Source organism: Actinoplanes sp. NPDC026670, assembly GCF_040638175.1.
In the GTDB taxonomy this organism is placed as follows: domain Bacteria; phylum Actinomycetota; class Actinomycetes; order Mycobacteriales; family Micromonosporaceae; genus Actinoplanes.
This window is the reverse complement of record NZ_JBEZXU010000064.1, coordinates 1-54,879: the sequence shown is the minus strand read 5'-3', so window position 1 is coordinate 54,879 and position 54,879 is coordinate 1. Positions and strand designations below refer to the sequence as shown.

At 69.9% G+C, this 54,879-nt stretch carries 56 protein-coding genes and 2 pseudogenes (1 of these 58 only partly in view); 35 read left to right on the top strand and 23 right to left on the bottom strand.

Features of this window, described 5'->3' with window-relative positions; translation table 11 throughout:
* On the top strand, positions 1-116 hold the end of the coding sequence (locus AB0E94_RS41310) for a hypothetical protein (protein WP_360338021.1). Its footprint begins 679 nt before the window's first position; the window shows 116 of its 795 coding nt (coding positions 680-795); its start codon lies beyond the left edge, outside the window; it ends in the stop codon at positions 114-116.
* Positions 117-137: 21 nt separating this feature from the next.
* A complete protein-coding gene (locus tag AB0E94_RS41305; protein ID WP_360338018.1) occupies positions 138-785 on the top strand; it encodes a hypothetical protein in 648 nt (215 codons plus the stop codon).
* Here the strand turns inward: AB0E94_RS41305 and AB0E94_RS41300 are convergent.
* Positions 766-1,989 (bottom strand): transposase, encoded by a 1,224-nt coding sequence (locus AB0E94_RS41300; protein WP_360338015.1) that lies wholly within the window; start codon positions 1,987-1,989, stop codon positions 766-768. The two genes, AB0E94_RS41305 and AB0E94_RS41300, sit on opposite strands and share 20 nt — an antisense overlap.
* 16 nt (positions 1,990-2,005) lie before the next feature.
* Between AB0E94_RS41300 and tnpA the strand changes: the two are divergent.
* The 3 genes and pseudogenes from tnpA (at position 2,006) to AB0E94_RS41285 (ending at position 3,532) form a co-directional block, all read left to right on the top strand.
* Positions 2,006-2,426: pseudogene (tnpA, locus tag AB0E94_RS41295) on the top strand (IS200/IS605 family transposase).
* Between the two features lie 108 nt (positions 2,427-2,534).
* Complete coding sequence (locus AB0E94_RS41290) at positions 2,535-2,981, top strand: nuclear transport factor 2 family protein (protein ID WP_360338012.1); 447 nt, start codon at positions 2,535-2,537, stop codon at positions 2,979-2,981.
* Positions 2,978-3,532: a hypothetical protein gene (locus AB0E94_RS41285; protein WP_360338009.1), complete on the top strand. Its 555-nt coding sequence runs from the start codon at positions 2,978-2,980 to the stop codon at positions 3,530-3,532. The genes AB0E94_RS41290 and AB0E94_RS41285 overlap by 4 nt, the downstream gene beginning before the upstream one ends.
* Here the strand turns inward: AB0E94_RS41285 and AB0E94_RS41280 are convergent.
* The gene (locus AB0E94_RS41280; RefSeq protein ID WP_360338006.1) at positions 3,519-3,959 is read right to left on the bottom strand and encodes a hypothetical protein; all 441 of its coding nucleotides are present in this window, start codon (positions 3,957-3,959) and stop codon (positions 3,519-3,521) included. The two genes, AB0E94_RS41285 and AB0E94_RS41280, sit on opposite strands and share 14 nt — an antisense overlap.
* A gap of 108 nt (positions 3,960-4,067) precedes the next feature.
* On the opposite strand from AB0E94_RS41280, the gene AB0E94_RS41275 reads away from it, so the two are divergent.
* Together AB0E94_RS41275 and AB0E94_RS41270 are read left to right on the top strand one after the other, a co-directional pair.
* Positions 4,068-4,850 carry a glycosyltransferase family 2 protein gene (locus AB0E94_RS41275; protein WP_360338003.1) on the top strand — a complete coding sequence of 261 codons (783 nt, stop codon included), beginning with the start codon at positions 4,068-4,070 and terminating at the stop codon, positions 4,848-4,850.
* A 123-nt stretch (positions 4,851-4,973) separates the two neighbouring features.
* Positions 4,974-6,617: a GGDEF domain-containing protein gene (locus tag AB0E94_RS41270; RefSeq protein ID WP_360338000.1), complete on the top strand. Its 1,644-nt coding sequence runs from the start codon at positions 4,974-4,976 to the stop codon at positions 6,615-6,617.
* On the opposite strand, the gene AB0E94_RS41265 is transcribed toward AB0E94_RS41270, so the two are convergent.
* On the bottom strand, positions 6,511-8,454 hold the full coding sequence (locus AB0E94_RS41265; RefSeq protein WP_360337997.1) for an MMPL family transporter: 1,944 nt from the start codon (positions 8,452-8,454) through the stop codon (positions 6,511-6,513). The two genes, AB0E94_RS41270 and AB0E94_RS41265, sit on opposite strands and share 107 nt — an antisense overlap.
* Before the next feature lie 153 nt (positions 8,455-8,607).
* Here AB0E94_RS41265 and AB0E94_RS41260 point away from each other — a divergent pair, with 153 nt between their 5' ends.
* Entirely contained in the window at positions 8,608-12,066 is a 3,459-nt protein-coding gene (locus AB0E94_RS41260) for a PQQ-dependent sugar dehydrogenase (RefSeq protein WP_360337994.1), read from the top strand.
* 538 nt (positions 12,067-12,604) lie between these two features.
* On the opposite strand, the gene AB0E94_RS41255 is transcribed toward AB0E94_RS41260, so the two are convergent.
* Positions 12,605-13,069, bottom strand: coding sequence for an anthrone oxygenase family protein (locus AB0E94_RS41255; RefSeq protein ID WP_360337991.1), 465 nt, complete (start codon positions 13,067-13,069; stop codon positions 12,605-12,607).
* A gap of 80 nt (positions 13,070-13,149) precedes the next feature.
* Here AB0E94_RS41255 and AB0E94_RS41250 point away from each other — a divergent pair, with 80 nt between their 5' ends.
* The gene (locus tag AB0E94_RS41250; protein WP_360337988.1) at positions 13,150-14,121 is read left to right on the top strand and encodes an AraC family transcriptional regulator; all 972 of its coding nucleotides are present in this window, start codon (positions 13,150-13,152) and stop codon (positions 14,119-14,121) included.
* Here AB0E94_RS41250 and ppdK read toward each other — a convergent pair.
* The gene (gene ppdK, locus AB0E94_RS41245; RefSeq protein ID WP_360337985.1) at positions 14,118-16,724 is read right to left on the bottom strand and encodes a pyruvate, phosphate dikinase; all 2,607 of its coding nucleotides are present in this window, start codon (positions 16,722-16,724) and stop codon (positions 14,118-14,120) included. The genes AB0E94_RS41250 and ppdK overlap by 4 nt on opposite strands.
* A gap of 107 nt (positions 16,725-16,831) precedes the next feature.
* Positions 16,832-17,401 (bottom strand): hypothetical protein, encoded by a 570-nt coding sequence (locus AB0E94_RS41240; RefSeq protein ID WP_360337982.1) that lies wholly within the window; start codon positions 17,399-17,401, stop codon positions 16,832-16,834.
* Between the two features lie 166 nt (positions 17,402-17,567).
* Here AB0E94_RS41240 and AB0E94_RS41235 point away from each other — a divergent pair, with 166 nt between their 5' ends.
* On the top strand, positions 17,568-19,868 hold the full coding sequence (locus AB0E94_RS41235; RefSeq protein ID WP_360337979.1) for an EAL domain-containing protein: 2,301 nt from the start codon (positions 17,568-17,570) through the stop codon (positions 19,866-19,868).
* A gap of 61 nt (positions 19,869-19,929) precedes the next feature.
* Positions 19,930-22,431: an RICIN domain-containing protein gene (locus tag AB0E94_RS41230; RefSeq protein WP_360337976.1), complete on the top strand. Its 2,502-nt coding sequence runs from the start codon at positions 19,930-19,932 to the stop codon at positions 22,429-22,431.
* Between the two features lie 43 nt (positions 22,432-22,474).
* Here AB0E94_RS41230 and AB0E94_RS41225 read toward each other — a convergent pair whose 3' ends face one another.
* Positions 22,475-22,855, bottom strand: a complete 381-nt coding sequence (locus AB0E94_RS41225) for a hypothetical protein (protein WP_360337973.1) — start codon at positions 22,853-22,855, stop codon at positions 22,475-22,477.
* 78 nt (positions 22,856-22,933) lie between these two features.
* Positions 22,934-23,359, bottom strand: coding sequence for a DUF6086 family protein (locus AB0E94_RS41220; protein ID WP_360337970.1), 426 nt, complete (start codon positions 23,357-23,359; stop codon positions 22,934-22,936).
* 70 nt (positions 23,360-23,429) lie between these two features.
* On the opposite strand from AB0E94_RS41220, the gene AB0E94_RS41215 reads away from it, so the two are divergent.
* Both AB0E94_RS41215 and AB0E94_RS41210 read left to right on the top strand, forming a co-directional pair.
* On the top strand, positions 23,430-24,008 hold the full coding sequence (locus AB0E94_RS41215) for a TetR-like C-terminal domain-containing protein (RefSeq protein WP_360337967.1): 579 nt from the start codon (positions 23,430-23,432) through the stop codon (positions 24,006-24,008).
* Entirely contained in the window at positions 24,008-25,282 is a 1,275-nt protein-coding gene (locus tag AB0E94_RS41210; protein WP_360337964.1) for a GDSL-type esterase/lipase family protein, read from the top strand. Before AB0E94_RS41215 ends, AB0E94_RS41210 begins: the two co-directional genes overlap by 1 nt.
* Before the next feature lie 36 nt (positions 25,283-25,318).
* On the opposite strand, the gene AB0E94_RS41205 is transcribed toward AB0E94_RS41210, so the two are convergent.
* A complete protein-coding gene (locus AB0E94_RS41205; protein ID WP_360337961.1) occupies positions 25,319-26,263 on the bottom strand; it encodes a DUF2071 domain-containing protein in 945 nt (314 codons plus the stop codon).
* A gap of 156 nt (positions 26,264-26,419) precedes the next feature.
* Here AB0E94_RS41205 and AB0E94_RS41200 point away from each other — a divergent pair, with 156 nt between their 5' ends.
* Entirely contained in the window at positions 26,420-26,629 is a 210-nt protein-coding gene (locus AB0E94_RS41200; RefSeq protein ID WP_360337958.1) for a hypothetical protein, read from the top strand.
* A 134-nt stretch (positions 26,630-26,763) separates the two neighbouring features.
* Here the strand turns inward: AB0E94_RS41200 and AB0E94_RS41195 are convergent, their stop codons facing one another.
* Entirely contained in the window at positions 26,764-27,159 is a 396-nt protein-coding gene (locus AB0E94_RS41195; protein ID WP_360337955.1) for a hypothetical protein, read from the bottom strand.
* Between the two features lie 183 nt (positions 27,160-27,342).
* Here AB0E94_RS41195 and AB0E94_RS41190 point away from each other — a divergent pair, with 183 nt between their 5' ends.
* On the top strand, positions 27,343-29,217 hold the full coding sequence (locus AB0E94_RS41190) for a hypothetical protein (RefSeq protein WP_360337952.1): 1,875 nt from the start codon (positions 27,343-27,345) through the stop codon (positions 29,215-29,217).
* A 16-nt stretch (positions 29,218-29,233) separates the two neighbouring features.
* Here AB0E94_RS41190 and AB0E94_RS41185 read toward each other — a convergent pair whose 3' ends face one another.
* A complete protein-coding gene (locus AB0E94_RS41185; protein WP_360337949.1) occupies positions 29,234-30,220 on the bottom strand; it encodes a nitronate monooxygenase in 987 nt (328 codons plus the stop codon).
* 100 nt (positions 30,221-30,320) lie between these two features.
* Here AB0E94_RS41185 and AB0E94_RS41180 point away from each other — a divergent pair, with 100 nt between their 5' ends.
* The 5 genes from AB0E94_RS41180 to AB0E94_RS41160 are packed head-to-tail and all read left to right on the top strand — an operon-like array spanning position 30,321 to position 35,097.
* Entirely contained in the window at positions 30,321-31,244 is a 924-nt protein-coding gene (locus AB0E94_RS41180; protein ID WP_360337946.1) for a helix-turn-helix domain-containing protein, read from the top strand.
* Between the two features lie 26 nt (positions 31,245-31,270).
* Positions 31,271-31,732 (top strand): phage tail protein, encoded by a 462-nt coding sequence (locus AB0E94_RS41175; RefSeq protein WP_360337943.1) that lies wholly within the window; start codon positions 31,271-31,273, stop codon positions 31,730-31,732.
* A gap of 4 nt (positions 31,733-31,736) precedes the next feature.
* On the top strand, positions 31,737-32,714 hold the full coding sequence (locus tag AB0E94_RS41170) for a LacI family DNA-binding transcriptional regulator (protein WP_360337940.1): 978 nt from the start codon (positions 31,737-31,739) through the stop codon (positions 32,712-32,714).
* A 38-nt stretch (positions 32,715-32,752) separates the two neighbouring features.
* Positions 32,753-33,733 carry an aminoglycoside phosphotransferase family protein gene (locus AB0E94_RS41165; protein WP_360337937.1) on the top strand — a complete coding sequence of 327 codons (981 nt, stop codon included), beginning with the start codon at positions 32,753-32,755 and terminating at the stop codon, positions 33,731-33,733.
* The gene (locus AB0E94_RS41160) at positions 33,730-35,097 is read left to right on the top strand and encodes an MATE family efflux transporter (protein ID WP_360337934.1); all 1,368 of its coding nucleotides are present in this window, start codon (positions 33,730-33,732) and stop codon (positions 35,095-35,097) included. Before AB0E94_RS41165 ends, AB0E94_RS41160 begins: the two co-directional genes overlap by 4 nt.
* Here the strand turns inward: AB0E94_RS41160 and AB0E94_RS41155 are convergent.
* Both AB0E94_RS41155 and AB0E94_RS41150 read right to left on the bottom strand, forming a co-directional pair.
* A pseudogene (locus AB0E94_RS41155) lies at positions 35,024-36,221 on the bottom strand (sigma-70 family RNA polymerase sigma factor). The gene AB0E94_RS41160 and the pseudogene AB0E94_RS41155 overlap by 74 nt on opposite strands.
* Before the next feature lie 53 nt (positions 36,222-36,274).
* Positions 36,275-36,631 carry a YciI family protein gene (locus AB0E94_RS41150; RefSeq protein ID WP_360337931.1) on the bottom strand — a complete coding sequence of 119 codons (357 nt, stop codon included), beginning with the start codon at positions 36,629-36,631 and terminating at the stop codon, positions 36,275-36,277.
* A gap of 175 nt (positions 36,632-36,806) precedes the next feature.
* Here AB0E94_RS41150 and AB0E94_RS41145 point away from each other — a divergent pair, with 175 nt between their 5' ends.
* A complete protein-coding gene (locus tag AB0E94_RS41145) occupies positions 36,807-37,565 on the top strand; it encodes a hypothetical protein (protein WP_360337928.1) in 759 nt (252 codons plus the stop codon).
* Here AB0E94_RS41145 and AB0E94_RS41140 read toward each other — a convergent pair whose 3' ends face one another.
* Positions 37,566-38,138: a CGNR zinc finger domain-containing protein gene (locus tag AB0E94_RS41140; RefSeq protein WP_360337925.1), complete on the bottom strand. Its 573-nt coding sequence runs from the start codon at positions 38,136-38,138 to the stop codon at positions 37,566-37,568. It abuts the gene before it with no gap.
* Positions 38,139-38,249: 111 nt separating this feature from the next.
* On the opposite strand from AB0E94_RS41140, the gene AB0E94_RS41135 reads away from it, so the two are divergent.
* The 7 genes from AB0E94_RS41135 (at position 38,250) to AB0E94_RS41105 (ending at position 41,426) form a co-directional block, all read left to right on the top strand.
* Entirely contained in the window at positions 38,250-39,158 is a 909-nt protein-coding gene (locus AB0E94_RS41135; RefSeq protein ID WP_360337922.1) for a pyridoxamine 5'-phosphate oxidase family protein, read from the top strand.
* 328 nt (positions 39,159-39,486) lie between these two features.
* Complete coding sequence (locus tag AB0E94_RS41130) at positions 39,487-39,783, top strand: hypothetical protein (protein ID WP_360337919.1); 297 nt, start codon at positions 39,487-39,489, stop codon at positions 39,781-39,783.
* Positions 39,780-40,454: a hypothetical protein gene (locus tag AB0E94_RS41125; RefSeq protein ID WP_360337916.1), complete on the top strand. Its 675-nt coding sequence runs from the start codon at positions 39,780-39,782 to the stop codon at positions 40,452-40,454. Before AB0E94_RS41130 ends, AB0E94_RS41125 begins: the two co-directional genes overlap by 4 nt.
* Positions 40,451-40,582 carry a hypothetical protein gene (locus AB0E94_RS41120; protein WP_360337913.1) on the top strand — a complete coding sequence of 44 codons (132 nt, stop codon included), beginning with the start codon at positions 40,451-40,453 and terminating at the stop codon, positions 40,580-40,582. Before AB0E94_RS41125 ends, AB0E94_RS41120 begins: the two co-directional genes overlap by 4 nt.
* A gap of 14 nt (positions 40,583-40,596) precedes the next feature.
* Positions 40,597-40,728 carry a hypothetical protein gene (locus AB0E94_RS41115; RefSeq protein WP_360337910.1) on the top strand — a complete coding sequence of 44 codons (132 nt, stop codon included), beginning with the start codon at positions 40,597-40,599 and terminating at the stop codon, positions 40,726-40,728.
* 40 nt (positions 40,729-40,768) lie between these two features.
* Positions 40,769-40,948, top strand: coding sequence for a hypothetical protein (locus AB0E94_RS41110; protein WP_360337907.1), 180 nt, complete (start codon positions 40,769-40,771; stop codon positions 40,946-40,948).
* Positions 40,941-41,426, top strand: coding sequence for a hypothetical protein (locus AB0E94_RS41105; RefSeq protein WP_360337904.1), 486 nt, complete (start codon positions 40,941-40,943; stop codon positions 41,424-41,426). Before AB0E94_RS41110 ends, AB0E94_RS41105 begins: the two co-directional genes overlap by 8 nt.
* On the opposite strand, the gene AB0E94_RS41100 is transcribed toward AB0E94_RS41105, so the two are convergent.
* The 4 genes from AB0E94_RS41100 to AB0E94_RS41085 form a co-directional block, all read right to left on the bottom strand.
* The gene (locus tag AB0E94_RS41100; protein WP_360337901.1) at positions 41,380-44,151 is read right to left on the bottom strand and encodes a BTAD domain-containing putative transcriptional regulator; all 2,772 of its coding nucleotides are present in this window, start codon (positions 44,149-44,151) and stop codon (positions 41,380-41,382) included. The genes AB0E94_RS41105 and AB0E94_RS41100 overlap by 47 nt on opposite strands.
* A gap of 86 nt (positions 44,152-44,237) precedes the next feature.
* A complete protein-coding gene (locus AB0E94_RS41095) occupies positions 44,238-44,993 on the bottom strand; it encodes an SDR family oxidoreductase (protein WP_360337898.1) in 756 nt (251 codons plus the stop codon).
* A 2-nt stretch (positions 44,994-44,995) separates the two neighbouring features.
* On the bottom strand, positions 44,996-45,910 hold the full coding sequence (locus tag AB0E94_RS41090; RefSeq protein ID WP_360337895.1) for an alpha/beta hydrolase: 915 nt from the start codon (positions 45,908-45,910) through the stop codon (positions 44,996-44,998).
* The gene (locus AB0E94_RS41085; RefSeq protein WP_360337892.1) at positions 45,910-46,206 is read right to left on the bottom strand and encodes an antibiotic biosynthesis monooxygenase; all 297 of its coding nucleotides are present in this window, start codon (positions 46,204-46,206) and stop codon (positions 45,910-45,912) included. Before AB0E94_RS41085 ends, AB0E94_RS41090 begins: the two co-directional genes overlap by 1 nt.
* A 122-nt stretch (positions 46,207-46,328) precedes the next feature.
* Between AB0E94_RS41085 and AB0E94_RS41080 the strand changes: the two genes are divergently transcribed.
* Complete coding sequence (locus tag AB0E94_RS41080) at positions 46,329-47,201, top strand: AraC family transcriptional regulator (RefSeq protein WP_360337890.1); 873 nt, start codon at positions 46,329-46,331, stop codon at positions 47,199-47,201.
* Between the two features lie 30 nt (positions 47,202-47,231).
* Here AB0E94_RS41080 and AB0E94_RS41075 read toward each other — a convergent pair whose 3' ends face one another.
* A complete protein-coding gene (locus tag AB0E94_RS41075) occupies positions 47,232-48,083 on the bottom strand; it encodes an alpha/beta fold hydrolase (protein ID WP_360337887.1) in 852 nt (283 codons plus the stop codon).
* A 286-nt stretch (positions 48,084-48,369) separates the two neighbouring features.
* Here AB0E94_RS41075 and AB0E94_RS41070 point away from each other — a divergent pair, with 286 nt between their 5' ends.
* Positions 48,370-48,621 (top strand): hypothetical protein, encoded by a 252-nt coding sequence (locus AB0E94_RS41070; protein WP_360337884.1) that lies wholly within the window; start codon positions 48,370-48,372, stop codon positions 48,619-48,621.
* A 106-nt stretch (positions 48,622-48,727) separates the two neighbouring features.
* On the opposite strand, the gene AB0E94_RS41065 is transcribed toward AB0E94_RS41070, so the two are convergent.
* Positions 48,728-48,970 (bottom strand): hypothetical protein, encoded by a 243-nt coding sequence (locus AB0E94_RS41065; protein WP_360337881.1) that lies wholly within the window; start codon positions 48,968-48,970, stop codon positions 48,728-48,730.
* Between the two features lie 196 nt (positions 48,971-49,166).
* Between AB0E94_RS41065 and AB0E94_RS41060 the strand changes: the two genes are divergently transcribed.
* Positions 49,167-49,520 (top strand): VOC family protein, encoded by a 354-nt coding sequence (locus AB0E94_RS41060; protein WP_360337878.1) that lies wholly within the window; start codon positions 49,167-49,169, stop codon positions 49,518-49,520.
* Between the two features lie 77 nt (positions 49,521-49,597).
* On the opposite strand, the gene AB0E94_RS41055 is transcribed toward AB0E94_RS41060, so the two are convergent.
* The gene (locus tag AB0E94_RS41055; protein ID WP_360337875.1) at positions 49,598-51,154 is read right to left on the bottom strand and encodes a trypsin-like serine protease; all 1,557 of its coding nucleotides are present in this window, start codon (positions 51,152-51,154) and stop codon (positions 49,598-49,600) included.
* A gap of 53 nt (positions 51,155-51,207) precedes the next feature.
* Here AB0E94_RS41055 and AB0E94_RS41050 point away from each other — a divergent pair, with 53 nt between their 5' ends.
* A complete protein-coding gene (locus AB0E94_RS41050) occupies positions 51,208-51,852 on the top strand; it encodes a hypothetical protein (RefSeq protein WP_360337872.1) in 645 nt (214 codons plus the stop codon).
* Between the two features lie 179 nt (positions 51,853-52,031).
* Positions 52,032-52,238: a hypothetical protein gene (locus tag AB0E94_RS41045; RefSeq protein WP_360337869.1), complete on the top strand. Its 207-nt coding sequence runs from the start codon at positions 52,032-52,034 to the stop codon at positions 52,236-52,238.
* Between the two features lie 228 nt (positions 52,239-52,466).
* Here AB0E94_RS41045 and AB0E94_RS41040 read toward each other — a convergent pair whose 3' ends face one another.
* Entirely contained in the window at positions 52,467-53,099 is a 633-nt protein-coding gene (locus AB0E94_RS41040) for a hypothetical protein (RefSeq protein WP_360337866.1), read from the bottom strand.
* 515 nt (positions 53,100-53,614) lie between these two features.
* Between AB0E94_RS41040 and AB0E94_RS41035 the strand changes: the two genes are divergently transcribed.
* A complete protein-coding gene (locus AB0E94_RS41035) occupies positions 53,615-53,830 on the top strand; it encodes a hypothetical protein (RefSeq protein ID WP_360337863.1) in 216 nt (71 codons plus the stop codon).
* Positions 53,831-54,034: 204 nt separating this feature from the next.
* The gene (locus tag AB0E94_RS41030) at positions 54,035-54,517 is read left to right on the top strand and encodes an NADAR family protein (RefSeq protein ID WP_360337860.1); all 483 of its coding nucleotides are present in this window, start codon (positions 54,035-54,037) and stop codon (positions 54,515-54,517) included.
* 120 nt (positions 54,518-54,637) lie between these two features.
* Here the strand turns inward: AB0E94_RS41030 and AB0E94_RS41025 are convergent.
* Positions 54,638-54,879 (bottom strand): hypothetical protein (locus tag AB0E94_RS41025; protein WP_360337857.1); only part of this gene is annotated, 242 nt, incomplete at its 5' end.

The following is a 54,879-nucleotide window of genomic DNA, read 5'->3' as shown; positions in this document are numbered from 1 at the left end:
CGGCGTTCGCCGCGCTGCCCTGCCAGAACGGCATCAACCGGATCTTCGGTCCGGGCCCCGATCAATGGGCGCCGGGCGCGGCTGCGAGAATCATCGACGTCCTTCAGCAGATCTGACGTCGGGGCGGTGCTCGCGGTATGGGTTGGACGGTCGCGCAGACCACCGCGGTGCTCGTGCCGGTCATCGCGATCGTCGGGGCGGTGCTCACGGCGCTGCTGACGTATGCGCTCAACCAGCGTTCGGCCCGCCGGGAGCGGCGGGCGCGGGCGTTCGGTGAGGCGCTCAGCGTGATCGAGGACTATGCCGAGATGCCGTACCGGATCCGGCGCCGCACCGGCACCGCGGAGGCCCGCCACCAGCTCACCGAGGAGGTGAGCCGGATCTATTCGCGGCTCGCGTTCCATCAGGCGCTGCTGGATATCGAGGCGCCCAAGGTCGCGGCCGCCTACCGGTTGCTGACCAACGAGGCGAAAGCCGAGGTCGGCGAGCAGATGAAGGCGGCCTGGCAGAAACCGCTGCGCACCACCGACGCCGAGATGAACCTGGAGAACCACTACGACCGCGACCGGGTCGACGCGGCCCGCGACCGTTGCGTGGCCACCATGCGGGCGGCCCTGGGCCGGGGCGACTTCCCGCCGGTGCCGAAACGGAGGCCAGTCGCAGGGGATCGCCTCGATCGCGGCCAGCTGCCGTCCGCCCCACCGGCCGGGCGGCAGCCCGACGGTAGGGTTCTGTCGATGGATTCCGACGGGGAGGAAACGTCAGTTAACGATCCCCACGGATGAATCCGGGGGATTTTCCTCCGGGGCGAGGCCCTGGATTTCCAGCTCGGACCGCATGTGACCAGTCCTCCCGGAAGGAGGCGATCTGATGTCTTACGTCGTCGGCACTGGCACGGTCGCGTTCAGCCGTGGCGAGGATCGTCCTCGCGGCGTTGAGGTCACGGTCTGCGGTGTATCCGCAGGCCGTGCACTCGAAAATCCGTACGCCCAGTCCGAGGCGGAGATTGGTTCTCTCGCCGCACCCGGAGCAGGTCATCGTGGTGTAGGCGGGCGGTACCGGCACCACCTTCCGGCCCGCCCGCAGACCACTGTCGATCAGTTCTCGTTTGCAGGCGCCGATGGCGGCGTCGGCCGCTTTGCGGGCCATGTTCCTGCTCTTTGCCAGGAACTTCGGTTTGAAGTCCTCGACGGCGATCAGGCTGTGGTGGGTCACTACGGTCTTGGCCCAGACGCGGGCGTCGTGGGTGTTCTGCCGGGCCGCTTTCTTCGCGATCCGGGCGGCCTGCCGCTTCGCGGTCAGATAGCCCTTCGACTGCGGCTGGCCCTGGGGCCGGCGGCGGCGGGCCATCTTGCGCTGGGCCTTGGCCAACTCGGCGGCGCACCGGCGGCGGTGGCCGAGGTGCGGCAGGTCGAAGGCCGGATCGGTGGTGGTGGCGGTGGTCTTCACACCCCAGTCCACGCCGATGCCGGGCAGGTCCGGGGCCGAAATCTCGGCCTGTTCGCGTTTGACGACGAACGAGGCGTACCAGTGGCCGAGGCTGTCGCGGTAGACCCGGACAGACGATGGGCCGGAGGGCAGTTCCCGGGACCAGACGACCGGGACGAACACCTTGCCCGGCAGCCGCAGCCGGCCGCCGACCAGCTTGAACCCGTTACGGGTGTACTCCAGCGACGGCAGAGCGTCCTTGAGCCGTTTCACCTTCGGCCGGCCCCGGCCCTTGACCTTGAACGAGTCGTTCAAGGCTGCACCGTAGGTCCGCAGCATCTGCTGCTGGGCGTTCTGCGAACCATCACGCAGCCAGGCGTTCACCGACCGGGCCTCGGTCAGCAGCTTCGACAGCTTCCCGAACGTCGGCTTGCGGCCGGTCCTCTGCTGGTGGACGGCTTCGTTCCACAGCCACCGGCAGCGCGACCACTCGGACAGCAGCGCGGCCTCCGCGATCCGGCCGGGCCGCAGCCGGTAGGTGTAACGCACCGTCTCGTCCACATAGGACAGCATACAAATCGAAGCCACATGCGCTGCCACGGCAGACGAGACCAGATCGAACAACAACCTCGTATACCGCTGCACCCATCACGTCGTCTGGTGCCCGAAATACCGCGGAAGGCCATCACCGCAGACGTCGACACCCGGCTCAAACAGATCATCCGCGAGGTCTGCGACGAACGGAACGCACCTATCACCGAGCTCGAGACCATGCCCGACCACGTGCAGCTGCAGGTCACCTGCGACCCCCCCCAATACGGCATCCACCGCCTGGTCAAGCAGATCAAGAGCGGTTTCCCGCGGCTCATCCGGCAGCAGTTCCCCGAGGTCCGCACCCGTATTCCGACTCTGCGGACCAACAGCTACCTCATCGCCACCGCCGCGGCACAACCCTGGAGATCGTGAAGAAACATGTCGAGAACCAGCGCAACGCCTGACCAGACACCCACCCGCCTCGACGGCGGACGGGCTATCCCTGACCTGCTCCGCAGGAAATCCGATTCCTCCCCACGGCTAAAGCCGGGGGTTTCCACGGAGGCCTCTCGATGAGCAGCCCACGTGAGGTGTTCCTGCGGTTGGTGAACGGTGTGTGCGACGGCCCGTTCGAGGACCTGGCCGACCTGTACGCCGAACAGACCCACGTCTCGCACCCGTTCCACCCGCTCAGCCCGCCGCCGCTGCGCTCCCGCGCTGAGCTGCACGAACACTTCACGTCACCGCCGCCGGTCCCGCGCACCCTGACCCGCAAACCGGTCGACGTGACGGTCCACGAGACCACCGATCCGGAGGTGATCGTCGCCGAGTTCGCCTACGAGGGCCGGGTCGAGGAGACCGGGGAGACGTTCCGGACCCCGTGCGTCTTCGTCATGCGGATCCGCGACGGCAAGATCATCGAGTCCCGCGACTACATCGACCCGATCGCCAGCGCCCGCGCCTGGGGCCGGCTCGACGACCTGCTGACCGCCCTGCGCCCACAGGCCGGCGCCGCGTGAGGTTCGTGCTGCGGAACGGCCACCAGTCGCCGTTGAAGATCATCACCGACCAGGCAGGCGTACGCCGGACGATGGCCCCCGGCCAGGAACTGGTCATCGAATGGCGGTGGGACGGCTTCGCTGATCTGACGTGCGGTGCGGGACGCCTCGAGCTGTCGGTGCCGCCCGGCGGAAGCATCACCGTGACCGAGCCGGATCCCGCCATCGTCAACGAGCTCTGGAACAGTGCGCCGGACCCGGGCGACGAGGTGCGGGAGTTCTGGGTCCACAACGCCACAGGCGAACCGTTCAGCACCTTCTGGGAACCCTGGTGCGGCGAAGGAGCCATCCCCGCGCACACCGGCCCGATGCGGGTCGAGTGGACCGCGAGTTCCAAGGGCTCGGGCATGATCTACGAACCGGGTCTGCTCGTGATCTGGGACACGAGAGGCAGTTGCCGTGCCTGGGAGCCGTCCGGCACAGAGATCTTCACCGGCGGGATGATCCCGTGCGACCCCGAAGGCGCCCACGCCCCACAACCCGTGCCGGGCTGGCCGGTCAGCCGATGTTGAGCAGCAGCAACTCGTCGTCGGTCAGGGCTGTGATGGTCTTGGTCAGCAGGGTGAGCGTGTCTTCCATCGCGTAGCGGGACTCCTCGTCGTCGAGTCCCAGGTCGTCGAGCAGGTCCGTGGGCTCGTAGGCGGCCGGGTCCAAGCGGGCCAGGAGGGCTTTCGCCTCGGTGGTGATCAGGATGGTGTAGTCGAGGTCCGCGTTGATCGCCACGGCCTCCTCGTGCAGGCGCGGGCTGGCCAGGTCGACGTCCGCCGCCTCCAGGCCGTCCAGGACGTTCATCATCACGTAGCCGGACCAGCCGTACTCCTCGGTGGGCTCTCTGCCCAGCTCCTGGAGTGTTTCCCAGGCGCTCTGCGAACCGGCGGCGCTGACGATCGCCGGCAGGTCGCTGATCTTGACGATGTACAGCGAAGCGATGGACGACATCGGTGGAGCGTATCGCCCAGCCCAGCGTCGGAGAGCGGAAAGATTCCTTGCGCGGGTCCTGAGAGCTGCTTGAGGTTGCGTTGAGGGTGCGTTCCGATCTGTGGGGGCATGAACGCCACCGCAGTCGCCGCCCCCGCCGCCGCCACCGTCGCCCGTCAGGGTGGCATCGAGTTGAGTGTGGTCGTGCCGTTCTTCAACCCGGGTCCGGTGGTGCGTCGCACGGTCGAGCAGTTGGTGGCCTGCCTGACCGAGGCTGGTGTGGCGTTCGAGGTGATCGCGGTGTCGGACGGTTCGACCGACGGTTCGGCGGCGCTGCTGGCGGGCATGGCGAACGTGACGGTGCTCGACAACCCGGTCAACCAGGGCAAGGGCGCGGCGCTGCACCAGGGTTTCGCCGCGGCGAACGGGGCGTGGATCGGGTTCATCGACGCCGACGGTGACATCGACCCGCAGCACCTGGTCGACTACCTGCTGATCGCCCGGGAGGGCAACCACGCGGTGGTGTACGCCGACAAGCGGCACGCCGGGTCGGTCTCCGGCGCGAGCCGGGCCCGTAAGGTCATCTCGGTGTCGTACTCGACGCTGGTCACCACGATGTTCGGCCTGGCGGTGCGGGACACCCAGACCGGCTGCAAGATCATCCGCCGGGATGTGCTGGCCGAGGTGCTGCCCCGGCTGCGTGAGCGTCGCTTCGCGTTCGACCTGGAGCTGTTCGTGGCGACCAAGGCCGCCGGGATCACCGATGTCAAGGGTGCCCCGGTGCGGCTGGAGACCCGGGTCGCCGGTTCGACGGTCACCACGAAGAGCATCATCCGCACGGTCCGCGACACGTTCACCATCTACGGCCGCCGCCGCGCCAACCACTACGCCACCTACGCCCTCGCCGCCTGACCAGCTCCCGCTGCCTGAAGCACCGAACCGCCTGAAGCACCGAACCGCCGAACCGGCGAGCCGCCTGACCAGCAACTGACCAAGGCATTGCGCAGATCCACAACCCGACTAGTGTCGGCTGTCGTGGATGGACTATCGGGGCGGCTGGCGGAGGCGATTCGAGGGCTGGAGGCCTCCTTCGTGATCGATCCGGCGGCTGCGCTGCGGTATGCCGCCGAGGCGGAGGAGACCGGCCGGGCCACCGGCGACGTCGAGCTCGAACTGCGTGGTCAGGCGCTCGCCGCCGATGCTCTGCTGCGGCAGGCCGAGACCACCGGCGACGCCACCCGGATCCTGCGGACCGTCGAGTTCCGGGCGGCCGAACACGATCTTCCACTGCTTCAGGCCCGCGCCCACCGGCTGCTGTCCCGGGTGGCCGCGAACATGGGCGACTACGCCGGCCAGCTCGACCACGCGCTGCGCGGCTTCGAGCTGCTCCCGGCCACGGCCGGACCCCGGATCCGGGTCATGCACCTGATGGCCCTGGCCGAGGCGCTGTATCGGACCCGCTCCATCGAGGCTGCGATCGGCCGGTACCAGGAGGCCGAGCAGGTGGCGCTGGCGGCCGAGGACACCCAGTTCTGCTCGTACGTACTCAATGATCTGGCTTATGCCCTTTTCGCCGCGGGCCGTGCCGAGCCGGCCGAGACGGTGATGAACCGGCTGCTCGCCCTGTTGGAGGGGGACGGTCAGGAGCCGATTCCGCCGATGCTGGACACGCTGGCCCGGATCCAGCTCGCCGTGGGCCGCACCCAGGAGGCGGTGGTCACCGCCAAGAAGCTGATGACCTGCGAGTTCGATCCGGAGTATCCGGACGCCGAGGCCGAGGCGGTGCTCACTCTGGCTGCCGCCTACCACCAGGCCGGCGAGCTGGCCGAGGCGCAGGCCGTCCTGGATCGGGCGCGGGAGCTGGCCGAGTCTCCGGCGCTCGCCCGGTTCCGGGCCAACGTGCTGCGTGAACAGGCCGAGCTGTACTCGACGGTGGGTGACTTTCAGGGGGCGTTCCGTACCTACAAGGCGTTCCATGAGGCGAGTGAGGAGCTGAGTTCGCGGGAGCGGGAGGCGCAGGCCCGGATCCGGCAGGCGGCGTTCGAGACCGCCGAGGCCCGGCGCGACGCGGAGAGTTTCCGGGAGCAGTCGCTGCGCGATCCGCTCACCGGGCTGCGCAATCGGCGGTACGTGGACGCGCGGCTCCCGTCCCTGCTGACCGGCGGCACCGACGCGCGGCCGGTGACCGTCGCGATCGTGGACGCCGACCACTTCAAGGCGATCAACGACAACTGCTCGCACGACATCGGTGACCAGGTGCTGATCGTCCTGGCCGGGCTGGTCGGGCAGTCGGTGCCGGAGCAGGGTGGTGAGGTCGGCGGGTTCACGGCCCGGCTCGGCGGGGAGGAGTTCCTGGTGGTGATCGCCGGCATGGCACGGGACGAGGCACTCGCCCGGGTCGAGGCGTTGCGGGTGGCCGTACAGAATCATTCCTGGCATCTGCTCACCGGCGACCTGCCGGTGACGGTGAGTATCGGTGTCGCCTATGGCCGTCACCCGGACCGTTACGCCGACGTCTTGGGCGTCGCCGACCGTAACCTGTACGCCGCCAAGCGGGCCGGCCGCAACCGGGTCAGAACCAGCGCCGGTGCAGCCGCCGCAGTGGGTTCGGCGCCCACCAGTTCCAGTCGCCGAGCAGGTTCATCACCGCCGGGAGAAGCAGGCCGCGGACGACAGTGACGTCGAGCAGCAGCGCCACGGTCATCGCGAAACCGATCTCCTTGACCGCGATCAGGTCGCCGAGCAGGAAACCGAGGAACACCACGCCGATGCAGAGGGCGGCGGCGGTGACCACCGGGCCGGATTTCACGATCCCGGCGTGTACGTCCTTCTCCTCCCGGATCCGGGCGAGCAGGAAGACCTCGTAGTCCATCGACAGCCCGAAGATGAACACGAACAGCAACACGGGTGTGGTGACGTCGATGGCGCCCCACGATTGGAAACCGAGCAGCGAGTCACCGGCACCCCATTGGAAGACCACGATGAGCACACCGAGCGTGGCGAGCAGGGTGAGGGCGTTCATCAGCAGCGCCTTGACCGGGATGATCATCGAGCCGGTCAGCACGAACAGCAGCACCGTGGTGGACAGCACGACGATCAGCAGCGCGATCGGGAAGCGGGCGGCCACCGAGTCGCGGTAGTCGACGAGTTCGGCCGCGTCACCACCGACGTGCGCCGGGAACGACGGGTTCAGCGCGCGGATGGCCCGGACGACGTCGTGGGCGGCCGCGTTCTCCGGCGTGACGTCGACGATGGTCGTCTCGTCGGGGCGCGGCGCCACCCGTACCACATGGTCAAGGGTGTTGATCCTGTTGAGGTAGTCCCTGACCTCGGCGGCGGCCGGGTCGGCGTCGATGACCACCTCGATCGGGCCGGCCTGGCCGCCGCTGAAGTCGCGCTGCACGACCTCGTGCAGCCGGCGGGCCTCGAACGAGGCGGGCAGGGCGCGGGCGTCGGAGTTCTGCAGGTTCGCCGCGAACAGGAACGGCAGGGAGAGCGCGAGCAGGCCGGCCGTGACGGCGAACGCGATCGGGCCCGGCCGGTTCTGCGCGAGGACGGCCAGCCGGGCGAGCAGGCCGGAACGGGCCGCCCGGGGCTCCGGGATGCGGCGGTGGGCGACGGCGATCAGCGCCGGCACCAGCGTCAGCCCGGCCGCGGTGGCCAGCAGCACCGCGAGCGCGCCGCCGAGCGCCATCGCGCCGAGCAGCGGTTCGGCGAAGACGGTCAGGCCGGCCATCGTCGCGGCCACGGCCAGACCGGAGATCAGCACGGTACGGCCGGCGGTCGCCCTGGTCCGGGCCAGCAGCTCGCCGATCGGCGCGCCGGGGTCGGTGGCCCGCTCCTCACGGAACCGGGCCACCATCAGCAGCGCGTAGTCGACGGCGAGACCGATGCCGAGCAGCGTGACCACGTTGACGGTGAACTGGCTGACGCCGGTGAGCAGGGTCAGCCCGTACAGGCCGAGCAGGGTCACCGAGACCGTCGCGAGCGCGGCGGCCAGTGGGATCAGGCCGGCCACGATGCCGCCGAGGATCAGCGCCAGCAGGACCGCGAGGACGACGATCGCGACCGATTCGCCGAGGGCGGCGTCGGCGATCGCCTGGTCGGCGAAGGCGCGTTCGGCGAGGGTCGGCCCGCTGACCAGCACCTCGGGCGCGTCGATGCGGTGCAGCGCGTCGGCGATGGTGTCCTCGAGTTGTTCGCGACGGTCGTCGGGCAGGCCCGGGTCGAGTTCGACGCGGATCATCGTGCTGCGGTTGTCGGCGCCGATCCGGCCGCCGGGGGAGCCGTACAGGTCCTCGACGTCGGCGACGCCGTCCAGGGCGCGGATCCCGTTGGTGATCGCGGTGACGTCGGCGACCAGTGCCGGGTCGTACACGTCGCGGCCGCCGACGACGGCGATGACCGTCGGCGTCTCGTCGGCGCGCAGGCTGTCGTCAGTGGTGAGTCTGTCGAACACCTGACCGCCGAGAAAAAGCCCGGCGATGACCATTACCAGCCACACGGCCAACCTCATCCGGAAATGCAAGCACAAACCGGGTCTCTAGATCGACATCCATCCTCCGGACGTACGACCAGGTCTACCCGGTCGGACGTCGGTCCCGTCGGCCGGCATCTATTTAGGATTCACGAATATAAGAGCCCGGTGTTCCGCGTATGGGGGAGGGGAATGCCCGTGCTTCGGCGTGCGCTCAGTGGATTCGTCGCGTTGGCGACCGTGGTCACGATGTCGTCGTTCGTCGGTTCGCAACCCGCGACGGCGGTCGCGCTGCCGACCGGTTTCCAGGAGCAGATCGTCTTCAGTGGACTCAGTTCACCGGTCGATCTGGAGTTCGCCGCGGACGGGCGGGTCGTGGTCGCCGAGAAGGGCGGCCGGATCAAGATCTTCGACGATCTCGCCGACACCACCCCCACGATCTTCGCCGATCTGTCGGCCAACGTGCACAACCAGTGGGACCGCGGCCTGCTCGGCATGACCCTGGCCCCGAACTTCCCGGCCGACCCGTACGTCTACGTGCTCTACACCTACGACGCGCCGCCCGGCCAGACCGCCCCGGTCTGGAACGACGTGTGCGCCAACGCCAACGACGGCCGCTGCATCGTCACCGGCCGGCTGTCGCGGCTGCGCGCCGACGGCAACACCATGACCGGCGCCGAGCAGGTGCTGCTGCACGACTGGTGCCAGCAGTTCCCCAGCCACTCGATCGGCGACATCGCGTTCGGCGCCGACGGCATGCTGTACGTCGCGGCCGGGGACGGCGCGAGTTTCAGCGCGGTCGACTACGGCCAGTTCCCGTCCGGAGCGCCGACCAACCCGTGCGCTGATCCGGTCAACGAGGGCGGGGCGCTGCGCGCCCAGGACATCCGCACGACAGGCGACGAAACCCAGCTCGACGGTACGCTGCTGCGGCTCGACCCGGCGACCGGAGCAGCCGCGGCGGGCAACCCGGGGATCGGCTCCAGCGACCCCGACACCCGGCGCATCGTCGCGAACGGGCTGCGTAACCCGTACCGGATCACCATGCGGCCGGGCACCAGCGAGGCGTGGATCTCGGACACCGGCTGGAACACCTGGGAGGAGGTCAACCGGGTGGTCGACGCCACCGCGGGCGTGACCAACTTCGGCTGGCCGTGCTGGGAGGGCAACGCACGCCAGTCCGGGTACGACAGTGCCAACCTGCCGATCTGCGAAACCCTGTACACCGCCCCGGCCGGCACGCACACCGCGCCGTTCGTGGCCTGGAACCACTCCAGCAAACTCGTCGCGAACGAGGCGTGCCCGACCGGCAGTTCGTCGTCGACGGGTGTGGCGTTCTACCCGGCGTCCGGCGGTTCCTACCCGGCCGCCTACAACGGCGCGGTGTTCTTCGCCGACTACTCGCGCCGGTGCATCTGGGCGTCGCTGCCGTCCACCCCCGGCGGCCTGCCCAACCCGGCCAACCTGCAGACGTTCGTGTCGGACGCGGCCGGCCCGGTCGACCTGGAGGTCGGTCCCGGCGGCGAGCTCTACTACGCCGACCTGGGCGGCACCATCCGCCGGATCCGGTACTTCCCGGGCAACCAGCCGCCGACCGCGGTCATCGACGCGTCCCCGACACAGGGCCCGGCGCCGCTGACCGTGACGTTCAACGGCACCGGCTCGACCGACCCGGACCCGGCCGACGAGGGCCGTCTGCGGTTCGCGTGGGACTTCACCGGCGACGGCGTCACCGATTCGACCGCGGCGACGGCGTCGTACACGTACACCACGGCCGGTGCTTACAGCGCCCGGCTGACCGTCACCGACACCCTGAACGCGACCCACACCAGCACGATCGCCATCACGCCGGGTAACGAGGCGCCGACCGCGATCATCGACACACCCACCGTCGGCACGACCTGGAAGGTCGGCGACACGATCGCCTTCACCGGCCACGCCACCGACCCGCAGCAGGGCACGCTGCCCGCGTCCCGCCTCAACTGGGACCTGGTCATGCACCACTGCTCGGCGCCGGAGAACTGCCACGAACACGCGATCCGCAGCTGGACCGGAGCGGCTTCGGGATCGTTCGAGGCGCCCGACCACGAGTATCCGTCCTACCTGGAGCTCAAACTGGTCGCCACCGACCAGGAGGGCCTGACACACACCGTGACGCGGCGGCTCGACCCGAAGACCGTCGACCTGACGTTCAACACGGTCCCGGCCGGCCTGCAACTCGCCGTCGGCTCGTCATCCGGATCGACACCCTTCTCTCGTACGGTCATCCAGGGCTCGACGAACTCGGTGTCCGCGCCGTCGCCCCAGGGCTCGTCGACGTTCAGCTCGTGGTCCGACGGCGGGGCGGCCACCCACATCGTCACCGCGCCGGCCGCGGCGGCCACGTACACGGCCACCTACACGACCCCGCCGGTGTCGCAGCAGATCGGCCACACCGGCGTCGGCGTCTCGGTGGACACCGGCGACATGAACCACATGAACGGTTCCCGTTTCGTAACCGGCGCCGCCCCGGCCACGGTCACGTCGATGTCGGTGTACATGCGGACCGCGCAGGCCGCCCCGAACAACCAGTACCAGCTGGCGATCTACGCCGACTCGAACGGCGTGCCGGGCGCGCGGGTCGCCACCAGCACGTCCGGCACGCTGACCGCGAACTCGTGGAACACCCGCCCGGTCACGGCTTCCCTGGCCGCGAACACCGCTTACTGGCTGATGTTCAACACCAACGGCGACAACAACATGAGCTTCGATTCCGGTACGGCCAACCAGGGCGCCTGGAGCACGGCGACGGCATTCGGCACGTGGCCGGCGACGTTCGGCACGGCGAGCCGCTGGAACGCGAAGTTCTCCATCTACGCGACCACCGGCCCGGACACCACGCCACCGGCGGTCACCTCGACGGTCCCGGCCGGCGGCGCCAGCGGGGTGTCCACGACCGCGCCGGTCACGGTCCGGTTCAGTGAGGCCCTGGCCGCGGGCACGGTGACCGCCGCCAACCTGGAACTGCGCGGTCCGGGGAGCACGCTGGTCAACCGCACGGTCAGCTACGACGCGGTCAACCAGACGGCCACGATCACACCGTCGGCGGCGCTGGCCGCGTCGACCGTCTACACGGTGACCGTCCGCACCGGCGTGACCGACGTGGCGGGCAACGCGCTGGCCGCCGACCACCAGTTCTCGTTCACCACGGCCGCAGCGAGCGCCCCACGGTTCGGGTTCGACCAGGTGGGCACGTTGCAGGACGTCGGCGACATGAACTACATGAACGGTTCCCGTTTCGTAACCGGTGCCACCGCCGTCACGGTGAGCCAGATCTCCGTCCACTTGACGTCCGTACAGGCCGCCCCGGCCAACCAGTACCAGCTGGCGATCTACGCCGACTCGAACGGCTCCCCGGGCGCCCTGATCGCCTCGACCACGTCGGGCACGCTGACCGCCAACAGCTGGAACAGCCGCCCGATCACGGCGACGCTGTCCCCGAACACGGCCTATTGGCTGATGTACAACACCAACGGCGACAACAACATGAGCTACGACCCGGGCGCCGCCAACCAGGGCGCGTGGAGCGACCCCCGCCCCTTCGGCACCTGGCCGTCGACATTCGGCACATCCACCCGCTGGACCGCCAAATACTCCATCTACGCCTCATGACCTCGCATGAAGTCCGCCCGCGTCATCGACGTGACGATGGCGTTGGCAGCGATCATGCACGGTTCTACACGTCCGGCAGTCTTCTGCGCGGCCACCTCACCTCGAAAAGGACAGCCCTCAGACGGATGACGTCTCCTCGGCCGATAACGCCTGCTCTGGTAACGCCTGCTCCGCCTACGCCTCGCCGCCCGCCGCTTGTCGCCCGCGGATCTTGCACGGTTCTTCACCCTCGCGCCGATCTTGCAGCCCTTTCCACGTCCCGACGGGAAGAAAGCTGCAAGGTCTCCCCGGCGCAGTAGACCTTGCACGACAAACCACGCCCAGACATGAAGAACCCTGCAAGATCGCTGCGGAGGTGGAGAACTGTGCAAGATCTACGCGGCCGGCCGGGGATGAATCCCCGCTAATGCGACATTCCAGGCCAAGGGCGGTGTCTCAGTCGCATGCGTGACCGCTGCGATAGCCCGAAGGCTTGGCGGGAAGGCTCCGGCGCGTCCATGCCGGCGGTCGGCGGCCGATCCGGCCGCGAGGGCTGCGGTCACTGCTGGCGGAGCACGCCGACCAGCAGGAGCGCGCAGCCGGCCAGGCAGAGGATCGTGCGGGCGTGGTTGGCCGGGTCCCAGCCGGCCAGGTACTGCGACCAGGGGATCGTGTCGGCGTCCAGGCGGTTGTTCAGCGGCACGTTGACCACCGCCGTGACGCCGAACGCGCCGACGACGGTCAGGATCGCGCCGGCCAGCAGCCAGCCGGCGCCCGGGCCCGGCCATGCGGCGACCGCCCGGACGATCACCACGACACACAGTGCGGTGACACCGAACAGGGCGATCATCAGCGGTGGTCGCTGCGCTGTCACGTTGAACGAGCGCATCGCGGCCGCGCCGGCCTGATCCGGCAGACGCCGCAGACCGCTCATGACGAACGCGGAGAACGCGAAGAACACGCCGGCGAGCAGGCCGCTCCCGACGACGGACGCTGCGGTGAGGACATCCCAGAAACGAGTCATGACTACATGGCACCGCACATCGATGAGCCGATCCATGCGGCAGACACCCGATTGCATACGCGTACGTCTACGCTTGGTCGATGGATCCCGTCGGCGGTCTCCTCGACCCGCGGGCTCAGGGCGCCTTCATCCTGCGGTCGGTGCTGTCCGCGCCGTGGTCGATCCGGATCGAGGACGAAGCGCCGCTGAGCCTGGTCGCGGTCGTCCGCGGGTCGGTCCACATCGACATGGGCGTGGAGACGGCAACCATCGTCCCGGGGGATGTGGCGGTGGTGCGGGGTCCAGAACCGTACACGGTCGCCGACTGCGCGACCACCGCGCCACAGGTCGCGATCGGGCCGGAGCAGGTCTGCCGGCCATTGGCGGGCGGCGCCGGCGCCCGTCCGATGGGTCCGCTCGGCCTGCGGTCGTGGGGCAACGATCCGGGTGGCGCCACCATGCTGCTCACCGGGACCTATCATTCGCCGGCCGAGATCAGCCGGTCGCTGCTGTCGGCGCTGCCCGCCCTGGTCGTGCTGCGGCCCGGCGAGTGGGATTCCGGGCTGGTCGAGCACGTCATCCGTGAGGTCGACCGGGATGCCCCCGGACAGGACGTCGTCCTGGACCGGCTGCTCGACCTGATCCTGATCACCGCCGTGCGCACCTGGCTGGCCCGGCCCGAGGCACACCCGCCCCGCTGGTACTCCGCCCAGGACGACCCGATTGTCGGCGCCGCCCTGACCTGCATCCACGCCCGGCCGGACCAGCCCTGGACGGTGGCGTCGCTGGCCGCCGAGGCTCGTTGTTCGCGGGCGGCGCTGGCCCGGCGGTTCACCGACCTGGTGGGCGTCCCGCCGATGACCTACCTGACCGAGTGGCGCCTGTCCTGCGCCGCCGACATGCTGGTCCGCAGCGACGCAACCCTGGAGACGATCGCCCGTGACGTCGGCTACGCGAGCCCGTTCGCGCTGAGCGCCGCCTTCAAACGGGTCCGCGGTGTCGCTCCACGCACGCTGCGAACCGGCATCCGGCCCGGCGCACCGCAGCGCGCCGGGTCCGGCGGTGTGTCCTAGCGGGAACTGTCAGCGGTGCGGGTGACGGCGGCTCGGCCGGCCTCCAGGCGGGCGACCGGGATCCGGAACGGCGAGCAGGACACGTAGTCCAGCCCCACGTCGTGGAAGAACCTGATCGACGCCGGGTCACCGCCATGCTCGCCGCACACCCCGGTGGGCAGGCCGGGGCGGGTGGCGCGGCCCCGTTCGACGGCGGTGCGGACCAGTTCGCCGACCCCGGTGACGTCGAGGGACTCGAACGGCGAGACGGCGAAGATGCCCAGGTCCAGGTAGCGGCCGAAGAACGCGCCCTCCACGTCGTCGCGGGAGAAGCCCCACGTCATCTGGGTGAGGTCGTTGGTGCCGAAGGAGAAGAAGTCGGCGGCGTGCGCGATGTCACCGGCGGTCAGCGCGGCCCTCGGCACCTCGATCATGGTGCCGATCGGGATCGGCGGTGCGCCCTCGACCCGGGACAGGATTTCGAGCGCCTCCGCCCGTACGACATCGAGCTCTTGAACCGTGCCGACCAGCGGAACCATGATCTCGGGCCGCGGGTCGCCGCCCGTGGCGGCCCGCGCCGCGGCGGCTTCGGCGACCGCGCGGACCTGCATCGCGAACAGCCCGGGAACGACCAGGCCGAGGCGGACGCCGCGCAGGCCGAGCATCGGGTTCTGTTCATGCATGCGCCGCACCGCGGCCAGGAGAAGCCTGTCGCGCTCGGTGGCCACCCGGGCGGTCAGTTCTTCCAGCGACGGCAGGAACTCGTGCAGCGGCGGGTCGAGGAGCCGGATGGTCACCGGCAGCCCGTCCATCTCCCGGAGCAGGTCGGTGAAGTCGTCGCGTTGCAGCGGCAGCAGCTGTGCCAGGGCGGCTTCGCGTTCCTCGTCCGAGTCGGCCAGGATCAGGTGTTCCACGAGTTCCCGCCGGGGGCCGAGGAACATGTGTTCGGTACGGCACAGCCCGATCCCGCCGGCGCCGAACAGCCGGGCCCGGCGTGCGTCGGCGGCCGTGTCGGCGTTGGCGTGCACGCCCAGGCGGGCCACGTGCCCGGCGTGGGTGATGAGGCGTTGCACGGCGGCCAGCAGCGGGTTCCCGAGCGACGTCAGCTCACCCTCGAAGAACCTGACCACGGGCGACGGCTGCACCGGCACGGCACCGGCGTAGACGCGCCCGGTGGTGCCGTCGATCGAGATCACGTCCCCGGCCCGCAGCACCGTGGAACCGACGGTGAGGGTGCCGGCGACCGGGTCGACGACTGCCTCGTCGGCGCCGCAGACGCAGGTCCGGCCCATTCCGCGGGCCACCACGGCGGCGTGTGAGGTCTTGCCGCCGCGGCTGGTCAGGATGCCCTCGGCGGCGATCATGCCGGGCAGGTCGTCGGGGTTGGTCTCGTGCCGGACCAGGATCACCGGCCCGGTGGCCGCCGCGGCCGCCGCGGAGTCGAACACGATCGTCCCGGACGCGGCGCCCGGTGAGGCGGCCACCCCGGTGGTGAGCGGTTTGGGTGCGGCGCCGAGGTCGAAGCCGGGGAACATCAGGTGGGCGAGCTGGTCGCCGGTGACCCGGCCGAGAGCCTCGTCGAGGGTGATGGTGCCCTCGTCGACGAGCTGGGCGGCGATCACGAACGCGGCGGCCGGGGTGCGTTTGCCGACCCGGGTCTGGAGCATCCAGAGTTCGCCGTCCTCGATGGTGAACTCGATGTCGCACAGGTCGCGGAACCGCTGCTCCAGCTTCTCCATGATGGACAGCAGCTTGACGTGCGAGGCGGGGTCGATGCGGGCCAGGTCGGCCAGGGCCATCGTGTTGCGGATTCCGGCGACCACGTCCTCGCCCTGCGCGTTCGGCAGGTAGTCGCCGTAGGCGCCGCGCCGGCCGGTGGCCGGGTCGCGGGTGAAGGCGACGCCGCTGCCGGAGCCGGGCCCGCGGTTGCCGAACACCATCGCCTGCACGTTGACGGCGGTGCCCAGGTCGTGCGGGATGCGTTCCTGACGGCGGTAGAGCACGGCCCGGTCGGCGTTCCACGACTGGAAGACCGCGGTGATCGCGGCGTAGAGCTGCTCGTGCGGCGACTGCGGGAAGTCCCGGCCGGTGTGCGCGGCGAACACCTTCTGATGGGCGGCGACCAGGTCACGCAGGGCGGCGGCGTCCAGGTCCGAGCCGGGTGCGGCTTCAAACGATTCATCGGGTACGCCGTACACGGTCCGCCCGAACATCTGGATCAGCCGCCGGTAGGAGTCCCAGGCGAACCGCTCGTCGCCGGTGCGTGCGGCCAGGGCACGGACGGTGGTGTCGTTGAGGCCGAGGTCGAGGATCGTCTCCATCATGCCCGGCATGGAGAACGGCCCACCGGACCGCACCGACAGCAGCAGCGGGTCGTGCAGGTCGCCGAACCGTTTGCCGAGCCGTGCCTCGATCAGGCGCAGATGGTCCTCGACCTCACGCAGCAGTCCGGCCGGGAGCGCGCCGGTGTGCAGGTACTCCCGGCAGGCGTCGGTGGTGATGGTGAAGCCCGGCGGCACGGGCAGGCCCATCCTGGTCATCTCGGCCAGATTGGCGCCCTTGCCGCCGAGCAGCTCCTTGAGATCCTTGTTGCCGTCGGAGAAGTCGAACACGTAGCGGGACATCGTTGTACCTCGCCCTCGTCCGCTGGCGGGGCTGTCCCGCCCTCACCTCCGTGATACCGCCGGCCCCGCGGGTGCGTGCAGTGCCGGAGGTCCCGGTCGGGCGGGGCCTACTGGGAGTACGGCGCCTTGTAGGGCGACTGCTGCTGCTGGCTCGCCTGCCAGGCGGCGTACTGCTGCGCGGCCTGGGCGTAGGCGGCCTGGGCGCCGGCCACGAAGGCGGGGTGCGCCTTCGGGAAGTCGACGGCCGAGCCGTCCCGTGATGCGAAGCCCCAGGGCAGCATGCGGTACGTGCCACGGGTGGCCAGGCCGAGGCCGACGATGAGGGAGACGAAACCCAGCAGCACGAGCAGCGCGCCGATGTCTCCGGCGGCGCTGCCCGCCACGAAGCTCAGCGGCCACAGCAGCATCAGGCCGATGCCGACGGGCAGCCGGGTGTTGTGCAGCTTCACGCAGGAGGCGCAGAACGGCCAGGCCGTGGCCTGTACCTCCTTACGGATCAGCATGTTCACGATCACGAACGGCAGAACACCGATCAGGATCAGCAGGTACGACCAGCCGGGCGCCTTGGACAGGAATCGCACCGACTTGTGAACCGCCGCGGGCTCGCCGTGCCTGGCACACACGGCGGGTATCCCGGTGCCGTTCTGGACCAGGGTGGACGGGATTGCGATACTCATGCGTGCCTCTATGGAGATGATGACTTTCGTTGATCTTGTCAGCGCGGGATCGTAGCAGGCCAGGTGCCGTTTCGGGTGCCGATGACCGCTCGGGAGGAACCGCGGTGCCGCTGGTTCGCCGCCGGTTAGCCTCATCGGTACGAACCGTTCTACCGATCAGGTGTCTGTGGCTGCATTGACGATGGCGTCGGCGCGGGGCCGATGGTGGCTCCGGGCCGCCTTCGGGCTCGGCGTCGTGCTGCTCGTCGCCCAGTTCGTGGCGGCCGTTCCGGTGGTGCGGTCGTGGCTGGAGCAGCATTCCGGGACCCGCAACGCGCTCCAGGACGCGGTGTACCTGCTGGCCGCCGCACTGGTCTGGGCGCGGGCCGTGCTGGTGCGCGAGGACCGTGGCGCCTGGCTGCTGATGGCCGGCGGGCTCAGTTTCTACGCGGCGGGCACGGTCTACTGGATCGCCGTCGTCGTCCACCAGGATCCGGTGCCGTACCCGTCGGCGGCCGACCTGATGTGGCTGGCCTACTACCCGTTCGCCTACACCGCGGTCTATCTGCTGCTGCGCGCCCGGCAGTCGCGGATCAGCCTGTCCACGTGGCTGGACGGCCTGATCGCCGCGTCCTGTGCGGCCGCGTTCGCGGCGGTGGTGTTCCTGACCGGGGTCACCGCCGACTCGGTCGGGGCCGGGCTGTCGATGCTGGTCAGTGTCGCCTACCCGGTGTCCGACATCGTGCTCGCCGGGGTGCTGCTCGGCTCGTGGGCGCTGAGCAACTGGCGGCTGGAGCGGGTCTGGACGCTGCTGCTGACCGGCATGGGCATCAACACCGTGGCCAACGCGCTGCGGATGCTCGAGACCAACAGTGGCGTCTACATCCCGAGCGGCTGGACCGACGTGCTGTGGACCGTCGCGCTCGCGGTCATCGTGCTGGCCGCCTGGCAGACTCCACAGCCCAGCGCGGAGCGGCGCCCGGCGCGGGCCCTGGTCGGCATGGTGCTGCCGGCCGCGCTGGCGTACGCGTCGATGCTGCTGTTGTTGAGCGACAACTGGCGTGCCCACCCGCTGCCACTGGCCAGCAGCGTGCTGGCGGCTACCGCGATCACCGGCGCGATCGTGCGGATGCTGCTGACCGTCCGTACCGTCGAGAAATTGTCCGATGCCCGGCGGCAGGCCCGCACCGACGATCTGACCGGGCTGCCGAACCGCCGTCGTTTCCTGGAGATCCTGAGCCGCAGCCTGTCGGAGAGCGACCCGCCGGCGCCGCTGGCCGTCGCGATCGTCGACCTGGACCGGTTCAAGGAGATCAACGACAGTTTCGGCCATCACCTCGGTGACCGGCTGCTGCGGATGGTCGCGAAGCGGCTGTCCGAGGCGATCGGCGGCGAGGGGGTGCTGGCCCGGCTGGGCGGCGACGAGTTCGGCGTGATCATGCCGGACGCCGACCCGGTCCGGGCGCAGAAGATCGCCGTCGGCCTGCTCACCGCGCTGCGGCGGCCGTTCGACCTGGACCAGATCGCGCTGCACGTGGACGCCAGCATCGGGGTGGCGGTCCACCCGGATCACGGCGGCGACCACAGCGTGCTGCTGCGCCAGGCCGACAACGCCATGTACGTGGCCAAGAACGATCACCGGGGTGTGGCGCTGGCGACCGGGGCGGCCGACGACGTGGCCGGCCGGCAGCGCCTCACCACGCTGGAGGAGTTGCGGGTCGGCCTGGACCGGGGCGAGCTGACCCTGCACTACCAGCCGCAGATGCATGTCGCCTCGGGCACGGTGACCGGCGTGGAGGCGCTCGTCCGGTGGGATCACCCGCGCCGGGGCCTGGTGTTCCCGGACGTGTTCCTGCCGCTGGCCGAGCACGCCGGCCTGATGGGCCGGCTCACCCTTCAGGTGCTGGACATCGCGCTGGCGCAGTGCCGGGACTGGCGGGCCGCCGGCCTGGAGCTGGTGGTGGCGGTGAACCTGTCCGCGTCGAACCTGCAGGACACCACCCTGCCCGGCCACGTCGCCGATGCGCTGTCGCGTTACGACGTGCCACCGGCCGCGCTGCATCTGGAGGTCACCGAGGAGATCCTGATGCGCGACGCGGCCCGGGCCACCGCGGTGCTGGGCGAGTTGCGGGAGATGGGGGTACGGCTGGCCGTCGACGACTACGGCACCGGCTATTCCAGCCTGGCCTACCTGCACGCGCTGCCGGTGGACGACCTGAAACTGGACCGGGCGTTCGTGACGCACTGTGACACCGATCCGCGGAGCGCGGCGATCGTGAAGAGCACCGTCGAGCTGGCCCACAACCTCGGGATGCGGATGATCGCCGAGGGGGTGGAGAGCGAGGACGCGCTGTGCCGTCTGCGGGACTGGGACTGCGATCTGGTGCAGGGCTACCACCTGAGCCGTCCGTTGCCGGCGGACCGGTTCACCGCATGGCTGGCCGAGCGGCACATTTTCGCTCAGGTTCCATCAGAGATTGACACCTGACGCATTTAACAGGTTGGATTCCTTACAGATGGCCGTGCGCCTGTCACCGAGGAGTCCGCCCGTGCGTCTTCGATCCCTGCTGGCCTGCGCCAGCGTACTGACCGTCGCCCTCGCCGGGGCCGCTCCGGCGCGGGCCGCAGACCCGCCCGACCCGCTGCCCGCGGTCGGCGCCGGTACCACATTTCTGAACAAGGACAGTTTCGTCGGCGGGTTCAACGACCCCGCCTGGTACCGGGCCAACATCCCGTTCCTCGAGGTGCCCGACCGGCAGATCCAGGACGTCTACTACTACCGGTGGAAGACCTGGAAGGAGCATCTGGTCTACACCGGGCCGCAGTTCGGCTGGATCTCCAGCGAGTTCCTCAACCCGGTCTCCTACGGCGCGCCCTACGGCGGCATCTCGGCCGCGGCCGGTCACCACATCAACGAGGGCCGGTGGGTACGCAACAGCCAGTACCTCGACGACTACATCAACTACTGGCTGACCGGTCCCGGCGCCGGCCCCAAACCGGCGGTCGAGGAGGTCAACCCGAACACCACCGACTGGGGTCACGAGTACAGCTTCTGGGCGGCCAGCGCGGTGTGGAACAGGTACCTCGCCAACGGCGACCGGGCCTTCGTGACCGCACAGCAGCCGGCCCTGCAACGCTTCTACGATCGGTGGAACGTGCAGTACAACGCGGCCCTCGGCCTGTACTGGCAGGTGCCGGTCTGGGACGCCAGCGAACTGTCGGCCGCGTCCTACCAGTCCAGCGACCCCTACCACGGCGGCGCCGGATACCGGCCCAGCATCAACGCCTACCAGTACGGCGACGCGCGGGCCATCGCGAGCATCGCCGCGCTGCGCGGCGACACCGCCACCGCTGACCTCTACAACTCACGGGCCGCGGCCCTGAAGACGAACATGGACTCCCGGCTGTGGGACTCCCAGCGAAACTTCTACTACCACGTGATGCGCGACCAGAACCCGGGGCTGACCAGGCTCGACACCCGGGAGCACATCGGGTTCGTGCCGTGGATGTTCGACATGCCCGACGCGAGCCGGTCGGTGGCCTGGGCACAGGTGACCGACCCGCAGGGCTTCTACTCGGCATACGGGCCGACCACCGCGGAACGGCGCAGCCCACAGTTCATGCGGGACGCGCTCAGCGGCTGCTGCCGATGGAACGGGCCGTCGTGGCCGTACGCCACCTCGCAGGTCTTGACCGGTCTTGCCAATCTCCTGCAGGACTATCCGGCGCAGCAGTACGCGGACAGCGCCGACTACGTCGACCTGCTGCGTAGGTACGCGCTCACCCAGTACCGCAACGGGGTGCCCTACGTCGCCGAGGCCCATCACCCGGACGAGAACCGGTGGATCTACGACGGCGGCGGCCACAGCGAGGACTACAACCACTCCACCTACGTCGACAACGTGATCTCCGGGCTGATCGGCGTCGACGCCCGTGCCGACGACACGGTGACGGTCAAGCCGCTCGCGCCCGCCTCGTGGGACTACTTCCTGCTGGAGAACGCGCCGTACCACGGCCACAACCTCACCGTGCTCTGGGATCGGACCGGCAGCCGGTACGGGCGTGGCGCCGGCCTGAAAGTGTTCGTGGACGGCGTACAGCGAGCGGCGCAGCCTGGTTTGACGCCGTTGACCGTCGCTGTCGGAAGCCCGGTCGCGCAGCCGTCCGGGCAGCGGGTCAACATCGCCGCCAATCCGCAGCGGCACGGCAACGGGTCGGCGCAGCCGTTCGCTTCCTACACGTTCACCGTCGACAACGCGTGGCGGACCATCGACGGCAACATCTTCGAGAACAACGTCCCGCAGAACACCAGGTGGACGAGTTACAGCTCACCGAACGCCAGCGATCACGTCGGGGTGGATTTCGGGCGTCAGGTGGTCGTCGACGACGTGCGCCTCTACTTCTACGACGACGGTGGGGGAGTGCGCGTCCCCACCGGCTACGAGCTCCAGCAGTGGACCGGCAGCCAGTGGCAGACCATCGTCACCGGGACGTCACCTGTCGCCAACGGGCTCACCCGGCACACGTTCGCGCCGGTCACCACGTCCCGGTTGCGGGTGCTCGCGCCCAACCGGGGCGGCGGGGTCGGCTGGGGACTCAGCGAACTGCAGGTGTGGTCCCGGCCCACCTTCAAGATCTTCAACCGGCACAGCGGGAAACTCCTCGCCGTCAACAACGCGTCCACCGCCAACAGCGCCCCGGTGCAGCAGTACAGCGACACCGGAACGCTGGACCACCGCTGGGAACTGATCGACAACGGCGACGGCTACTTCCGGATCATGAACCTCAACAGCGGCAAGGTCCTCGGCGTGACCGGCATGTCGACGGCCGACAGCGCCCAGGTCGTCCAGTACGACGACAACGGAACCGCCGATCATCTGTGGCTGCCGGTGGACGCCGGGGACGGCAACTACAAGCTGGTCAACCGGCACAGCGGCAAGCTGCTCGCGGTCGACGGCATGTCGACGGCGGACAGCGCCAACGTCCAGCAGTACCGGGACAACAACACCAACGACCAGCAATGGCAGCTGCGGCCGAGCATCGGCCGCTGACGCACCTGCCGCCGGACCGGTCCCGCCGGTCCGGCGGCATTTCTCAGGCACCCAGAAAGAGCAGCCTGGCCGCGCAGATGGTGATCCAGCCGGTGACGGCGGCAACGATTCCGGCAAAGACCGGCATCTGCCATTTCCGGGCCAGGTACGCGCAGAGCGGCACTGCCACGAGCAGACTCGGAATCAGGGCCACACCCGTGCTCTGGAACACCCCGCCCAGGTCCGCCGGCTCAGACGGGCACCCGAAATCGCCTTTGCAGCTCTCCCGGCGACCATTGACATATGAGTAGCCAGGCGTGCTGCCGGGAGGGTCGGAATCGTTCATCATTTTCGCCAGCGCGACCGGCAGGCACCAGATCATCGCGTAGCAGAAGGCAAGCGTCGAAAAGGCACGCCTGATGATTCCGTCGGATTCCCCCGTCATGACCGGCAGCCTAGGACCACCACGCCAGAGTCATGATCCGTCAGTCCCCGGTCCGGGATAGGCCCCGTACTCGAGCAGTCAGAGGGGCATCGAGCGCTCGGCCTGCGCCGCGGCTTCGATCAGGACGCGCTGCTCGGCGGGCGGGTCGAAGGCGTCGACATTGAGTGAGATCGCCTCGTTCGAGCGCTCGATCGACGCCGTCAGGGCCGCGACCGTGCGACCGCTGCGCGAGACCATCGCGATCGCCGGAGGCAGGTAGCCGCCGAGCATTCCCTTGAGGATCGTGTGATTGGACGCGAGATACCTCGTCACCAGCGCATCCACGAAATCGGCGTACGCCTCGATGTCGACCGCGTACTCGTCGTACTCCAGGTCGACGATCCCGCACGGGCGGTCGGCGAGCGGCGTCAGCGCCTCGGTCATCCGGAAGAACAGCTGGGCCACCCGGGTCGCCGGGTTCCACAGCGTCTCGCGCGTTGCCGCGTTCTTGAAGTACTGGCTCACCGCGTCATGATCCCAAGCCGCGAAACCTAAATGCTTTAGGTTTAGCCCTACGTGGTGTAGGTTGGTGGGCATGGCACGGGCGAACCTGACCTCGGCGGTCGTCATCGCGGCCGCGGCTGACCTGGCCGACCGCGATGGCTTCGACACGCTGACCCTGTCCGCTCTGGCCCGCGGGTTCGGAGTGCAGACGGCCAGCCTCTACTCGCATGTGCGCGACCGGTCGACGTTGATCGAGCGCATCCACCAACTGGCCCTCGCAGAGCTCGCCGACCGGATCGCGCTCGCCATCGGCGGCCGTTCCGGGCGCGACGCGCTGGCCGCCCTGGCCGACGCGCACCGCGACTACGCCAGACGGTTCCCCGGCCGCTGGACGGCCCTGCAACGCCCTGCCACCGAGGCGACGGTCCGGTCCGAGCCGGCCGCCCGGGTGGCCGGCCTCACCCTGGCGATGCTGCGCGGCTATCCGCTGCCGGAGTCCGAGCTGGTGCACGCGACCCGGCTGCTCGCCGCCACGGTCAACGGCTTCCTCGCGCTGGAGGCCAACGGCAGCATCGCCCACCGTGAGCCGGCCGTCGAGACGTCCTGGCAGCGCGCGCTGGACGTGCTCGACAGCGCCTTCCGTGACTGGCCCACCGAAGGGAGATCCTGATGCCCATCGCATCCGACCTGATCCGCGGCGCCGCCGAGACCGAGACCACCGCGCGTGGCCTTCGGCCACACCGGCTGCCTGCCTGGGTCCGCGAGCAGTTCCCCGACGGCCAGCTGTTGTCGATGGAGAGCCAACCCTCTGGTGTACGGGTGAGCTTCCGCACCGCCGCGACCCGTTTCGAGCTCGTCACCCACCCGACCCGGATCGCCTACGTCGGTGCCGAGCGCCCGCGCGGCCGCGTCGACGTGTTCGTCGACGGCGAGCTGGTCCTACGCGACGAGCTGACCGGCGGCGACCGGATCGAGGTCGACCTCGCCACCGGCAGCACCACGCTCCACGCCGGCCCACCGCACTCGACGGTGGTGTCCGGCCTGCCCGCCGCGTCGCCGCTCTCCGGCTCGCCTGTCGCAACGCCGGAGTCCGGTCTGCCTGGCGGGTCGCTGGTGTCCGGTCTACCTGTCGCAACGCCGGTGTCCGGTCTGCCTGGCGGGTCGCTGGTGTCCGGCTCGCCGGCCGCGTCGCGTCGGGTCGAGATCTGGCTGCCACACAATGAGAGCCTGGAACTGGTCGACCTGCACGCCGACGCGCCGATCGAAGCCGACGACAGGGTTCGGCCGGTGTGGGTGCACCACGGCAGTTCGATCAGCCACGGGTCGAACGCGGTGGCGCCCAGCGAGATCTGGCCGGCCGTCGCCGCCCGCCGGGCCGGGGTCGAGCTGCGCAATCTCGGGCTGGGCGGCAGTGCGCTGGTGGATCAGTTCCTGGCCCGGGTGATCCGCGACGCCCCGGCCGACCTGATCAGCGTCAAGCTCGGCATCAACGTGGTGAATCTCGACGGCATGCGGGTCCGCACGTTCGTGCCGGCCGTGCACGGCTTCCTCGACACGATCCGGGACGGGCATCCGGACGTGCCGCTGATCCTGATCTCGCCGTTGTTCTGCGGCATCCACGAGGAGACGCCCGGCCCGGGTGCGATCGATCCGGCGTCGATCGGCACCGGGCAGGTGCGGTTCACCGCCACCGGGACACCCGGGGACGTCGCGTTCGGGCGCCTGACGCTCCAGGTGATCCGGCGGGAGTTGCAGTCGCTGGCCGAGCGCCGCGCGGCCGACAAGAACCTGCACTTCCTCGACGGCCTGAGCCTCTATGGGCCGGAGGACGCCGCCGATCTCCCGCTGCCGGACGCGCTGCACCCGAGCGCCGAGGCCCACCAGTTGATCGGCACCCGGTTCGCCGACTACGCGTTCAGTGGGAGCGGCCCGTTCGGCGGATGATGCGGCCTCGGTTCGGGCTTTGATGCGGCGGTCCGTTCATCCGCCGATCCGCCGGTCGTGGTGCTCGCCCTCGACCCGGAGCGTCACCCGGGGGACCAGGAAGCTGATCGGCTCGGCGTCGCCGACCAGCGCCTGGGCCGCCGCCGACTGCACCGGCCCGCGCAGTGGCCGGCAGTCGCCGGGGGTGAGGTCGAGCTGGATCTCCTGCCGGGTCACCCAGCGGTGCCACGGCTGGACCGACAGCGCCCGGTCCTGGTGCACGACGTACTTCAGCATGTCCTGGTAGGTGCCGAAGGCGGCACTCCACGGGCCGTCGATCGGGTCGGGTGCGGGGGTCAGCAGCGCCTCGGCGTCGGGGGCGCTGCCCGACCCCGGGTCCAGGAGGAGCCGGACCGTTCCGTCGTCCCGGGTTTCGACGTCTCCGCGGGCCAGCAGATGCATGGGCAGCGCCTCGCAGAGCAGCCGCCCGCCGAGGGCGTGCGCCGCGCTGTCGATGGCCATGGTCACGAAATGCACGCCGGCGTGCCCGGTGTGCGGGTCCTGCACGTAGATCCGCCAGTTGGACTGCACAGGCGACGGCAGCAGCCGCCGCAGCGGCCCGGCCTTCGCCGGCCCGAGACGCCCGTGACGGTAGGTGAGGAAGGTGAAGACGGCCTGCTCCCCGCCCGGCCCGACGCGTTGCAATTCCAGATCATGCGGTACGAGTGGAAGCAGCCGGGCCGCCGGGACGACGTAGTTGACGTACACCACGTCGGTGATGTCACTGACCATCGCCGGAACCGGAAACACCTCGCACGCCGCCCGCACCGCCCGGCTGTTGGCGAGCGCCTGCACCGGCCGGGCGGGCGGTCCACCGGGATGGACCCAGTCCGCGTAGCGTCCGTGCTCGGTCCGCGGCCGGCGTCGCCGCAGCATCACTTCGGTCACCACTGCGGCCAGCCCCACTGCACCGGCGGCCGCCACCTTCATCCGAAACCTCACCAGCGGATCCTCCCGCACCACCGCAAACCCGCCGGTCAGACGCCGGTGTCGTGATCACGGCTGCATCCGGTGGTGGCCGGGTGAGGCGGACCGGTTTGCGCCGGGTTTGATTGCCGCTGGAGGCGGGCTTGAGGTTGCGGGCCGATCGTTATGAGCATGAACGCACAGCGCATCGAGCTCCCGCCCTTCGTGTCCGCCCCGATCGTCTACCCGAGCCTGGGTCGCGCGATCATCGACAGCTCGTTCACGGTGGGACGTAGTGTCCTGGTCGGCGGGCTCGGGCTCGCCCTGCTGATCGGTTTCGCGATGCTGATCGCTTTCGGGGTGGCGACAGGGGCCGGCGCGCTGGGCTTCGAGGCCGGCTGACCGGGTGGGCTCGACTCACCGGCGGCCGGAGGGCGCACCCTCCGGCTCGAGTGACGGTGACCTCGAGTGACGGTGACCTCGAGTGACGGTGAGCTCGAGTGACGGTGACCTCGAGTGACGGTGAGCCGGACGTCCTACTTCACATCGACGTCCGAAATGATGGTGGACGGCTTGAAGTAGACTTTGTAATGGTCTGTGCTCACGTTTGCGGCATTCAGTTGTTCGGCGAACCAGGTGACGTTGTCCGAGCGTCCCAGGAAATGCTTCTTGTAGTCGTTTCCGACCTTGCAGGTGACCGTGAGTTTGTTGCCCTCCTCGGTCTCGACCGAGCAGAAACCCTCGATCGAAAGAATGTAGCTGTCGGTGATCCCGTTGTAGAACACCACCCGACGGTTGATCTTGAAGTCTTCGGCCGCCTTGGACAGGTTCTCCGAGGCCACGTCGGCGTCGGAGCTGCAACCGGAGAGGGCGAGACCGAGAACGGTCACCAGGGCCAGAAATGTTGCGGTGGAACGACGTGCCAGCCTCATCGGGGTTACCTCCATCGCCGCCTTCTAATGGCCATGGTGGGGCCTTCCGTCGTCCATTCCACAGTGCCCTCCCCATTACTTGAGAGAATCTTTAGTTCATCGGCACGGCCGTCCGGTCTTGAGGATCGCGGCGCAGTGGCGTAGACAGGGATGGTCCTCAATGGGCGGTCAGGGGGTGTCCTGGTGTGGCGCCGGATTCTGCTCGTGGCTCTCGTCGTGCTGGCCGGTGCGGCGCCGGGCACGGTCGCTGTCGCCGCCGGTCAACCGGTGGGGGAGGGGCTGCTGCCGTTCCCCAGTGATCGGTTCACCGTCGCTGATCGGAGCAGTCCGACCGGGCGGCGGGTGCACTTCGCGGCCGGGGCGCTGCCCGCGAACGTCAGCGGGGTGCACATCGATCCGGCCGAGTGGAATCGGCAGGACGGGTTCAGTCCGGGCACGCCGATCCTGGTGCATGTTCCGGGGCTCGACCCGGTGGCCAGCGGGATCGCGCCGGTCACCGACATCGGGCGATCGCTGGCGCCGGACTCGCCGATCCTGCTGATCAACACGCGGACCGGGCAGCGGACACCCTACTGGGCCGAGCTCGACGCGCATGCGACCGGCCCAGCCGACCGGCAGCTGCTCATCATCCGGCCGGCCGTGGCGTTGAGCGAGGCCACCCGGTACGTCGTCGTGCTGCGCAACCTGCGTGACCGGTCCGGGGCGCTGATCCCCGGCGTGGACCGGGCCGTCCCGCGACGGCTGGCCGGCATCTCCCGGCACCGGCTCTACACGGCGTGGGACTTCACCGTCGCCAGCGCCGAAGGGCTCACCGGACGGGTGCTGCGGATGCGCGACGACGCGTTCGCCGGGCTCGGGCCGGCCGCTCCGGCGTTCACGATCGGGCAGGTCACCGACTACAGCGTCGAGCAGGACGCACGGATCGCTCGCCAGGTGCGCGGCACGATCGCGGTGCCCAGCTATCTGACCGGCAGCGGCGGGCCCGGATCGCGGCTCAACTACCGGGCCGGGCTACCGGTGGCCGGCGGCACCTACGCCGCGGAGTTCGTGTGCAACATTCCACGCGGGGTCAGCGCTGAGCGGCCGGCTCACCTGTCGCTCTACGGGCACGGGCTGCTCGGCTCACCGACTGAGATCAACGCCGGCAACGTCAAAACCATGGCTTCGACGTACGGCTTCCTGTTCTGTGCGACGAGCTGGATCGGGCTCTCGGCTGCGGACGTGCCGTTCGTGGCCGGTGTCTGGAGTGATTTGAGCGCTTTCCCCGCCGTACCGGATAGGTTGCAGCAAAGCTTTTTGAATTTTCTCTTCCTCGGACGGGCGATGGTGTCCGCCGGTGGGTTCGCGACGAACCCCGCATTTCAGGATGAGCAGGGGCGCAGTCTGCTCGATCGGCGGGGTGGGCTGCACTACGACGGCAACAGCCAGGGTGGCATCAACGGGGGAGCGCTGACCGCGATCGCCCAGGACTGGACGCGGTCGGTGCTCGGGGTGCCAGCCATGAACTACAGCACCCTGTTGCAGCGCAGCACCGCCTTCGCGCCGTTCCAGCGGCTGCTCGACCAATCCTATCCGGACAAAGCCGATCAACAGGTGATCTTCGGACTGCTCCAGATGCTGTGGGATCGTGGCGAGGCCAACGGCTACGCCCAGCATCTGACCTCGCGCCCACTGCCTGGAACGCCGGCGCACCGGGTGCTGATGCATGTCGCGTTCGGTGACCATCAGGTGTCGCCGGCCGCCGCGCAGGTGCAGGCCCGGACCATCGGGGCGCGCCTGCACCGGCCTGCGCTGGCGCCCGGGTGGTCCGACGAGGTGGCGCCGTTCTGGGGGATCGGCGCGATTCGGTCCTATCCCTACCGGGGGTCGGCGCTGGTGGTGTGGAACAGCGGCGAGGCGTACGCGCCGCCGCCGACCAACCTCGCACCCAGCGATCCTCGGTACGGGCCGGACCCGCACGAGTTCCCGCGGGCCCAGCCGGAGGCGCAGTTGCAGAAGGCGACGTTCCTGCTCACCGGCCAGATCATCGACGTGTGCCACGGCCGCCCTTGCCCGTGAAGCGCCGCTTTGCGGGTCAGCGGTAGCGGCCCAGCATTGCGGCGGCCGAGGCGGTCAGGTCGGTGATCACCGTGGCGGCCGACTTGACCGCGTCGACCAGGCCGACGCCCTGGCCGGACAGCAGCGGCATCTCCTCCAGGTCGCCGGTGGTCACTGAACGCATCGGCACCAGGTTGGTGTAGCGCAGCAACTCGATCTCCTGGCCGCCGAGTACCGTGTGCCCGATCACCGGGCGTGGACCGCCGCCGTCCGGATGCTCGTCGACGACCCGGTTGCGCAGGACCCGCATCGGGTTGAAGTCGGGGGTCTCCGGGCCGAACAGGGAGGTCCGGACCGTGGCGGTGGCCGCGGCTGCGACCAGCCGTTCCTTGTAGCCGTCGTGGGCGGCCGACTCGTCGGTGGCGACCAGCCGGGTACCGATCCACCCGCCGTCGGCGCCCAGCATCAGGGCGGCAGCCAGCCCGCGCCCGTCAGCGATGCCACCGGAGGCCAGCACCATGGCCGGTGCGACCGCGTCCACCACGAGCGGCACCAGCGCGAACGTGGGCAGCGTCGCGAAGTTGTGCCCACCCGCCTCCAGTCCTTGAGCGACCACCACATCGACGCCGTCCCCCGCGGCCCGCCGGGCGTCCTCGACCGACCCGACCTGCTCGAACACCCGCACTCCGGCATCGTGCAGCCGGTCGATCCAGCGCCGGGGCGGGTGCCCCCAGTGGAACGACGCCGCCGGCACCCCGGCTTCGCAGAGCACGTCGATCTGCTCGTCGACGGCGAACGGGGTGATCAGGTTGACGTGGAACGGGCCGTCGGTTCCGGCGCGGATCGCGGCGATCGTGGCGGCGACCGCCGGCGCCGGCATCAGTCCGACCCCGAGTGAACCCATCGCCCCGGCATTGCTCACCGCCACGGCGAGGTCCGGTGTCATCCCGACGAAGGCCATGCCGGCTTGCACGATCGGGGTGCTCAGGCCGTACGCCTCGGTGAATCTGGTTTTGATCTGCATCTTTTCGACGGTGTCGGATTGCGGTCGCCGGGGTGTCGCCGCGCGTGCGGGCGGAGTTGCATGGCGTGCGGAAGTCGGGCATCGGACAGAGGGGGCCGTGATGCCGCAGACCTGGTCCACGCTGGACGTCGCGCCGGCCCGGCAGTTCGGGCATTGGCGGGAGATGATCTGCCAGGCGTTTCTGGCGCTGACGCCGGAGTCGGACCTGCGGGACGGGTTCGCCGGCAGTGTCACGCAGTGGCCGCTCGGGGCGTTCTCGATCGCGCGGATCACCTCGCAGCGGCAGCGGGTGGAACGCACCGAACGTGATCTGGCGGGTGGTTCGCCGCCCGGCTTCTACGCGAATCTGCAGGTCACCGGGGTGAGCACGATGCGGCAGGCTGGACGGTTCACGGTGTTGCGGCCGGGGGATCTCGCGGTCGTCGACACCGGGGAGCCGTTCACGTTCGAGTTCGGCGACGACTTCCGGCAGTTGTCGTTCTTCGTCCCCGAGGGCCTGTTGCAGGCGCAGGTCAGCGGCCCGATCAGCACCGCGACCCGGGTTCCGACCACGTCCGGGGTCGGTGCGGCGCTGCGGCATCTGCTGACCGCTCTGCCCGCCGCACCGGTCCGGCTGGCGCCGCACGCTGCCGCGCTGCTGGCGGCGGCCCTGTCCGAACCGGTGGCGGCGACGCCCCGGCGGGCGCCGCACAACCACGCCCGCGCGGTCGCGGACATCGAAGAGCATCTGACCGACGAGGATCTGTCACCGTCCGCGACGGCCCGGCGTCTGGAGATTTCGGTACGGTCGCTGCACGCGCTGTTCGCCGGCCGGGAGCTGTCGTATACGGCCACCGTGCGCCGGCTGCGCCTGGAGCGGGCGGCCCGTGATCTGCGTGATCCGGCGCGCGCCCACCTGCGGGTGGCCGATGTCGCCGCCGACGCCGGGTTCGCCGACGTGGCCGGGTTCCATCGCGCGTTCCGGCGCGCCTTCGGTCAGACGCCCACCGAGCTGCGCCGGCGGGGGTCTACCGTGGTGCGGTAACCGGCTGACTGTTCAGGAGCGTGGCCATGTCCCATGTCGTGGACTTCGAGACCGTGTCGACCGCCGGGCTGGAGTCGTCGCCGGTCGCCGACGCGCTCGCCGGGTTGCGGGCCAACGAGGCCCGCTACTTCCGCAACAAGTACAGCCATGTGTTCACCGTCGAGCCGGCGGCCGAGGCTGCCGAGGCCGTCGACTGGGTGCACCGGATCCTGGCCGAGGAGCGGGGCCTGGTCATCGCGTCGAAGCCCCTCGAAGCGACGGCGTTCCAGGTGGAGAACATCCGGATGGCGTATGTGTTCTACGAGAGCGGCCTGTCGATCAACGTGATGTACACCGTCGACGAGGGCGGGAAACGCGCTGTCGGGTTCAAGCTGTCCGACGGGATGGAGATCCCGGCAGAGCTCGGGGCGTTCAAGTTCGCCAGGCAGCGGTCGAAGCTGGCCGGCACGATCCGGGGCACCTACTTCGTGATCAAGAACCCGTACTGACCCGGTGGGCAAGCTGACGATCGAGGACGTCGCCCGAGCAGCCGGGGTGTCCCGGGCGACCGTGTCCCGGGTGATCAACAACGCGCCCGGCGCGTCCGCGGCGGTCCGGAGCCGGGTGCGGACCGTGATCGACGAGCTGGGGTATGCGCCCGATCAGGCGGCGCGGGCGCTGGCGTCACGTCAGCAGCCGGCGATCGACGTGGTGGCGACCCCGCTGGTGTCGGTGGGCTGGCTCGGGTCGCATCCGTACTACAGCCGGGTGCTCTCCGGGGTGATGACCGTTCTCGACGGCCGGGACATCCAGTTGCGCATCCACCTGGTCGGCACGACCGACCTGGCCGGCCTGGACGCGGTCGCCGACCGGGTGTCGCTCGGTGCGGTGCTGGCTGACCTGCCGGCCGAGCTCGCGGTCCGGTTCCAGCAGCGCTGCCGCCGGGTGGTGTCGCTGGTGGAGACGGCCGGGGTGGTCCCGGCGGTGGAGCCGGACAACGCCGGTGGCGCGTACGCCGCGGTGGCCTACCTGCACCGGCTCGGCCGCCGGCGGATCGCCGCCATCGACGGCCCGGACGGCATCTCCTGCACGGTCAACCGGCGGGCCGGATACCTGCGGGCGGTCGGCGAGTTCGGGCTGGCGGATCTGCACACCGGCGGTGGCTTCACCCGGGAGGGTGGTTTCGACGCGGCCGGCCGGCTGCTCGACAGGTATCCGGATGTGGACGCGATGTTCGTGGCGTGCGACCTGATGGGTGCCGGGGCGGTGCAGGCGATCACCGCGACCGGACGGCGGGTGCCGGAGGACGTCGGTGTGGTCGGTCTCGACGACAGCATCGCCGCTGCCTGCGCGAACCCGCCGCTGACCACGATGCGGATGCCGGTCGAGGACATGGCCGCCGCGGCCACCAGGCTGCTGCTCGACGGGACGGTGACTGTCGGTTACCGCCGGCGTTTCCCGCTCGAACTCGTCGAACGGGCCAGCGCCTGACTGGTGCCGAGAGCGCTCTCGCCCGTACCGTCCGGCCGATGGAGAGCATCACCAAGAACCGCCAGCCGCTCGACGTGCTGCGCGCGATGATCAGCCGGGCGTACGGTCCGGAGCAGGTCCCGGACGGCGACGACTGGGTGCAGGAGCTGGGACACGGCTGGTTCAACGTGGCCTACCGGATCCGGCTGCGCGACGGCGGCGAGGTCGTCCTCAAGATCGCGCCGCCGCCGCACGTCGGGGTGATGACCTACGAGCACGGCGCGATGGACATCGAGCTGGCGTCGCTGCGGCTGATCACCGAGCGCACGAGCGTGCCGGTGCCGCGGGTCGACCATGCCGACCACAGTCGCGAACTCTGCGACGCCGACTGGTTCGCCATGCCCTACATCGACGCCGACAACCTCGGCATCGTCAAGGAGAACCTGCCGGCGGCCGAGCTCGACGCGTACAACGAAGCGCTCGGCGCGGCCAACCGCGAGCTCAACAGCATCCGCGGCGACGCGTTCGGGCCGCTCGCCGGCCCCGCCGACCCCACCTGGCGGGCCTGTTTCACCCGCATGATCGGCGACGTGCTGGCCGACGGCGAACGCCGGCCGGTCGACCTCGGCTACCCGTACGCCCTGCTCCGCGAGGTCATCGACGCCAACCTGGCCTGCCTCGACGAGGTGACCGAGCCCCGGTTCGTCGAATGGGACCTGTGGGACAGCAACGTCATGGTCCGGGACGGCAAGATCGTCGCGATCATCGACCACGAACGCGCGTTCTACGGCGATCCGCTCATGGAGGCCGGCTTCACCGGCCTCGACCTGCCCGCCTTCGGCGATCCAAGATCATTCATGCGGGGGTACGGCCACCCGGCGCTCACCTCGACCGAACGTGCGCGCCGCCGGCTCTACACGCTGTACCTGGTCCTCATCATGATCATCGAGACGGACTACCGCGGGCACACCGACACCAGTCAGTACGACTGGGCGCGCGAGCGCCTGCGGGAGGTCATGGCGCTGTTCGGTGCGGCGTGACCGACAGCGCCGCGATGCTCGGCAGCCGTCCGCTCGGGCGGCTGCTGTGGCACACCAGTTCCCAGACCACCCTGTCGGTCGGCGTCTACGGCGTGTACGCCCTGACCAACGCCTGGTTCGTGGCCCGCGGGGTGGGCGCCGAGGCGATGGCCGCGGTCAACCTGGCCGCCCCGGTCCTGCTCGTGCTGGGCGCGGTCTCCACCACGGTCGGCGTGGGCGGCGCGTCGCTGGTGTCGCGCTGCCTCGGCGCCGGGGACCGGGCCGGCGCCGCCCGGGCCGCCGGCAACGCGTTCGCCGTGTTCTGGATCGCCGCCGCCCTGACCACCGCGCTCGGGCTGCTGGGCATCGAACCGCTGCTGACCGCTCTCGGCGCGGACGCCGCAACCCGGGACCTCACCCGTGACTACACGGTCGTGCTGCTGTGCGGGGCGCTCGTCTCGACCGGGTTCTCCAGTCTGGTCCGCGCCGAGGGGCGGCTGCGGTTCTCCACCCTGCTGTGGGTGATTCCGGTGCTGGTCCAGATCACCCTCGACCCGCTGCTGATCTTCGGGCTCGGCTGGGGCGTACGCGGAGCGGCCCTCGGCACCGTCGGCGGGCAGGCCGTGTCGGCGGCGATGAGCATCTGGTTCTTCTTCCGGCAGCGCGACCGGCCGTATCGGATCAGCCGGTCCGACCTGATCCCGCACGGCCCGACGGTGCGGGCCCTGGCCGGGGTCGGCGCGCCGTCGTTCCTGGCCGGTTTCGGGGCCACGCTGCTCGCGGTGCTCGTCAACCACACCCTGTCCGGCGCCGGCGGGGGCGCCGCGCTGGCCGCCTACGCCGTGTGCGCCCGGATCCAGACCTTCGTCGTGATGCCCCAGCTCGGCATCAGCCAGGGCCTGCAACCGGTCGTCGGATACAACGCCGGCCGTGGCAACCACGACCGGGTGCGCCGGGCCAGAACGCTGTCGCTGCGGGCCGGCGTCCTCTACGGCGCACTGTCGGCGATCGTCGTCGTGGTGTTCGCCGACCCGCTCGTGGCGTTCTTCCTGCCCGGCGGCGAAGCGGCCGCCACCGCGGAACACGCGCTGCGCATCATCGCCCTCGGGTTCGTGGCGGCCGGGGTCACGCCGCTGATCTCCGCCTACTGGCAGGCCCTCGGCCGGCCCGCGCTGTCCTACGTCATCTCGGTCGGTTCGCTGCTCGCGATCAAAGCGCCGCTCGTGCTGGTCCTCGCCCACACCGGAGTCACCGGCGTCTGGCTGGCCCTGGCCCTGGGCGAGGTGCTCACCGCGCTGGCCGCGCTGCTGCTCAGCCGCCGTGGCGGACCTCGTCCAGCCGGTCGGCCAGATACCGGCGCTCCACGTCGTTGGCGGTCAGGGTGAGCGCCTCCTCGTAGGCGGTGGCGGCCTCCGCCCGGCGCCCGAGACGGCGCAGGAAGTCGGCCCGGGCGGCACTGAGGTACTGGTAGGTGGCCAGAGCCGGGTCACCGAGCAGCGGCTCCAGCGCGTCCAGCCCGGCCTGCGGCCCGTCCCGCATGCCGATCGCCACGGCCCGGTTGAGCTGTACGACGGGGGAGTCCGGCCACATCGCCCGCAGCACCCCGTACAGGCCGACGATCTCGTCCCAGTCGGTGCCGGCCCAGCTCGGCGCCTCGGCGCCTCGGCGCCTCGGCGTGGACGGCGGCGATGGCGGCCTCGACCGCGTACCGGGTCGGCTCGCCACGCCGGAGGGCATCGGTGAGCAGCGCCACCCCCTCGGCGATCAGGGCGGTGTCCCACAGTGACCGGTCCTGGTCGGCGAGCAGCCGCAGCCGGCCGTCCGGCCCGACCCGGCTCGCCGCCCGGGCCTCGTTCAGCAGCAGCAGCGCCAGCAGCCCGCCGACCGCGGTGTCGGCCGGCATCAGCAGGCGCAGCAGGCGGGCCAGATCGACCGCGGAGGCGCACAGGTCACGGCGGATCAGCTGAGCGCCGTCCGGGGCGGTGTGCCCGATCGTGAAGATCAGATGCACCACCTGGAGCACCGCGCCGACCCGCACGCCGAGCTGGTCGGCCGACGGCACCCGGTACGGGATCCGGGCCGTCGCGATCTTCCGTTTCGCCCGGGTGATCCGGGCCGCCATGGTGGCCTCCCGGACCAGGAACGCCCGCGCCACCTCAGCCGTCGACAACCCGCTGACCAGTCGCAACGTCAACGCCACCTGGGTCGGCCGGTCGAGCGCCGGATGACAGCAGGTGAAGATCAGCCGCAGCCGGTCGTCGGCGGCCAGGGCGTCCTCCGGGCCGGGCACGGTCTCGTCGACGACCAGCAGCGGCAGCGCCCGGCGGAACCGGGCCTCGCGACGCATCACGTCGCGGGCCCGGTTGCGGGCCACCTCGGTCAGCCAGCCACCCGGCCGGTCCGGCACACCCGAACTCGCCCAGACCCGCAACGCCTGCGCGAAGGCGTCCTGGGCACACTCCTCGGCGAGATCAAAATCCCGGGTCAGCCGTACGGTCGTGGCCACGATCCGGGCCCACTCGCGACGGTGCGCGTCCGCGACCGCCGCGACCACCTCGTCGTTCACCCGTGGAACACCACCGGCCGGACCTCGACGGCGCTGTGCGCGGCGTGCACCTCGGGCAGCAGCGGAACCAGCTTGAGCACCTCGTCGAGGTCGCCCGCCTCGAGCAGATAGAAGCCGCCGAGCCCCTCTTTGGCGTCCAGGAACGGGCCGTCGGTGATCACCGGTTCGCCGGTCCCGCCGCTGCGCACGGTGGTCGCGGTCGGCGCCGGCTCCAGCTGCTCCCCGCCGACGATCCGGTCCCCGGCGGCTTCCCGGAACGCGGCGTGCGCGGCGTCGTGCGCCACCCACTGCTCGGCGGTCATCGCGTCCCACTGCTCGGCGTCACCGTGGATCAACAGCATGTACTTGGCCATCGTGTCGTCCTTTGCCGGATGCGGGCCTGGTTCGTGGCCCTCACCCGTACGACGATCCATACCCGCCCCGGATCGACAACCGCCCCACCGTATTCGGCCGTCGCCTCCGGCGTGGATGTCGCGTACGCCTCGTTTGCATGGACACCCCGTGCGGGTGCGTGCGATTCTGCCAACCATGACAACCGCTGAAAGTGGTTTTACCGGTTCGCTGACCGGTGGGGCCGACATCAACTTCTACTTCGACCCGATCTGCCCGTTCGCGTGGATGACCAGCAAGTGGATCCGGATCGTGCAAGCTCAGCGGGACTATGCGGTCGACTGGCGGTTCATCTCGCTGCGCCTGATCAACTCGCACATCGACTACGACAGTCACTTCCCGCCGGAGTACGAGGCCCAGCACACCGCCGGGCTGCGGCTGCTGCGGGTGGCGTCGGCCGTCCGGGAGCGGCACGGCCGGGCGGCGATCGGCGGGCTCTATGCCGCGTTCGGCGCGCGAATCATGGAGGAGCGCCCGGACGAGGGCCGCGAGCCGGGCTGGCAGGGCACTCCGGAGCTGGCGTCGGCCGCGCTGGCCGCAGCCGGGCTGCCGGTCTCGCTCGCCGGGTTCCTCGACGACACCTCCCGGGACGCCGAGATCCAGGCCGAGTCCGACGAGGCGCTGTCGCTCACCGGCCGGGACGTCGGCACCCCGATCGTGCACTTCGAACCGCCGGAGGGTGTCGCGTTCTTCGGTCCGGTGATCAGCCGGCTGCCCGACGAGGAGCAGGCCGCGCAGCTGTGGGATCACGTGGTCGGCCTGGCCCGGTTCCCCGGGTTTGCCGAGCTCAAGCGCAGCCTGCGGGAGCGGCCGCAGCTGCCGTCGTTCGGCGTCACCACGGATCGGCCGGGTGCGACCGAGGACTGGCACGCCGGAAGCCGCCGCCTCAAGAAGTAGTCACGCCCGGCCCTGCCGCGCGGTGTGGCTACGGTATTTGGCCCGGTTGCCGCACGTCGCCATCGAACACCACCGGCGTGCCCCGGCCTTCGACACGTCGTAGAAGCGCAGGGTGCACACCGGGTTGGCGCATTTGCGGATGCGTTCCGGGCGATCCTCCAGCAGCCGCAGATAGTGCTCGGCCGCGCGCCAGGCCGCGATCCAGTCCGGTGAGTCGGTCTCGATCGTGGTCTGCGGGCCGTCCGGGCCGAGCAGCCGCCGTACGTGGCCGTGGCGCAGGGTGTCGTTGAGCGCTTCCCGGGCGTCGTCGGTGGCGCCCGGCTGGGTCAGCGCGGACAGGGCCGCCCGGGTCGCGACGAGGGCGCCGAGGGTCCCCGGGGACTCCGGCGCCACCCCGGCGAGGCCCGCCGAGGAAAGCCAGATGCGCAGGCCGCCGGGGAGTTCCAGCAGGTCGTGGGCGCTGTCGTCGTCGGTCCACCTGGTGTTCAGCAGGTCCATCGGCAGTGGCTCCCCGATCAGCGGGCGGGGGTCGGCGGGTGTGCTCATCGGGTGTGCCCTTTCGTCCTGATCCATCTCACCACACCACGCCGGTGTAACCGGTAAAACATAGTTCACTGGTTGACGATGGACGCCCTAACCTCTAAAGTTGGTTTCACTGGTTAGGTAGATCAAAGGAATCCGATGATGTCCCCGTACCACGCCGGCGAACTGGACGCGCAGCGACGAGCCGGAGTGCTCGCCGAAGCCGCACGCCTGACCGCGATGTTCAACACCACGATCCCGGCCGCGGCCGGTGGCTTCCTGGCCGCACAGCCGATGCTGATGCTCGGCGCAGCCGACAGCCACGGCAGCCTCTGGGCCACCATGCTGACCGGCGAACCCGGATTCATCTCGATCACCGGCCCGTCCACCCTCGCCGTCGACGCGGCTCCGCCCGACACGGATCCGCTCCACCAGGCGCTGACCACATCGGCCCGGGTCGGGATGATCGCCATTGAGCCCGGCACCCGCCGCCGGGTCCGGATGAACGGCACCGCCCACCCGACCGCCACCGGACTGCGCATCGAGTTGGATCAGGTCTACGCCAACTGCCCGAAATACATCCAGAAACGGGTGCCGACCCGGACGGCCGCCACGCCCGGCGCGCCCCGGCGCGGCACCGGTCTCACCGCCGAGGAGATGGGCTTCGCCAGCATCGCCGACACGTTCTTCGTCGCCACCGCCGACCTGGACGGCAACACCGACGCGTCCCATCGTGGCGGCGACCCGGGCTTCCTCCAGGTGCTCGGCCCGAACCGGCTGCGCTGGCCGGACTACGCCGGCAACTCGATGTTCAACACGCTCGGGAACATCCAGGTCAACCCGCGGGCCGGGCTGCTGCTGCCGGACTTCGCGACAGGCATGCTGCTGCACCTCAGCGGCACCGCGGTCGTCGACTGGGACCCGGCCCACGCCGCCGTGGTGCCCGGCGCAGAGCGGCTCGTCGACTTCACCGTCGAACACGTCGTCCGCGTCGACGGCGCGTCACCGCTGCGCTGGAGCCACCCCGAATACTCCCGCTTCAACCCGCACCCCCACGCGGCGGCGTGGTGAGCGACGGCCGCCGGTCTCAGCCGTCGCTCACCACGGCTAAGGCGGCCGCATTCCAGTCCTGAGCGACGGCTGGTGGTCTCAGCCGTCGTTCACGACGGCTAAGGCGGCCGTATTCCAGTCCTGAGCGACGGCTGGTGGTCTCAGCCGTCGTTCACGACGGCTAAGGCGGCCGCATTCCAGTCCTGAGCGACGGCTGGCGGTCTTGGCCGTGACCGGACCGGTGGGAGGCCTGGCATCACCGCCTGGCCAGGGGATTCAACGTTTGCCGCACGATTTCTGCACCGGTGGGTCGCAGAGTCTCCCCATCGACACAGGCGAAGGGGGAGACATGTTCTCGGAAATCCGGCGGGTCGTGGTCGGGCTGGTCGCGGCGGGGGCGCTGGTCGGGGTGGCGGCGGTGCCCGCGGCCGCCGCCACGTCCGTCGAGTTCATCGGGTACGGGCGAGGTCGATCGGCGACCATCTCCATCAACAAGGCGCGCACCTCCGCCTTCAACCAGGCAGCTGCGGCCGGATACAGCGCGTCGCAGTGTGTCACCGTCCTCGAGGATGCCGAGGAGGAGACCCGCGACACGTTCCCGGTCGGCACCTGGATCGGCGAGGTCGACATCATCTGCACCCGATGAGAAGTGTCTTCGTCGGGATGGCCGGGTTCCTCGGCCGGATCGACGGCGAGACGCGGTGCGCGTTCTGGGTGCAGGAGCCGGTGGATCACGGGTTCGATCCGGCGCTGCTGATCGAGGTCGACCTCGGGCGGTGTCCGTCGGCCGCGGTCGCCAAGGAGATCAGCTGGGCCGACGTGCAGGTCGACGACTGTTTCACTGGGCCCAACGGGGTCGTCGGCGGCACCACCCTCGGCCCGCGCTGGCCGGAGTTGATGCTGGCCGGCGCGGTCTACCTGGAACGTTCGTTCGCCGCCTCGCTGCCGGAGCGGATCCGCCCGTCGTGCCCGCCGCCCGGGGTGAACGCCCACGACTACGAGTGCACGTCCGTTCTGTACTGGCCGGACACGGTGGATCCGCGGGCCGGGAACCGGTACACCGGGCACCACGCCGAGATCCTCGACGAGCGCGGGTCGCTCGCCAAGGTAGACGTCTATCCGCCGGGACGGGCCCGGCACGAGTATGTGACACCGGTCCGGATGTGGATCGACCTGGCCTCGGCCGAACAGTGCGACGCCGGTCCTGGCAGCCTTACCGCGATCGGTGTCGGTGACGGCCCGAAGAGTGGGGCGTTGTTCCTGGTCAGCGGACAGCTGTCAGCAATCTCCGACGATTCTCGCGAGGAGTGCGAATGATCGTCTCCAAACCGCCCCGGCGCCGCCGTCTGCGGCCCGCGGCGCTCCTGCACGGCACCGCCATGGTGGTCACGACCGCCCTGCTCGCAGCGATCGAGATCAAGGTTCCGCCGCACAAGGGCGACTGACGAAAGGACAAGAAATGACCGAACCCCGACCGGCCCGGCGCCGCCGCCCGCGGCCCGCCACACTGCTGCACGGCAGCGCCATGGTGGTCACCACCGCCATGCTCGCGCTCATCGAGGTCAAACTGCCGCCGTTCAAGGGCGACTGAGGCGGGAATCGTGGGTACACGGCCCGAACCACGGGCTCGGGTGCGGGCTGCCGCTCTGCTGGCCGCCTCGGCGTCTACGGCGACCGCGTTCCTGGCGTTCACCGTGCCGGTGGTGACTGTCGGGCTGCCGGTCGCCGGGTTCACGGCCGATGGTGATCAGTGCCGGGTGGCCGTACCACAGTGGGGTGTCTCGAAGGCCCCGGACTGTGCCGGTGACTGACTCGCTCAACGTCGCGTCGCCCGACTGCGCCGAGGGTTTCTTCGCCGGCCGGCAGGCCCGGTGTGTGGGTCTGCGCCACGCGGCCGGGCTCGCCGATCTGCGGGCCGTCCTGGAACGGCATCGTGGCCCGGCGGCCAGCCTGAACCTTATCGGTCACTCGACCCGGCAGCATCACCTGCTCCGGCTCGGCGACACCCCGATCGACATGCTGAATCCGGTCGTGGCCCGGTTCTTCCGGGCCGCGGCCGGGGACGGCCTGCTGGCCGGCGCCGGCATCGTCGCGGTGCGCCTGCTCGGGTGCGAGACGGCGGTGACCGAGGCCGGCCGGCGGACCCTGCGGATGCTTGCGCAGACCCTTCGGATGCCGGTGTACGGGACCCGCGTGCCGCTGCTCAAGAGCCATTCCGGCCCGGCCGGGTTCAACCCGGTGTTCAGCCACCTCCTGGTGGAGGCGGCGCATCTGCCGACGGAGAACTGAGGCGGGTGCGGACCGCCTCCGCCCGAGGATGATCAATAGCGGTCAGGATGGTCAGTGCCGCCTGCCAGGCCGTCCGGGCGGCCGCCGGGTCGCCCGCGGTCCGGCAGGTGTCGCCCAGGTTGATCAGCGCGCTCGCCTCGCCGTCGCGATGACCGACCTCCCGGAACACACCGATCGCCTGCCGGAAGTAGTCGGCGGCCGGCCCGTGCTCGCCGAGCCGGCCGTGGACGTACCCCAGGGTGTCCAGGGTGTTGGCCTCGTCGTAGCGGGAACCGGTCCGGCGGCACAGTGCCAGCGCCTCCCGCGTGTGCGCGAGCCCCCGGCGGTGATCGCCCGACTCGCTGAGCCGCCAGCCGATGTTGTTCAGCGCCCGGGCCTCACCGACCAGGTGGCCGGCTGCCCGGAACGCGTCGAGAGCATGCCTGTCGTGCCGCAACGCCTGGTGGTGGTCGTTCTGCTGTTCGTGGACCCAGGCCACCCCGAGATGCGTGTGCGCCAGCCCGGCCGGGTCGCCGAGCTTGTCGAAGAGCAGCAGAGCGGTACGCAGCCGGGCGTGCGCCTCGTCGTGACGGCCCAACCGGGCCAGCGCTCGGGCGAGGATGCGCTGGGCGTACCCCTCAGCGGGTTGATCGTCGTTGCGATGGGCCGCGTCGGCGGCGATGGTGAAGACCCGGGCCTGGTCGGTCCAGCGGCCGGTGCGGTTCAGGAAGTCGGTGAGGGTCCAGGCCAGCCGCCAGGCGTCGGTGTCCAGGCCGGTACGGGCGGCGTGCTCGATCAGGGTCAGCAGCACCGGATACTCGCCGGCGATCCAGGCGCGCGCCTGCTCCAGATCGGGGAACCGGGTGGTGAGAACCTGCGGCGGCAGCGGACCCAGCAGGATCGGGTCACGGTTCGGGTCGAGGCACATCGCGGCTGCGTACGCGGTGTGCAGATAGTGGGCGACCATTCTTTCCGCAGCGGTCGTACGGTCGGCCGCCGAACCCGGGTCGAGCCGGGCGAGCTCGGCGGTGTACAGCCGGGACAGGTCGTGCAGCGCGTAGCGGGCCGGCGCGGGCTCGTCGAGCAGGTTGACGTCGGCGAGGCCGGCCAGCCGGGACGCGGTCAGCCGGGCCGGCCAACCCGTCAGGCTGGCCACCGCCGGAACCGCCACGTCCGGGCCGGGGTGCAGGCCGAGCAGTGTGAACAGGCGGGCGCCGGAGGTGTCGAGCCGGTGGTACGACCAGGACAGCGCCGCCCGTACATCACTGTGCGGATCTCCGGCGGTGAGCGCGTCGAGCCCGGACTCCACCTCGCCCAGCTCACGGCTCAGCGCCTCCAGCGCGAACGCGGGATGGGTCGCGGCGCGGGCGGCCACCACCGACAGCGCCAGCGGCAGGCCCGCACAGCGGGCGATGATCTCGTCGACGGCGTCCGTCTCGGCGGCCACCCGGGCCTCACCGAGATGCTTGACCAGCAGCTGGCGGGCCTCGTCAGCGGGTAGCCGGTCCAGCGCGAGCGGCACCGCGCCCTCCCCGGCGATCAGGCCGGCGAGCTGGTTGCGGCTGGTCACCAATACCAGGCAGCCCGGGGCGCCCGGGAGCAGCGGCCGGACCTGCGCCACATCGCCGGCGTTGTCGAGCAGCATCAGCATCCGCCGGTCCGCGACGATGCTGCGGAACAGGCCGATCTGCGCGTCGGTGCTCGCCGGGATCCGCGGCGCCGGGACACCGAGCGCGTCGAGGAAGCCGCGCACCGCTTCGGCGGTGGTGACCGCGATGCCGCCCGGGTCGAAGCCGCGCAGGTTGAGGTGGATCTGCCCGTCCGGGAACCGGGCGGCCACGGCGTGCGCCCAGCGTACGGCCAGGGCGGTCTTGCCGACTCCGGCCGCACCGACCACGGTGGCGACGACCGTGGAACCGCCCTGCGTCAGCAGCCGGTCGAGGGTGGCGAGCTCGCGTGACCGGCCCGCGAACAGCCGGGCCGGCGTCGGCAGCTGCCGGGGCACCACGGCCGGTGGTTTCGGCGCGGCGCCCAGGATCTGGCGATGCAGCCGTTGCACCGGCGGGCTCGGATCGGCGCCCAGCTCGTCGGCGAGCCGCTCCCGCAGGTTCGCGTAGTGGCGCAGCGCCTCCGCCGCCCGGCCACTGCGGTGGAGCGCCGTCATGAGGACCCCGGCGAGCCGTTCGTCGAGCGGGTGCGCGGCGGCGCCGGCCGTCACCGCGGGCAGGATCTCGCGGTGCCGGCCACGGGTCAGCGCCAGCTCGAAGTGTTCGAGCTCGGCGGCCCGCCGCTCGCCGTCCAGCGACTCCCGGGCCGCGGCCAGCCACGGCGTGTCCAGGTTGGCGAACGGCTCGCCCCGCCACAGATCCAGCGCCCGCCGGTACGAGTCGTCGGCGCTCTGCGGATCGTCGGCGGCCCGGGCCTGCTCCACCAGATGCCGGAACAGGTGCAGATCGACCGTGTGCGGGTCGACGGTGAGGACGTGCCCGCCGTTACGCCGGGTGATCCGGGCCGCACCGGCCTTGGCGAGGATCTGCCGCAGCCGGGACAGGTAGCCGGCCAGGGTCTGCCGGGCCCGCTGCGGCGGCCGGTCCGGCCACACCCGGTCGATGATGGTCTCGGTCGTCAACGGCCGGTTCGCGTCGACCAGCAGGACGGCCAGCACACACCGCTGACGGGCGTGACCGATCTCCACGAGCTGCCCGTCGACATGCATCTCGACGTCGCCCAGCACCCTGAACCGCACCGCGACGCAGCTCCCCACTCATCTGAGATCGTCACTGCGAACTATGCCGACACCCGATGCCTGCTGGCCATCGAGTATCGCCTCTCTTACAGGTCGTAGCCGCCGGAGACCTCGATGTCCTGTGCGGTCATCCAGGCCAGGTCGGCGCCGATCAGGGCGGCGATGGCGGCGCCGATGTCGTCCGGCTCGCCGAGCCGGCCCAGAGCGGTCCGGGCGGCAAGGCCCGGGATCACCTCCGGATAGCGTTCGAAGGCGTTGTCGGCCAAGCGGGTACGGGTGGCGCCCGGCGCGATCGAGTTGACCCGGATGCCGCGGCCACTGAGTTCCTTGGCCAGGTACCGGGTCAGCACCACCAGGCCGCCCTTCATCGAGCCGTACGCCGCATACCCCGGCTCGGTGACGGTCGTCGCCGCGCCACTGGTGACGTTGACGATCGCGCCACCGTCGGCCAGCAGCGGCAGCAGCGCCTGAGTGAGGAAGAACGGCCCCTTGAGCAGCACCCGCATCAGCGTGTCGAAGGTGTCCTCGGTGGTCTCCTCGAACATCGCGATCCGGCTGGCCCCGGCGTTGTTGACCAGGTGGTCGAACGTGTCACGCCGCCAGATGTCACGCAGCGCGCCGGCCACCGCGTCACGGAAGCCCGGGAACGTCTCGGACCGGCCGAGGTCCAGCGGCAACGCGACGGCGGTGCCACCGTCCCTCTCGATGGCGGCGACCGTGTCCAGCGCGCCGGACCGGTTGCCCTGATAGGTGAGCACGACCCCGATGCCACGCCTGGCGATCTGGACGGCGGCGCTCTGCCCGATGCCGGAACTGGCGCCGGTGACGATGGCGATCTGCATGATCAACGTACCTCTCGGAGAAGTCGGGCCAGCCAGTCGGTGCGGGCCTGCCGGGCGCTGGCGGAGATCGGAGCGGTGGGGAACAGGGCGTCGAAGCCGTGGCAGCCACCGGCCCAGACGTGCAGTTCGGCCTGGCCTCCGGCGGCCCAGATCCGGCCGGCGTAGGCGACCGTCTCGTCGCGGAAGACCTCAGCCGATCCGGCGTCCAGGTAGCTGGCCGGCAGGCCGCCGACATCGTCGGCCAAAGCAGGGGAGATGTACGGGGAGACCGCCCCGGAATCGCCGAGCACCGACCGCCAGCCGAAGGCGTTCGCCTCCCGGGTCCACACACCGGGCTCGCCGGAGAACTGGCGGCTTGACGTGCTGTCGTTGCGGTGGTCGAGCATCGGGCCGATCAGCACCTGGCCGGCGATCGCCGGGACGGCGCGGTCCCGGGCCATCAGGGTCACCCCGGCCGCGAGCCCGCCGCCCGCGCTGGCGCCCGCCACGACGATGCGGTTCGGGTCGATGCCGAGTTCGGCGGCGTGTTCGGCGACCCAGAGCAGGCCGTGGTAGCAGTCGTCGACCAGGGTGGTGCCCTGTGCTTCCGGGGCGAGCCGGTAGTCGACCGAGATCACCACGGCGCCGAACCGGTCGCGCCACTCCAGCGGGATGTCGATCTGGGAGTAGCGGTCGCCCATCACCATGCCACCGCCGTGGATCCAGTAGACGCACGGAGCCGCCGTGGTGTCGCCGGGCCTGAAGATCGTCAACGGGATCGGGGTGCCGTCCGGCGTGGCGACGGTGACCGTCTCTCCCTCGTGTGGGGCGCCTACGGCGTATGGCCGGATCTGATCGAGGGTTTCGGTGTTGAGCTGCGGCATCGGTGGCATGCCGGCGAGCAGGCCGGCGAGGTCCGGGTCGTAGGCGGGGCGCATCAGAACGCGGCCTTTCCGCCGACCGGCACCTCGTCGGTGTAGTGCGACTCGCCGGTCAGCAGAGGCTGAAGCGCGGCGACCAGCGCCTGCGCCGGCCCGGTGGTGAAGAACGCCTGGTGGGCCTGCTCACTGGTCCAGCCCTCGGTGACGTGGACGGTGTCCGGGTCGGCGGCCGACCGGCCGACCAGGAAGACGACGCAGTCGGCGTGCGGCAGGGACGGCGCGTTGAGCAGCAGCTCCACGACCTCGGCGCCCCGGCCGGGCCGGGCGGTCATGGTGGCATGGAACCCGTGCATTGGATGTTCCTCTCATCGGGTGGAATCTCGACCACCCAATGAAACCAATCTGAGCTGCTCAAACGTTAGAATGATGCTCGCCGGTACTTGCCTGATCCTCCCGACATGGAGAGAATGGGGGCATGAGTGTGGCTGAGCTGCGGGATCTGATCGTCCGCCACGCGCGTGCCGACCAGGGCACCGCCATCGAGGACGTGCTGCTCTCCCGGGTCGTCGAGCCGGAGTCGCCGCAGCCGTCGATGACCGGCACGGTGCTGGCCGTCATCGTCCAGGGCGCGAAACGGCTCGCGCTGGGCAGCCGGGTCTACGAGTACACCGCCGGCCAGTATCTGATCGCGTCCGTCGACATGCCCGTCACCGGCAACTTCCTCGGCGCCACCGATGATCGGCCGGCGCTCGGGTTCGGGCTGGTCCTGCGGCCCGCCGCTGTCGCCGAGATCCTGTTGCAGGCCGACCCCGGCGATCTTCCGCCGGCCCCGGGCGTCCCCTCCGGGGTGGCGGTCAGCGACGCGCCCGCCGAACTGCTCGACGCGGTGCTCCGGCTGGTCCGCCTGCTCGACCATCCGCGGGACGCGGCGGTGCTGGCGCCGCTGATCAAACGCGAGATCCTGTGGCGGGTCCTCACCGGAGAGCAGGGCGCGGCGGTACGCCAACTCGGCCTGGCCGACAGCAATCTCGCGCACGTGGCACGGGCGGTCCGGTGGATCCGCGAGCACTATCCGACAGCGTTCCGGGTGGAGGAGCTGGCGCAGCTGTCCGGGATGAGCGTGTCCGCGTTCTACCGTAACTTCCAGGCGGTGACGGCGATGAGCCCGATCCAGTTCCAGAAACAGATCCGGCTCCAGCAGGCCCGGCTGCTACTGGCCACCCGCCCCGGAGACGTCACAGGCGTCGGCCGGCACGTCGGTTACGAGAGCCCGTCCCAGTTCAGCCGCGAGTACCGCCGCCAGTTCGGCGCCCCGCCAAGCCAGGACCCCACCCTTCTCCTGAGGTGAGGACCGCTTCCGCCGTCGGTGACGCGTCGCTCAGGTCGTCGGCGGGATGCTTCTGATTCGCTCCAGGATGTACGTGGCCAGTTCATCCGGCGCCTGTTCGGGGATCCAATGTGAAACGCCGTCGAGCACCTTGAAGTCGAACGGGCCGGTCACCCACCGGCTGGTCAGCTCCGCGGCACGGCGGCCGATGGCGATGTCGTCGGTGCTCCAGACGTAGGTCGTCGGGACGGTGACCGCGCCGGTCCGGAGACCGACGGCAGTGTCGAGCGGCATGGCGCGGTACCAGCGCAACGCGCAGGCCAGGCCGTCCGGGTCGTTGATGAGCCGGTCGGCGTAGGTTTTCGCCAGGTCGGTACTGAGACCGGATCGTTCGAGCATCGCCACCGCGAGCCGCCCGCCCCGCGACCGGATGGCAGCTTCGGGAAGCCACGGCAGCTGGAAGAACCCGACGTGCCACGCCTGCCAGGACTGCCGGCCGGTCAGCATGGCTTTCACCACCGCACGTGGGTGCGGCGCGGAAACAGCGGTGAGGGTGTGCAGGCGATCCGGTCTCGTGGCGGCGACCATCCACGCGACCCCGCCGCCCCAGTCGTGGCCGACCAGGTGAACCCGTTCGGCCCCAGCGGCGTCGATCAGGGCCACCACGTCAGCCACGAGCTCGTTGAGCCGGTAAGCGCGCCGGGACCGGGGCCGGGCCAGCGGGGTGTAGCCGCGCTGGTCCGGCGCGATGACCCGGTAACCGGCCGCGACCAGCGGCCGGGAGACGCCGGCCCACGATTGCGCACTCTGCGGGAACCCATGAAGGAGCACGACCGTCTCCGCGCCCACCGGCCCCTCATCCGACACACCGAACCGCATGCCGTCACGGGAAAACGCCTCCACAACATCGACGCTACTCTCTACCGCCTCGCAACACCGGACGGCCAGGAAACGACGACGTTCGGGCGCCCATGGCTACCACGGGCATCCGAACCGCCAGCCCGGCGCTACATGGGAGTGAGGCATATCTCGGACGCACAGTGACTCCCTGAAGCGGACGATGCGACACGCTCATCTCATGTCCAGCGCAGCGAAGCGACGACGAGCGCAACCGACCGATGTCGGGTCACCTCGCAGTTTCCGGGCACGGCAGAGGTTGACGTACTACGCCGCTGTCACAATCTTTTGGGTGCTGGTCATGGCTGCTTACGCGGGCTTGACGGCCGTCGCCGCCGTTTCGGTCTGGTTCGCTGTCCCTGCCCTCATTGGGATTGCCGGCGTGTTCGCCGTCGTCGTGGTGACGTGCTTCTTCGTGGTGCTCGATGCCGAGGATTGGTGGGACGACTTTCGAGATCAGCGCCGTCTCGCGATCACCTGCGGGACGCTGTCGGTAGTAAGCCTGCTCGGTGGGATCGGCATCGGTTGGTCGGGCATGGGCTGAAGCATGCAGCGCGCTCGTGTAGCAACGTCCGATCGGCGGTCCGTGCGCTCCCGGCACCATGTGAGTGCTCGGCCCACACGCGCAGACAGCGGCAATCCGTGCGCCGTTAGGCAGGTTCACTCCAGTAGGCCTGCACGAGGACCTTCAACGCGTAGGTGAGGCCGGCATAACGCTCGTCGGTGGAGTCCATGACCTGCCAGTCCTGTGCAAGCTGGTCGACCAGGTCGAGCAATGGCAGGTGGCTGTCCAGCACTGCCTCCCCGCCGAAACGGCCCGCCACATCGGCGTACCGATGGTTGTCTGCCTCGTTGCAGCGGCGCAGGTAGCCGACGAGCTCATGGTCGTTCATCTGCCCATTCTGATGCGCCCTGCTGCGATTCGAGCGTCCCGTTTCATCGGCACGGCCGGCCGTGTGACAAGACGAGCCGACGCGTCACGTGTTCGCTGTCATCACGGCCACACATGACTGCGCCTGTTGAGGAGCCATACCTATCACGCCGATTTGCGTTTGATGCCCGCTCTGATCGTGGCCTACCGTGCTGCGGATGAGACTGCGTCACGTGACCGTCGATTGTGCGCGCCCGTTTGAATTGGCCACGTTCTGGAGTCGCCTGACCGGCTGGCCGATCTCTGGAATTGATCAGCCCGGCGACGACGAGGTACTCGTCGAGGCCCCCGACCCCTTGCCTGGCCTGCTGTTCATCCGGGTCCCGGAGCCGCGCGCGGCCAAGAATCGGGTCCACCTCGATTGGAAGCCCGACGGGCGGTCCCGTGACGAGGAGGTCGAACGGGCCGTCGGCTTCGGAGCCACGATCTACGAAGACCACCGCGGTCCCGAAGACCGCGGCTGGGTGACGCTTCGCGATCCCGAAGGTAACGAGTTCTGCATCGAACGATAGCGGCGCCCCAAGATCGTGTGCGCGCTCGGGGAGGCCCGCAGCCGGGCCGCGGGCCTCCCTTTCGGGCTCGAACGGTGTCAGAGGTTGGTCAGGTCGAACTTCTCCCATGTTCCGCCGACCGTGTCCCGGTTGGCGATCAGCGGTTTGGCCCCGCCGTCCTCGGCCGTGACGAACTTGCCGTTCACCACCGCCTTCAGGCTGATGCTGCCGTCGGCGTTGCGGACCAGCAGGAACTTCTCCCATGTTCCGCCGACGTAGTCGCGGTTGGCGATCAGCTCCCGGTCGCCGGCGCCTTCGGCCGTCACCCATTTTCCGTTGACCTGCGCCCGTAGCGCGATGACGCCGTCACCCAGCTCGAACGCGTCGAACTTCTCCCACGAGCCGCCCACCGTGTCCCGGTTGGCGATCAGCGGGTCGGCCCCGGCGTTGGCCGCGGTCACGTACTTGCCGTTGACCCGGGCGCGCAGGCTGACCGCCTTCGCCGGCGTGACCGACAGGACCCGGAACGCCGTGCCCTGCGCGCAGTTGCTGGCACCCGAGACGGCATAGCCTGCAATGCTCAGCTTCGCGCCCAGCTTGATGACGGCCGGATCGCCACCGATCGGGCGGTACGTCACGCCGCCGGAGGACAACAGGAGGCACGCCTCAGCGCCCTGCGTCACCGTTCCGACGAGGGTGCTTACGGCGTACGACTGGGTGATCTGAATCCGGACCCCCTGGGTGCAGGAACCGGCCGGACTCGGCGCCCGATAGCCGTAGACGTGGACGGTCTGGCCGGCCTTGACGATGGCGGCATCGCCGCCGGCCAGCTGATAGGTGGTGGTGCCGTTGTTGATGACCAGGCAGCCGGTTCCGCCGGCGGCCTCCACGCGGCCGGTCAGCTCGAACTCCTTGAGCTGGCCGACCCAGCCGGCGAGGCCGTCGACACGGGTCGCGGTGGCGTCGCGCCGCGTGCTCGTCTCGCCGAGACACCCGCCCTGCCACGAGGTGCTGACCACGCCGACCAGCTCGGCTGTGCCGGCGCTGTTCTCGCGGATCACCGGGCCGCCGGCGTCGCCCTTGCAGATCGTGCCGTCGGCGAGCGGCGTGATCCCGAGGCCCGTCGCTGAGACGTCCTGCACCGAGATCTGACCGGTGTGCGGCAGGGCCGGCACCCATTCGCGTGAGGTCCGGCCGAATCCGAGAACCCGCAGTGTCTCACCGGCTACCGAGGCGGAAGCCGATACGGGAGCGCTGCCCCGTACACCTGTCACGTTCTTGGCCAGATGCGCCACGACCAGGTTCCGGTCGTCGCGGACGTGCAGGTAGTCGACCGCGATGGTCTGCGCGGCCGACGGCTGGTCCGAGCGGGTCGTCACGGTGCTGCCGGCCGGCGGCGGGCCGGTCACCGGCGCGGCCGATCCGACGGTGAAGCATTCCTTCGACGTGGCCACCAGGTGAGGTTCCAACAGCACCCCGGTGCAGGCGCGGGCGCCTCCGACGCCTACCTTGACCACATAACCGTAGGCCGCGTCGGCTGTCTGCGGCGCATCGGCCATCGCGACCGCCTGATCGGCCGCGACCAGACCGGCCAGCCCGACGGCCGAGGCCGCCAGCACCGCCATCGTCCGGGCGCCGAGCAGCCTTCTCTTCATTCCAACCATCACTTTCCCCCGTTGTGTATCGGTTAGATCCACACCGGACGGTAGTGGTATTCGTCGATATCTGGAAGGACGGTCGGAATAGTTGGCATCTGTGGACGGTTGACGCTCTCGGCGACTCTGAAGCCATGACTCAGGTGTTTCTCGCATTCCTCTCGGTCACTGGCGCCTTGGTCGGCGTGATGCTCGGTTCGCTGCTCAACGCGCGGGTGCAGCGCTCTTCCTGGGTGCACCAGGAGAACACGATGTCGCTACGGGAGCGGCGCGCGACGTACGCCGCCTTCGTCGCCGCCTGCCGGGAGTGGCGGGCGACGGTTCTCGGCCCGGATGTGCAGATCCTCCCGGCGTCCTCGGTCTCCCGCCGACCGCACGCTGACGGTGGTCAGTCACGCGTCCAGGTCGTCCGGTTCCGAGCTGAGATCGGCCTGATCGCGCACACCACGGAGACGGTCCAGGCCGCTGCCGCCCTCATGCTTGCGGTGGGCCAATTGTCCGAGGCGAGGGCCGATCACGAGGCCGGTCAGGTTCCTGAGCCCTTCGTCCAGGCATGCCGCGACGCCGAACGCGAGTTCAACCGGGTCGCTCGCGCAGAACTGCGCAGCCCGGAGATCAATCTGGAGACTCCCACCAGTCTCACGCCGGCCGCCAGCCCGCCGGGCATCGCTCCAGGGGGAGCACAACAAACGACATGACCGCGACGGTACGGATCCACGTCCCCTCTCAGCTGTGGAACCGGACCGAGGCCGGCACCTCGACGAGGATCTGCCGATTGATGCCGGGTGATAGCTTGTGGAGAGTGACGGTGGCGCATTCGCCACGGTGGGCCGCCTGGATCGTCCGCCTGTCCGCTCGATGTCCGGGGAGAGATCCGATGGCGAGCAACGACAAACCTCGGGGCACCGCAAGTCTCGGGATCTGGTCAAATATCGGGGTCTGGGCCGGCTTTGGCGCTGCCTTCGGCGTCGTCGCCGGGATCCTGTTCAACAACGTCGGTCTCGGTGTCGCGCTGGGTGCGGGCCTGGGTGTGGCCGCCGGCGTCGTGGTCATCGCGCGAGCGAATGGCCGCGGCGACTCCTGACCGTCCCACCCACGTCTGGGATACGCGGCTGTTTCACCATCCGGTCTTCCGTCGCGCTGTGCCGTCCGAGAAGGTGGCACGACAGGTCGCCGTAGAAGTGGGCTCAGTACGTGTTCACACGGGGTGCCAAGACCGCCGCCGGGACCGTTGCGATGATGGTCGTGGCTCAAGGTGTGCGGATCGCGGGCATCGGCATGTCTCCGATCGTGAGGCTCGCTGCGGCGGCCGCTATCGAACTATGAATCCGTGCAAGCGGACGGCGTCAGCGTTGATGTCGTCGGGGTGCGGATAGCCCTCGCGGACGAAGCCATACAGCGCGCGCAACGCTTCCTCGCCCATTTCCAGCGGATGGAACGACAACGGGTACGGCTCCTCATCCTCCCAGTCGGGGTCCGTCTCAACCGGATGTTCGCCAGCCCAGAAGGGACGCTCGAACACGAGTGGTTCACCGATGTTCTCAGTGATTCCACCGTCCGGCGAGAGGCTCAGCGAGCGGATCAGTGTTCCGTTCTCCCACACTGCGAAACAGAGCCAGTCATTGACGGAGTGCATGCCGTGCATGAGGATCCGCCGGCCTTCGCCCAGTCTCAGCAGGTGCTCCGGCAGTTCTGACGGCCGGTCAAGAACGAGTCGCCGGTCGCACAGAATCTCAGCGCCGGCCAGCACCCTGGCATACGTCCGGTCCGCAGGCGGAAATGACAGTCTCGTCAGGAACTCGTCCTCGCTCGGCGTCACCTCGCACCCGGGGTGGACGGCGTGAACCAGGCGCTCGGCCTCTATCTGTAGGGATGGGCTCTCGCTGATGAGTGCCGACCGCAGGTCGCCGTCCGAGAAAGCCAGCAACGCCGTCTTCGCCCCCATGACCTCGCAGCCTAACGGCGATCGGACCGTGCATGCGACGGTTCGGCCCGGGAACCGGCATGGCCGGATTCGCGTGTATCCAACCGAGCCCTGCCGCTGGCGTGCCTGCTGCCTGTCGATCCCTCGCTCAGGGCACCCGCGCCACCGATCACCTCGACTGAACTCGCCGTGTGATAGCGGCGGCAGGTCCGGACCTGGGGATGTTGCTGGACGGTGGGGATCGTGTCGACGGTTCCGTCGCCGTGATACTCCTTGATGTCGGCGCCTATCTCGATGGCGGCGACTACTTTGCGGCCGATGACCAGCGAACCGGCGGGCGTTCCGACTGCCTGCCAAGAGCGCGGTGTCCGACGGCACGGTGGAGACCAACGTCGTCGGCCGCTCCAGTGGGTCCACGACCGTCGGCGACGGCACCGCCTCGGGACGCTGAGTCCGGCCGCACGGTCGGCGGCAGTTGAGGACGTTCCGGGACCGGCCGCTTAGAAGATTTCGCTGGCCACAACTCCAACCCGGTCGTGCTCCGGGCGAAGGACTATCCAGCCGAGATCATGGTCTACGAGAGCGGCAGCCAGCCGCCGGAGAACGGGCTGAAAATCCTCGACTCCGGTCGACACTTCGACGTCGAGATGCCAGCGTCCAGACCCGGAACCGGCACCGGTGACTTCGCCGTCTCCTCCCAGCGCTGCCACAAGGAGATCCTCGACGTCATCTCGATCAACGTCGTCCGGTAATGGATGGGGGCCGATGACCTCGATGAACACGAGCGTGATCGTAGCGGCAACAGAGACCGGGATTCGCGCCTCGACGACCCGCTGGTAGCTGGTAGGGCGTGTCCGATCCGCGGCCGATCCGGATGGTGGCGAGCGAACTCGGTTGCCGCTCTGTCGATGCCTGTGACACGGTGCAGATCTCCCGATCCCCGCTCTGAGGCCCTGATGACGATCTACTTCTACGGTGCCGACGAGGTTCTGTACGGCTGCTTCTCCAACTTCTCCGGCCACGGCTTCGACCTCGACGGCCACTGGTGGACGACCTCCGAGCACTATTTCCAGGCCCAGAAGTTCCTTGGCACCCGCGACGCCGACCTCATCCGGCGGACGGCGACCCCGTTGCGGGCCGCCGAGCTGGGCCGCGACCGGTCCCGGCCGCTGCGCCGCGACTGGGAACGGGTCAAGGACGACGTGATGCGCCGGGCCGTGGCGGCCAAGTTCACCGCCCACGCCGACATCCGCGCCATCCTGTTGGACACCGGCGACGAGGAGATCGTCGAGGACACCAGCACTGACCACTACTGGGGACGCGGCCGGAGTGGCACCGGCCGGAACATGCTCGGACGGATCTTGATGCGCATCCGCACCCAGCTACGCGCCGACCTCACCCAGAACGCCGGCACCCAGGGCAGCCGCCAGCAGCGGTAGCACTGAGCGCAACAATCGCGAACGCGCTGCCCGCGACAAATGAGGACGTCCCGCATTTCTCGGAAGGCGACCTGGTGAAGGTGCTCCTCGGTTAGCGTTCGTCGCCTGACGTCGCGGTGGTCAACGGGTCGAAAACCTGTAGCTCGCTGGCGTACCCGAACCGATCATGGCCTCATGAAGCAGTATCGGGACCTCGGTGACCCACTCGACGGTGCCGATGTCGTACTCATCGGTCTGTTCTCGGCCAAGGAGAAGCAGTACGAGGCCTGTCGCCGCTTCCTGAAGAGTGACCCCGTAGGGATCCGCGAAAGTTAACCCCCTCTTCCTTGATCTTGGAAGGGGTGCTGAAGGTGGAGGACTGG

What these genes read in the sequence shown, in the direction of transcription:
- AB0E94_RS41305 (WP_360338018.1), top strand. Translation starts at nt 138, where the DNA reads ATGGGTTGGACGGTCGCGCAGACCACCGCGGTGCTCGTGCCGGTCATC.
- AB0E94_RS41290 (WP_360338012.1), top strand. Translation starts at nt 2,535, where the DNA reads ATGAGCAGCCCACGTGAGGTGTTCCTGCGGTTGGTGAACGGTGTGTGC.
- AB0E94_RS41280 (WP_360338006.1), bottom strand. Translation starts at nt 3,959, where the DNA reads ATGTCGTCCATCGCTTCGCTGTACATCGTCAAGATCAGCGACCTGCCG.
- AB0E94_RS41275 (WP_360338003.1), top strand. Translation starts at nt 4,068, where the DNA reads ATGAACGCCACCGCAGTCGCCGCCCCCGCCGCCGCCACCGTCGCCCGT.
- AB0E94_RS41265 (WP_360337997.1), bottom strand. Translation starts at nt 8,454, where the DNA reads ATGAGGTTGGCCGTGTGGCTGGTAATGGTCATCGCCGGGCTTTTTCTC.
- AB0E94_RS41260 (WP_360337994.1), top strand. Translation starts at nt 8,608, where the DNA reads ATGCCCGTGCTTCGGCGTGCGCTCAGTGGATTCGTCGCGTTGGCGACC.
- AB0E94_RS41255 (WP_360337991.1), bottom strand. Translation starts at nt 13,069, where the DNA reads ATGACTCGTTTCTGGGATGTCCTCACCGCAGCGTCCGTCGTCGGGAGC.
- AB0E94_RS41250 (WP_360337988.1), top strand. Translation starts at nt 13,150, where the DNA reads ATGGATCCCGTCGGCGGTCTCCTCGACCCGCGGGCTCAGGGCGCCTTC.
- ppdK (WP_360337985.1), bottom strand. Translation starts at nt 16,724, where the DNA reads ATGTCCCGCTACGTGTTCGACTTCTCCGACGGCAACAAGGATCTCAAG.
- AB0E94_RS41240 (WP_360337982.1), bottom strand. Translation starts at nt 17,401, where the DNA reads ATGAGTATCGCAATCCCGTCCACCCTGGTCCAGAACGGCACCGGGATA.
- AB0E94_RS41225 (WP_360337973.1), bottom strand. Translation starts at nt 22,855, where the DNA reads ATGACGGGGGAATCCGACGGAATCATCAGGCGTGCCTTTTCGACGCTT.
- AB0E94_RS41215 (WP_360337967.1), top strand. Translation starts at nt 23,430, where the DNA reads ATGGCACGGGCGAACCTGACCTCGGCGGTCGTCATCGCGGCCGCGGCT.
- AB0E94_RS41210 (WP_360337964.1), top strand. Translation starts at nt 24,008, where the DNA reads ATGCCCATCGCATCCGACCTGATCCGCGGCGCCGCCGAGACCGAGACC.
- AB0E94_RS41200 (WP_360337958.1), top strand. Translation starts at nt 26,420, where the DNA reads ATGAACGCACAGCGCATCGAGCTCCCGCCCTTCGTGTCCGCCCCGATC.
- AB0E94_RS41195 (WP_360337955.1), bottom strand. Translation starts at nt 27,159, where the DNA reads ATGAGGCTGGCACGTCGTTCCACCGCAACATTTCTGGCCCTGGTGACC.
- AB0E94_RS41185 (WP_360337949.1), bottom strand. Translation starts at nt 30,220, where the DNA reads ATGCAGATCAAAACCAGATTCACCGAGGCGTACGGCCTGAGCACCCCG.
- AB0E94_RS41180 (WP_360337946.1), top strand. Translation starts at nt 30,321, where the DNA reads ATGCCGCAGACCTGGTCCACGCTGGACGTCGCGCCGGCCCGGCAGTTC.
- AB0E94_RS41175 (WP_360337943.1), top strand. Translation starts at nt 31,271, where the DNA reads ATGTCCCATGTCGTGGACTTCGAGACCGTGTCGACCGCCGGGCTGGAG.
- AB0E94_RS41165 (WP_360337937.1), top strand. Translation starts at nt 32,753, where the DNA reads ATGGAGAGCATCACCAAGAACCGCCAGCCGCTCGACGTGCTGCGCGCG.
- AB0E94_RS41150 (WP_360337931.1), bottom strand. Translation starts at nt 36,631, where the DNA reads ATGGCCAAGTACATGCTGTTGATCCACGGTGACGCCGAGCAGTGGGAC.
- AB0E94_RS41145 (WP_360337928.1), top strand. Translation starts at nt 36,807, where the DNA reads ATGACAACCGCTGAAAGTGGTTTTACCGGTTCGCTGACCGGTGGGGCC.
- AB0E94_RS41140 (WP_360337925.1), bottom strand. Translation starts at nt 38,138, where the DNA reads ATGGATCAGGACGAAAGGGCACACCCGATGAGCACACCCGCCGACCCC.
- AB0E94_RS41135 (WP_360337922.1), top strand. Translation starts at nt 38,250, where the DNA reads ATGTCCCCGTACCACGCCGGCGAACTGGACGCGCAGCGACGAGCCGGA.
- AB0E94_RS41130 (WP_360337919.1), top strand. Translation starts at nt 39,487, where the DNA reads ATGTTCTCGGAAATCCGGCGGGTCGTGGTCGGGCTGGTCGCGGCGGGG.
- AB0E94_RS41125 (WP_360337916.1), top strand. Translation starts at nt 39,780, where the DNA reads ATGAGAAGTGTCTTCGTCGGGATGGCCGGGTTCCTCGGCCGGATCGAC.
- AB0E94_RS41120 (WP_360337913.1), top strand. Translation starts at nt 40,451, where the DNA reads ATGATCGTCTCCAAACCGCCCCGGCGCCGCCGTCTGCGGCCCGCGGCG.
- AB0E94_RS41115 (WP_360337910.1), top strand. Translation starts at nt 40,597, where the DNA reads ATGACCGAACCCCGACCGGCCCGGCGCCGCCGCCCGCGGCCCGCCACA.
- AB0E94_RS41095 (WP_360337898.1), bottom strand. Translation starts at nt 44,993, where the DNA reads ATGCAGATCGCCATCGTCACCGGCGCCAGTTCCGGCATCGGGCAGAGC.
- AB0E94_RS41090 (WP_360337895.1), bottom strand. Translation starts at nt 45,910, where the DNA reads ATGCGCCCCGCCTACGACCCGGACCTCGCCGGCCTGCTCGCCGGCATG.
- AB0E94_RS41085 (WP_360337892.1), bottom strand. Translation starts at nt 46,206, where the DNA reads ATGCACGGGTTCCATGCCACCATGACCGCCCGGCCCGGCCGGGGCGCC.
- AB0E94_RS41080 (WP_360337890.1), top strand. Translation starts at nt 46,329, where the DNA reads ATGAGTGTGGCTGAGCTGCGGGATCTGATCGTCCGCCACGCGCGTGCC.
- AB0E94_RS41065 (WP_360337881.1), bottom strand. Translation starts at nt 48,970, where the DNA reads ATGAACGACCATGAGCTCGTCGGCTACCTGCGCCGCTGCAACGAGGCA.
- AB0E94_RS41060 (WP_360337878.1), top strand. Translation starts at nt 49,167, where the DNA reads ATGAGACTGCGTCACGTGACCGTCGATTGTGCGCGCCCGTTTGAATTG.
- AB0E94_RS41055 (WP_360337875.1), bottom strand. Translation starts at nt 51,154, where the DNA reads ATGAAGAGAAGGCTGCTCGGCGCCCGGACGATGGCGGTGCTGGCGGCC.
- AB0E94_RS41045 (WP_360337869.1), top strand. Translation starts at nt 52,032, where the DNA reads ATGGCGAGCAACGACAAACCTCGGGGCACCGCAAGTCTCGGGATCTGG.
- AB0E94_RS41040 (WP_360337866.1), bottom strand. Translation starts at nt 53,099, where the DNA reads ATGGGGGCGAAGACGGCGTTGCTGGCTTTCTCGGACGGCGACCTGCGG.
- AB0E94_RS41030 (WP_360337860.1), top strand. Translation starts at nt 54,035, where the DNA reads ATGACGATCTACTTCTACGGTGCCGACGAGGTTCTGTACGGCTGCTTC.